Origin of the sequence: Liquorilactobacillus sp. (assembly GCF_047719775.1) — a bacterium.
GTDB lineage: Bacteria > Bacillota > Bacilli > Lactobacillales > Lactobacillaceae > Liquorilactobacillus.
Genome location: NZ_JBDNTS010000006.1, coordinates 1 through 57671, shown reverse-complemented (window position 1 = coordinate 57671; position 57671 = coordinate 1). Strand labels below are relative to the sequence as shown.

At 36.4% G+C, this 57671-nt stretch carries 54 protein-coding genes, 3 pseudogenes and 1 riboswitch (1 of these 58 running past the window's edge); of the genes and pseudogenes, 51 read left to right on the top strand and 6 right to left on the bottom strand.

Annotated elements, in window-relative coordinates:
- From pyk to ABF682_RS04560, 19 genes and pseudogenes are all read left to right on the top strand, one after another.
- A protein-coding gene (gene pyk, locus ABF682_RS04650) for a pyruvate kinase (RefSeq protein WP_289977032.1) crosses the window boundary here: on the top strand, positions 1-156 show its 3' end. Its footprint begins 1605 nt before the window's first position; the window shows 156 of its 1761 coding nt (coding positions 1606-1761); its start codon lies beyond the left edge, outside the window; the stop codon is at positions 154-156.
- Positions 157-435: 279 nt separating this feature from the next.
- The gene (locus tag ABF682_RS04645) at positions 436-894 is read left to right on the top strand and encodes a DUF441 domain-containing protein (RefSeq protein ID WP_415619138.1); all 459 of its coding nucleotides are present in this window, start codon (positions 436-438) and stop codon (positions 892-894) included.
- 12 nt (positions 895-906) lie between these two features.
- Positions 907-1773, top strand: coding sequence for a S1 RNA-binding domain-containing protein (locus ABF682_RS04640; RefSeq protein ID WP_289977029.1), 867 nt, complete (start codon positions 907-909; stop codon positions 1771-1773).
- 32 nt (positions 1774-1805) lie between these two features.
- Entirely contained in the window at positions 1806-2264 is a 459-nt protein-coding gene (locus ABF682_RS04635) for a Fur family transcriptional regulator (protein ID WP_415619137.1), read from the top strand.
- A gap of 24 nt (positions 2265-2288) precedes the next feature.
- Positions 2289-3176, top strand: a complete 888-nt coding sequence (xerD, locus tag ABF682_RS04630; protein ID WP_289977698.1) for a site-specific tyrosine recombinase XerD — start codon at positions 2289-2291, stop codon at positions 3174-3176.
- Positions 3177-3260: 84 nt separating this feature from the next.
- Entirely contained in the window at positions 3261-3623 is a 363-nt protein-coding gene (locus ABF682_RS04625) for an N-acetyltransferase (RefSeq protein ID WP_415619136.1), read from the top strand.
- A complete protein-coding gene (locus ABF682_RS04620; protein WP_415619135.1) occupies positions 3613-4383 on the top strand; it encodes a segregation and condensation protein A in 771 nt (256 codons plus the stop codon). Before ABF682_RS04625 ends, ABF682_RS04620 begins: the two co-directional genes overlap by 11 nt.
- Complete coding sequence (gene scpB / locus ABF682_RS04615; RefSeq protein WP_415619134.1) at positions 4355-4945, top strand: SMC-Scp complex subunit ScpB; 591 nt, start codon at positions 4355-4357, stop codon at positions 4943-4945. The genes ABF682_RS04620 and scpB overlap by 29 nt, the downstream gene beginning before the upstream one ends.
- Positions 4935-5684, top strand: coding sequence for a pseudouridine synthase (locus ABF682_RS04610; protein ID WP_415619133.1), 750 nt, complete (start codon positions 4935-4937; stop codon positions 5682-5684). The genes scpB and ABF682_RS04610 overlap by 11 nt, the downstream gene beginning before the upstream one ends.
- A 60-nt stretch (positions 5685-5744) precedes the next feature.
- Positions 5745-5865: riboswitch (FMN riboswitch) on the top strand.
- Positions 5866-5970: 105 nt separating this feature from the next.
- Positions 5971-6549, top strand: coding sequence for an ECF transporter S component (locus ABF682_RS04605; protein ID WP_289977000.1), 579 nt, complete (start codon positions 5971-5973; stop codon positions 6547-6549).
- Between the two features lie 148 nt (positions 6550-6697).
- Entirely contained in the window at positions 6698-7723 is a 1026-nt protein-coding gene (locus tag ABF682_RS04600) for a helix-turn-helix domain-containing protein (RefSeq protein WP_415619132.1), read from the top strand.
- Positions 7716-9149 (top strand): RecQ family ATP-dependent DNA helicase, encoded by a 1434-nt coding sequence (locus ABF682_RS04595; protein ID WP_415619131.1) that lies wholly within the window; start codon positions 7716-7718, stop codon positions 9147-9149. Before ABF682_RS04600 ends, ABF682_RS04595 begins: the two co-directional genes overlap by 8 nt.
- A 90-nt stretch (positions 9150-9239) precedes the next feature.
- Complete coding sequence (locus ABF682_RS04590; protein WP_289976994.1) at positions 9240-9848, top strand: LysM peptidoglycan-binding domain-containing protein; 609 nt, start codon at positions 9240-9242, stop codon at positions 9846-9848.
- Between the two features lie 164 nt (positions 9849-10012).
- A complete protein-coding gene (gene cmk / locus ABF682_RS04585; protein ID WP_415619130.1) occupies positions 10013-10684 on the top strand; it encodes a (d)CMP kinase in 672 nt (223 codons plus the stop codon).
- Between the two features lie 91 nt (positions 10685-10775).
- Positions 10776-11981, top strand: a complete 1206-nt coding sequence (rpsA, locus tag ABF682_RS04580; protein ID WP_289976992.1) for a 30S ribosomal protein S1 — start codon at positions 10776-10778, stop codon at positions 11979-11981.
- Between the two features lie 137 nt (positions 11982-12118).
- Positions 12119-13429: a ribosome biogenesis GTPase Der gene (der, locus tag ABF682_RS04575; RefSeq protein ID WP_415619129.1), complete on the top strand. Its 1311-nt coding sequence runs from the start codon at positions 12119-12121 to the stop codon at positions 13427-13429.
- A 238-nt stretch (positions 13430-13667) separates the two neighbouring features.
- Complete coding sequence (locus ABF682_RS04570; RefSeq protein ID WP_289976987.1) at positions 13668-13943, top strand: HU family DNA-binding protein; 276 nt, start codon at positions 13668-13670, stop codon at positions 13941-13943.
- A 278-nt stretch (positions 13944-14221) separates the two neighbouring features.
- Positions 14222-15373: pseudogene (locus ABF682_RS04565) on the top strand (RNA-guided endonuclease TnpB family protein).
- A gap of 224 nt (positions 15374-15597) precedes the next feature.
- A complete protein-coding gene (locus ABF682_RS04560) occupies positions 15598-16863 on the top strand; it encodes a tetratricopeptide repeat protein (protein WP_415619128.1) in 1266 nt (421 codons plus the stop codon).
- A 285-nt stretch (positions 16864-17148) separates the two neighbouring features.
- Here ABF682_RS04560 and ABF682_RS04555 read toward each other — a convergent pair whose 3' ends face one another.
- A complete protein-coding gene (locus tag ABF682_RS04555; protein ID WP_289976984.1) occupies positions 17149-18036 on the bottom strand; it encodes a YitT family protein in 888 nt (295 codons plus the stop codon).
- Between the two features lie 170 nt (positions 18037-18206).
- On the opposite strand from ABF682_RS04555, the gene dapB reads away from it, so the two are divergent.
- From dapB to ABF682_RS04465, 18 genes and pseudogenes are all read left to right on the top strand, one after another.
- A complete protein-coding gene (gene dapB / locus ABF682_RS04550) occupies positions 18207-18995 on the top strand; it encodes a 4-hydroxy-tetrahydrodipicolinate reductase (RefSeq protein WP_289976981.1) in 789 nt (262 codons plus the stop codon).
- Positions 18992-20203: a CCA tRNA nucleotidyltransferase gene (locus tag ABF682_RS04545; protein ID WP_415619127.1), complete on the top strand. Its 1212-nt coding sequence runs from the start codon at positions 18992-18994 to the stop codon at positions 20201-20203. The genes dapB and ABF682_RS04545 overlap by 4 nt, the downstream gene beginning before the upstream one ends.
- An 18-nt stretch (positions 20204-20221) precedes the next feature.
- Positions 20222-22120, top strand: a complete 1899-nt coding sequence (locus ABF682_RS04540; RefSeq protein WP_415619126.1) for an ABC-F family ATP-binding cassette domain-containing protein — start codon at positions 20222-20224, stop codon at positions 22118-22120.
- A 22-nt stretch (positions 22121-22142) separates the two neighbouring features.
- The gene (locus tag ABF682_RS04535) at positions 22143-23099 is read left to right on the top strand and encodes a thymidylate synthase (RefSeq protein WP_289976977.1); all 957 of its coding nucleotides are present in this window, start codon (positions 22143-22145) and stop codon (positions 23097-23099) included.
- Between the two features lie 23 nt (positions 23100-23122).
- Positions 23123-23626: a dihydrofolate reductase gene (locus tag ABF682_RS04530; protein ID WP_415619125.1), complete on the top strand. Its 504-nt coding sequence runs from the start codon at positions 23123-23125 to the stop codon at positions 23624-23626.
- A gap of 367 nt (positions 23627-23993) precedes the next feature.
- Complete coding sequence (locus tag ABF682_RS04525) at positions 23994-24941, top strand: SGNH/GDSL hydrolase family protein (RefSeq protein WP_415619124.1); 948 nt, start codon at positions 23994-23996, stop codon at positions 24939-24941.
- Complete coding sequence (locus ABF682_RS04520; RefSeq protein WP_289976972.1) at positions 24941-25567, top strand: YpmS family protein; 627 nt, start codon at positions 24941-24943, stop codon at positions 25565-25567. The genes ABF682_RS04525 and ABF682_RS04520 overlap by 1 nt, the downstream gene beginning before the upstream one ends.
- An 11-nt stretch (positions 25568-25578) precedes the next feature.
- Positions 25579-25803 (top strand): YozE family protein, encoded by a 225-nt coding sequence (locus ABF682_RS04515; protein WP_289976969.1) that lies wholly within the window; start codon positions 25579-25581, stop codon positions 25801-25803.
- A 21-nt stretch (positions 25804-25824) separates the two neighbouring features.
- A complete protein-coding gene (locus ABF682_RS04510) occupies positions 25825-27288 on the top strand; it encodes a S41 family peptidase (protein WP_415619177.1) in 1464 nt (487 codons plus the stop codon).
- Positions 27289-27512: 224 nt separating this feature from the next.
- Positions 27513-28058, top strand: a complete 546-nt coding sequence (gene lepB / locus ABF682_RS04505) for a signal peptidase I (RefSeq protein WP_289976964.1) — start codon at positions 27513-27515, stop codon at positions 28056-28058.
- Between the two features lie 171 nt (positions 28059-28229).
- Positions 28230-29090, top strand: a complete 861-nt coding sequence (ylqF, locus tag ABF682_RS04500; RefSeq protein WP_415619123.1) for a ribosome biogenesis GTPase YlqF — start codon at positions 28230-28232, stop codon at positions 29088-29090.
- Complete coding sequence (locus tag ABF682_RS04495; protein ID WP_289977697.1) at positions 29080-29847, top strand: ribonuclease HII; 768 nt, start codon at positions 29080-29082, stop codon at positions 29845-29847. Before ylqF ends, ABF682_RS04495 begins: the two co-directional genes overlap by 11 nt.
- 43 nt (positions 29848-29890) lie before the next feature.
- Positions 29891-30760: pseudogene (dprA, locus tag ABF682_RS04490) on the top strand (DNA-processing protein DprA).
- Positions 30761-30837: 77 nt separating this feature from the next.
- Positions 30838-32943 carry a type I DNA topoisomerase gene (topA, locus tag ABF682_RS04485; RefSeq protein WP_415619122.1) on the top strand — a complete coding sequence of 702 codons (2106 nt, stop codon included), beginning with the start codon at positions 30838-30840 and terminating at the stop codon, positions 32941-32943.
- Between the two features lie 92 nt (positions 32944-33035).
- Positions 33036-33935, top strand: coding sequence for a tyrosine recombinase XerC (xerC, locus tag ABF682_RS04480; RefSeq protein WP_415619121.1), 900 nt, complete (start codon positions 33036-33038; stop codon positions 33933-33935).
- Between the two features lie 24 nt (positions 33936-33959).
- Positions 33960-34505 carry an ATP-dependent protease subunit HslV gene (gene hslV, locus ABF682_RS04475; RefSeq protein WP_415619120.1) on the top strand — a complete coding sequence of 182 codons (546 nt, stop codon included), beginning with the start codon at positions 33960-33962 and terminating at the stop codon, positions 34503-34505.
- A gap of 20 nt (positions 34506-34525) precedes the next feature.
- Positions 34526-35941: an ATP-dependent protease ATPase subunit HslU gene (hslU, locus tag ABF682_RS04470; RefSeq protein WP_289976950.1), complete on the top strand. Its 1416-nt coding sequence runs from the start codon at positions 34526-34528 to the stop codon at positions 35939-35941.
- 26 nt (positions 35942-35967) lie between these two features.
- Positions 35968-36843, top strand: a complete 876-nt coding sequence (locus ABF682_RS04465) for an aldose 1-epimerase family protein (RefSeq protein ID WP_415619119.1) — start codon at positions 35968-35970, stop codon at positions 36841-36843.
- 199 nt (positions 36844-37042) lie between these two features.
- Here ABF682_RS04465 and plsY read toward each other — a convergent pair whose 3' ends face one another.
- Entirely contained in the window at positions 37043-37660 is a 618-nt protein-coding gene (gene plsY, locus ABF682_RS04460) for a glycerol-3-phosphate 1-O-acyltransferase PlsY (protein WP_415619118.1), read from the bottom strand.
- A 213-nt stretch (positions 37661-37873) separates the two neighbouring features.
- Here plsY and parE point away from each other — a divergent pair, with 213 nt between their 5' ends.
- The 7 genes from parE (at position 37874) to ABF682_RS04425 (ending at position 47698) form a co-directional block, all read left to right on the top strand.
- Complete coding sequence (gene parE, locus ABF682_RS04455) at positions 37874-39859, top strand: DNA topoisomerase IV subunit B (RefSeq protein WP_415619117.1); 1986 nt, start codon at positions 37874-37876, stop codon at positions 39857-39859.
- Positions 39859-42315 carry a DNA topoisomerase IV subunit A gene (parC, locus tag ABF682_RS04450; protein ID WP_415619116.1) on the top strand — a complete coding sequence of 819 codons (2457 nt, stop codon included), beginning with the start codon at positions 39859-39861 and terminating at the stop codon, positions 42313-42315. The genes parE and parC overlap by 1 nt, the downstream gene beginning before the upstream one ends.
- 222 nt (positions 42316-42537) lie before the next feature.
- Positions 42538-43683 (top strand): acyltransferase, encoded by a 1146-nt coding sequence (locus tag ABF682_RS04445; protein WP_415619115.1) that lies wholly within the window; start codon positions 42538-42540, stop codon positions 43681-43683.
- Positions 43683-45185, top strand: a complete 1503-nt coding sequence (locus tag ABF682_RS04440; RefSeq protein ID WP_415619114.1) for an AMP-binding protein — start codon at positions 43683-43685, stop codon at positions 45183-45185. Before ABF682_RS04445 ends, ABF682_RS04440 begins: the two co-directional genes overlap by 1 nt.
- Position 45186: 1 nt before the next feature.
- Positions 45187-46158 carry an aliphatic sulfonate ABC transporter substrate-binding protein gene (locus ABF682_RS04435; protein WP_289976935.1) on the top strand — a complete coding sequence of 324 codons (972 nt, stop codon included), beginning with the start codon at positions 45187-45189 and terminating at the stop codon, positions 46156-46158.
- A gap of 18 nt (positions 46159-46176) precedes the next feature.
- The gene (locus tag ABF682_RS04430; protein WP_415619113.1) at positions 46177-47007 is read left to right on the top strand and encodes an ABC transporter permease subunit; all 831 of its coding nucleotides are present in this window, start codon (positions 46177-46179) and stop codon (positions 47005-47007) included.
- A complete protein-coding gene (locus ABF682_RS04425; RefSeq protein WP_415619112.1) occupies positions 46979-47698 on the top strand; it encodes an ABC transporter ATP-binding protein in 720 nt (239 codons plus the stop codon). Before ABF682_RS04430 ends, ABF682_RS04425 begins: the two co-directional genes overlap by 29 nt.
- A 139-nt stretch (positions 47699-47837) precedes the next feature.
- On the opposite strand, the pseudogene ABF682_RS04420 reads toward ABF682_RS04425, so the two are convergent.
- The 3 genes and pseudogenes from ABF682_RS04420 to ABF682_RS04410 all read right to left on the bottom strand — a co-directional run bounded on the left by ABF682_RS04420 (position 47838) and on the right by ABF682_RS04410 (position 51832).
- Positions 47838-48540, bottom strand: a pseudogene (locus ABF682_RS04420) (SDR family oxidoreductase).
- On the bottom strand, positions 48524-49909 hold the full coding sequence (locus ABF682_RS04415) for an MFS transporter (protein ID WP_415619111.1): 1386 nt from the start codon (positions 49907-49909) through the stop codon (positions 48524-48526). The pseudogene ABF682_RS04420 and the gene ABF682_RS04415 overlap by 17 nt, the downstream one beginning before the upstream one ends.
- A 219-nt stretch (positions 49910-50128) precedes the next feature.
- Entirely contained in the window at positions 50129-51832 is a 1704-nt protein-coding gene (locus ABF682_RS04410; RefSeq protein WP_415619110.1) for an Rqc2 family fibronectin-binding protein, read from the bottom strand.
- Between the two features lie 195 nt (positions 51833-52027).
- Between ABF682_RS04410 and ABF682_RS04405 the strand changes: the two genes are divergently transcribed.
- The 7 genes from ABF682_RS04405 (at position 52028) to ABF682_RS04375 (ending at position 56975) form a co-directional block, all read left to right on the top strand.
- Positions 52028-52447, top strand: a complete 420-nt coding sequence (locus ABF682_RS04405; RefSeq protein ID WP_289976924.1) for a MarR family winged helix-turn-helix transcriptional regulator — start codon at positions 52028-52030, stop codon at positions 52445-52447.
- Between the two features lie 94 nt (positions 52448-52541).
- Positions 52542-53405: a DegV family protein gene (locus ABF682_RS04400; protein WP_289976921.1), complete on the top strand. Its 864-nt coding sequence runs from the start codon at positions 52542-52544 to the stop codon at positions 53403-53405.
- A 95-nt stretch (positions 53406-53500) separates the two neighbouring features.
- Positions 53501-54334, top strand: coding sequence for a TIM barrel protein (locus ABF682_RS04395; RefSeq protein ID WP_415619109.1), 834 nt, complete (start codon positions 53501-53503; stop codon positions 54332-54334).
- A gap of 115 nt (positions 54335-54449) precedes the next feature.
- Positions 54450-54872, top strand: a complete 423-nt coding sequence (locus ABF682_RS04390; protein WP_289976917.1) for a hypothetical protein — start codon at positions 54450-54452, stop codon at positions 54870-54872.
- 45 nt (positions 54873-54917) lie between these two features.
- Positions 54918-55508 (top strand): signal peptidase I, encoded by a 591-nt coding sequence (lepB, locus tag ABF682_RS04385; protein ID WP_289976916.1) that lies wholly within the window; start codon positions 54918-54920, stop codon positions 55506-55508.
- 110 nt (positions 55509-55618) lie between these two features.
- The gene (locus ABF682_RS04380; protein ID WP_415619108.1) at positions 55619-56467 is read left to right on the top strand and encodes a metallophosphoesterase family protein; all 849 of its coding nucleotides are present in this window, start codon (positions 55619-55621) and stop codon (positions 56465-56467) included.
- 343 nt (positions 56468-56810) lie between these two features.
- Positions 56811-56975 (top strand): hypothetical protein, encoded by a 165-nt coding sequence (locus ABF682_RS04375; RefSeq protein ID WP_415619107.1) that lies wholly within the window; start codon positions 56811-56813, stop codon positions 56973-56975.
- Between the two features lie 55 nt (positions 56976-57030).
- Here the strand turns inward: ABF682_RS04375 and ABF682_RS04370 are convergent, their stop codons facing one another.
- Positions 57031-57495, bottom strand: coding sequence for a phosphoribosylanthranilate isomerase (locus ABF682_RS04370; protein ID WP_415619176.1), 465 nt, complete (start codon positions 57493-57495; stop codon positions 57031-57033).
- Positions 57496-57671: the final 176 nt, after the last annotated feature.

Below are 57671 nucleotides of genomic sequence, written 5' to 3'. Positions count from 1 at the left end.
GGATTGACATCACATGCTGCTGTTGTAGGTATCTCTATGGGAATTCCTGTAATTGTTGGCGCTGAAAATGCAACATCATTGATTTCGAATGGTGAAGTTGTAACGGTTGATTCACGTCGCGGAATTGTTTATCGTGGTGCTTCAAGCGCGCTTTAGGATATTGAAATTCAAACTTGAATCTTAATTAAGAGAAGTATGTGCAGTCAAAGTTACTTTTTCTGATTTTAGCACATAACTCAATAGGAAAGTTGTACCAAGAAAACTGTTGGTATGGCTTTTTTATTTTGTTGGAATAAAAGTATGCAGGTTTTCAGCAGAATGTGACTTTTGGAATGATTTTTGTTGTTGCTTTGTTGAGTAAATTTAGATATTAATTAGCAATTTATAATTGTTTCGGGTAAAATAGGTAGCGAATATATACTTTGGGGTGAAAGAATGGAAAGTTGGATTTTTTTGGGAATTATTTTTTTAGTTGCTTTTTTTGCGAAGAATACATCGCTTACAATTGCTGCAGTAGTTGTTTTGTTATTGAAAGCAATTCCATTTACGAATGAATGGATGCCTGTAATACAAACAAAGGGTATCAATTGGGGTGTAACAGTCATTTCGGTTGCTATTCTTATCCCAATCGCTACTGGACAAATAACTTTTAATGACTTAATTCAGATTTTTAAAACACCTGTAGGTCTTATTTCAGTTGTGTGTGGAATTTTGGTTGCAGTTTTGTCTCGTCAAGGAGTTTCCTTGCTGTCAGGTTCTCCACAAGTGACAGTTGCTTTGGTGATTGGTACAATAATCGGGGTCGTCTTCTTGCGCGGTGTTGCTGCTGGACCTGTAATTGCTTCTGGAATTGCTTATTGTATAATGAGTTTGTTACATGTGAGTCTTAACTAATGGAGGAAAATAATGGAAAAAGATAAAATGATTGGCCACATTATAGAAGCTCGTGTAACTGATCAAAATGATGATTTATATTTCTTACAGTGTGAAGGGACAACTTTTAGACTTGATAAAGAAGAGGTTGAATCAGAACTGGGTAACGGTAGTTTAATTTCTGGGTTTGCATATGAAAATGAGAATCATGAAATGCAGATAACAAAAAAAATTCCAACTAGCCAAATTGGTCGTTATGCATTTGGAGAAGTTGTTTCCAGCAGGCGTGACTTAGGTGTGTTTGTTGATATTGGGTTACCAAATAAGGATGTCGCGGTTTCATTAGATGAACTACCTGAGTTGACAAATCTCTGGCCCAAGAAGGGCGATAGTTTGATGATTGCTCTTAGAGTTGATTCAAAGGGCCGCCTTTGGGGGTCAATTGCAAGTGAAGAAATTTTCAAAGGGATTTCTGGCAAAGCAGATGATAGTATGAAAAATAAAAATGTGGAAGCAGTTGCTTACCGTTTAAAAATGGCAGGGACTCACGTAATAACTCCAGATTTTGAATTGGGTTTTATTCATCCAAGTGAACGAGACCGTGAACCACGTCTAGGTGAACATCTTAATGCTCGTGTAATTGGAATTAGACCGGACGGAACATTGAATCTTTCGCTACGTAGAAGAGCCTATGAAGCAATCAGTGATGATGCTCAGATGATTTTAGCAGCGTTACAGCATTCTGAAGGTGTGCTAAGTTACACTGACAAATCTAAACCAGAAGATATTAAAGATTATTTTGGGGTTAGTAAAGGGCAATTCAAGCGGGCTGTCGGGCATTTAATGAAGGCCGGATTGGTAAAGCAATCCGATGGAAAGATGTATCTTAACGAGAAATAACTATTTGATGTAAGAAAGAAGGAGTTAATGCAATGGAATTTTTGGAAACACAAATAACTGACATTGAATCTCAACTCCATCAAGCTGGTCTGAAACTAACACCGCAAAGACGTGCTACTGTCAGCACTCTTTTACATAACTATGAGAAACATCTTTCTGCAGAAGAGCTATTTACCCTCGTGCGAAAAAGAGAGAAGGATATTGGTCTAGCTACCGTTTATCGAACACTTGAGATTTTATTTGAACTTGGAATAGTGAACAAGATTAATTTTGAAGATGGCATGTCGCGTTATGATTTAAGGTTGTCTGATCAGGGCCATTTTCATCATCATTTACTTTGTAAAGTGTGTGGCAAAATTCAAGAGGTTCATGAAGACTTGCTTTTAGATGTTGAAGAAAAGGTAAAAAACAAATTTGGTTTCGAGGTAACGGATCATCGTTTGATTTTTCATGGTATCTGTGCAGATTGCTTGGCGAAGAAGAGCCATTAAAGCAGTATTAATGAGGGTGAGTTTATTAAAAATACTATTTTAGATTATATACATTATTTAAAAGTAGAGCGGGGACTTTCTGAAAATACGGTTAATAGCTATCAAAATGATTTGATGCAATTTATTGCCTTTCTTAAAACACGACAAGTTGATAATTTTAAGATTATTACAAGGCAACTCATTGTCGATTTTCTGGAATTGGAATCTAACCAGCAGAAGGCTACAAGTTCAATAGTACGATCTGTGACGAGCCTAAGAAAGTTTTTTCAATATATGGTTGAAGAAGGGATTATTCAAAGTGATCCAATGGAATTAATTGATGCTCCCAAAAAAAGTGAACATCTTCCCGAGGTACTTTCAACAGCCGAAGTTGAAAAACTCCTGAATTCGCCTGATACATCAAAACCTCTTGGGCTTAGAAATCGAGCTATTTTGGAATTGATGTATGCTACTGGATTGCGTGTCAGTGAAGTAATAAATATTCAGCTTGCAGATTTGCATCTAAGTTTGGGATTGATTCAAACAATTGGAAAGGGCCAAAAAGAAAGAATTGTTCCAATTGGGGATCAGGCCATTTCATGGGTTGAGAGGTATTTGAATGACATTCGCCCACAGTTATTGAAGAAACAGCGAAGTAATTTTCTATTTCTAAATCATCATGGTAGGAAGTTGACGAGACAAGGAATTTGGAAAAATCTAAAAGCAGATGTTTTAAGGGCTGGAATAGAAAAGAATGTTACTCCGCATACACTGAGGCATTCGTTCGCAACGCATATCTTAGAAAATGGAGCAGATCTAAGGATTGTTCAGGAGCTTTTAGGACACTCAGATATTGCAACAACTCAGATTTATACCCATTTGTCGAAAAGAAGATTAGCAGAAATTTATGGGAAATATCACCCGCGTGCTTAGAATAAATTGTTTATAGAATAAAATTATGATAAAGTTGACGCAACTTTACTTATTAATACTTTCTTGCGACCACAGGAGGTCATCATGCTTTATAAGTATAAAAATGATTATGAAAAAATAACGATGGGATTACTTTCATTTATCCCAGACTTGAAGGAATATTCACATCTGAAAACTGAATTGAATTGGTATAGTGGTGCAGATGAACGTTGCCTTTATCTCTGGAAGAACGATAATGGTGATTTTATTGGCATTATCGGTGTTGAAATTTCGGATGATATCTTGATGGTACGGCATATTGCAATAACACCTACAGAAAGAAATGAAGGAGTCAGTTTCAATATGCTTAGTGGATTATGTGAGCTATATCCTGGAAGAAAGATGATGGGAAGTCTCGAAACAGCAGGACTAATCACCAAGTGGGAGCATCATAACGATGGCGACTAGTTTTGAGAATCAGAAGCTGATCTTTAAACTAAAAAGTTTTGAGGGACCTTTAGATTTATTACTGCATCTTATACGGCAGAATCAAATGAATATTTATGATATTCCGATGGCAGAAATAACTTCACAGTATATTGATCAGTTACATCAAATGCAGACAATGGAATTGGATATAGCTGGAGAGTATTTAGTTATGGCTTCCACACTATTAAATATAAAAAGCAAGCTGCTTTTACCGCATCATGATGAGTTTGAAGATGATGGGACAGTTGACGATCCAAGGCTAGAACTCGTGCAACAGCTTTTGGAGCATCAATGTTATCAGATGGCAGCTGAGAACTTGGATGAACTCTTTGAATCAAGGGCTTTACATTATACGAGAGAACAGTCGGATGAACCAACTGGAACACGTAAGGTTTTACTCAACGGCAGTCAGCCTGTGACGCTCTTACAGCAAACTTTTATACGGCTAATGACTAGAAAAAAGATTGTTATTGCCAAAAAAGGAAGTATTAGGAAAGAACATTTTACAATAGAGGGCGAAATGGCAAATATTCTTTACCACTTATCGAAGAAGGTTGTTATCTCCTTTGATTCCTTGATTATTGAAGAGGAAGTCCAAGTTGGAAAAGTTGTGACTTCTTTTCTAGCGATGCTGGAACTAGTAAAAAGAGGAACAATTGAGATAATTCAAAAAAAGAGTTTAGATACCATTATTTTGAGGAGTGTAGTTAATGCAACCAACAATTCAAGCAGAGATTGAAGCTCTTCTTTTTGTTGCGGGAAATGAAGGAATATCTTTGGCACAACTTTCACAATTGACTGGCTTGATGAAGCCGGCTGTGATAGAACAGATTAACCTGCTAAACAAAAAATATGCAGCCGATCAAGGTTGTTGCCTTGAAGTAATTACAACTAATGAATTCTATCGCTTGGCTACTAAGAGCAAATATGCAGACCTTTTACGGGATTATTTCGAAGCTCCTAATATGTCTGTTCTTTCACGGGCAGCACTAGAAGCGCTTGCAATTATTGCATATCAGGAACCGGTTACGCGTGTACGTATTGATGAGATTCGTGGAGTTAAATCCCATGGTTCAATCCAAAAGCTGCTGGCACTTGAACTGATTGAAGAAGCTGGGCGCCTTGATGCACCAGGGCGCCCAATTTTGTATAAAACAACAGAAAATTTTTTGAATTATTTTGGTCTACATTCATTAGACGAATTACCATCTTTACCGGAAGTATCTGAAGAAGGTGTGTTAAATGATGGTGAACAAAATTTATTAGACTTATTTAATGAGACCCTCGAAGATGGCGAATGAAAAAATAGGAGAAGCAAATATGGAATCAAATGAGCGTTTACAAAAAGTTATGGCTAATGCAGGCGTAGCTTCTAGGAGAGCATCTGAGAAAATGATCTTGGATGGGATGGTCTCTGTGAATGGTAAAGTGGTCAATGAGCTTGGCACAAAGGTATCAGGCAGTGACGTAGTTGTCGTTGCTGGGAAGACTTTGGATACTGAGAAGAAGGTGTACTTTCTTTTCTACAAACCACGTGGGGTTATCACTGCAGCAAGTGATGATAAGGGAAGGAAAGTTGTAACTGATTATTTTAAGAAGATTGAGCAACGAATTTATCCGGTAGGAAGACTCGACTATGATACTTCTGGGTTGCTCTTGATGACTAATGATGGTGATTTGGCCAACAAGTTAATGCACCCAAGAAACAAGATTGATAAAACCTATGTTGCTAAGGTTTCCGGTATACCTGAAAATGAAGACTTTAAGAAACTACGCTTGGGTATGATGGTTGAGGGAAAAAAGACTTCACCAGCAAAAGCAAGATTGTTATCAGCAGACCAGAAAAAGAAAAAGGCTCTTGTTTCATTGACAATTCACGAGGGTCGGTATCATCAAGTTAAAAAGATGTTTGATGCAATTGGTCATCCCGTTGAAAAATTAAAACGTGAAACATATGGTTTTTTGACCTTAGATGGTTTAACCTCTGGTGATTTTAGAGAGTTAACACATGACGAAATTAAGCGTCTAAAAAGTAAGTAAATAAATGGTTGCATTATTCTTTAGACAATGCTAAGATTTAGTTGTAATAAAAATAATATGGTTTATCTTCAGGGGCAGGGTGAAACTCCCGACCGGCGGTGACAGTCCGCGACCTGCATTCGTGCAGTTGATTTGGTGCAAATCCAAAACCGACAGTAAAGTCTGGATAAAGAAGATAGGGCTTATTTGATTGTAAAAGTCAATTGAACCCTGTTGGTCTCTGATCAGCAGGGCTTTTTTGTATCTCAAATAAGATCCGTGAAGATGAACATCAGGAGGTTTTTTGATGGTCTATACAGCTACACGTCGTTATGTTATTTCCGCTAGTTTAGCAGGTATTTCATACTTGTTAATGTTCTTATCTTTTGTGGTAGTTCCGCTAGTTCCTTATATGAAGGTTGATTTTTCAGATTTACCAATTCTTTTTGGAATGTTTATTCTTGGGCCGCTTGGAGGAATTGAAATTGCTTTAATTCGTTCAATCCTATATTTTTTAATTTCTGGTCCATCGATTGATAACTTAATTGGGGTGGTGACTAACTTTATTGCTTCGATGACACTTACATTACCAATTTTTTATGCGTTGCGTAAGCATCACGATGCGCGTATCTGGAATATTGTTCGTTCTGTTTTCTTGGGGACGATGAGCTTAACGGTAATCTTATCATTAGCCAACTATTTTGTAATTATGCCACTGTATATGAGTGTATTAGGGATGAAGTTATCTATGCCATTGGCAAAGTTTGTGTTAATTGGAGTTGTTCCTTTCAATTTGATTAAGGGACTTTTGGTCGGAATAGTATTTTGGACCTTGTTTATTAAGATGAAGGACTGGATTGTTAAGCAATCGGTTGTACTGAAGTAACATTATTGGATCGATTTTACGCAGAGTTAGAAGTAAAAAAACTTCTAGTTCTGTTTTTTTTATTTTTTTGCAGATAAAAGTAACGATACTAACTAAATACGTATTAATATTGTAGAATAATTGTAGAATATATAAAGGAGACTTATTAGTGAACGAAAAAAAATGGTTACTTTTTTTCTCGAATACCCAACCAAGAAGGAGTGCAGTAATCAGGCAAGTATTAGGGAATAAGAGAACTGTCTCAAGCCTATATTGGGGAATGCAGTATCATCTGTTAGATTGGTTGAATGTTGAACCTGAATTAAATGAAAAACAATTTGATTTACAAATAAATAATTTGCGCAAGGCAAAATATCTTGTAGCGGCTCCGAAAGGCCTTGTCTTATCAGAAACGGGAACTATTCAGAAAGAAAGTTATCAAAAGAAGAATTACATAATAACTGAACCTTCACTTTTTCAGCATATAAATGAAAGGCAATGGATTGAACTCTTGCCGTTAGTGATTCAAGTGATATCTGAGCTGTCATATCATAATCATCATTACTACGTGGTTGGCTCTTCAATTAGAGCACAGTTCTTTTTTAAGAGTTGGTATCAGACAATAGTAAATAAAGATGAATTGGCTAAGGTTTTAAAGCAATTACTCAATTGTTTTTTAGCACATTTCTCGCAAGAAGAGGCTAATGTTTTTATGGTTTTCTTCAGTGGTCATGGAATTATAGGAAAAACAGCTGAACAAGTCGCGGTTTTGCTGCCGCATTTTTCACGGGAAGATGTTATCTCGCTATGGCGTGATCTAAGCACGCAATTTGCTTTTTTTCTTTTAAAGGAAGATTCTGTTTTTAGACAATTGGTAATTCCCTTGAATACTACGGAGAAATTATCCAAGAGTACTTTGATTACTTATCAAATGTTTAACGAAAATCAGAGTCTAGAGCAAATTGCAAAAAAGCGTAACTTAAAAGTGAGTACAATTAAAGAACATTTGCTGGAAAGTGCAATTTTGCGCGATGATTTTGCATATAGTAGGCTAATCACCGCGAATGATTATGCTATTTTAAAGGGTGCTTTTTCGGGTGTGGCAATTGACTGGAATTATGAGCAGTTGGACAATCGAATTGAGTTTTTTAAATTTAGGCTATTTCAGATTGAAAGGAGTAAAAAAATTGAATGATCTGAAATTAAAGGGATTACTAAAACAATATTTTGGATATTCCGAATTTAAAAAAGGACAACTTGAAATCATCAAAAATTTGCTTGCCAATCATTCAACGTTAGGTATCTTGCCAACAGGTATGGGTAAGTCATTATGTTATCAGCTAAGTGGCAAAATTCTTAAGAAGACAGTCTTGATAATCTCCCCGCTACTGTCTTTGATGAATGATCAAGTAGAACAATTGAAATATATTGGCGAAAAAAAAGTTACTGCATTGACATCAGAATTGTCATATAGCGAAAGAAATTTTATTTTGCATAATCTTGCGTCATATTCGTTTATTTACTTATCACCAGAAATGCTAAAAAATGATAAAGTCGCAGCTCAACTAGTAACAATCGATATTGGGCTTTTAGTTGTCGATGAAGCACACTGTATTTCTCAATGGGGACCTGATTTTCGCCCAGATTATTTGCAGATCAAGCATTTCCGAAAATTATTGCATAATCCGCTAACGTTAGCCTTGACTGCAACAGCGACGAATAAAGTTGCACAAGATATCCAGACTAGTTTATTTGACAGCAGTGAGACACCACGGACAATTCGCTACTCTGTTGACCGTCCTAATATATTCCTGGTGGTCCATGAATCACCAACTGTCACAGAGAAAAATAAGTACTTGATAGAATTGATTTCTCAGCTCACTGGACCGGGTTTGATTTATTTTTCAAGTAAAAAGCAAGCCGATAGAATTAGTGAAATGATAGGAATGAAGACAAATCTGCGTGCAGCATCATATCACGCAGATTTAAGTGTAATGAGCCGATATACAATTCAGCATCAGTTTATGGAGAATCAATTAGATATTGTCTGTGCTACTAGTGCTTTTGGGATGGGAATAAATAAGCAGGATGTACGTTATGTCATCCATTACCATTTTCCAAGTGATTTAGAAAGCTATGTCCAAGAAATTGGAAGAGCTGGCAGAGATGGGAAAAAAAGCATTGCAATCTTGTTGTACTCAAAAACAGATATTGGATTGCAGCAACAGCTTAGCATAGATAGTTTACCAGATGAATTTGATATTGATAATTTTAACAATCTAAAAAAGCAGGATAATCTGTCCAGCAAGGATCAAGTTTTGCAGTACTATTTTGACCAAAATATGAAGATCGACACGATTAAAAATATTTTTTTCAAAAGGCGTAAGGAAAAATTTGAGAAGTTGAATGTACTTTTGCAGTATATTGCAACTGAAGGCTGCAGAAGAAAATACATACTGAGATACTTCGGAGAGAATATGCTGCCTAGACATGATGACAAATGTTGCCAGCTGAAAGGAAAACAATTGAATTTAAATGAGTTTAAATTTGAAAAAAGGAAATATCAAAGTGATTCACTGCCAAATTATAAGGTAATTCTTGATTCTTTCTTTAGGACTTAGTGATTAAACGTAATTCTTAAGTAAAGAATTATGACTTGCTACGGTAACGTATGGTAGAATAATAAATGATTATTTGAGGGGGAAATTTGTATGAGTCGAAAAACTCCAGGCCAACAACAGCCTTGGGATAAATCTTTTGACAACGCTCGCGACAAAAGCGGTAACTATTCACGGTCAGCAAGTCGAAAGAGTAACCGGGCCAACAGCGTACTAACCACATCATTGTTAGTTGTGTTCATTGCAATTATTTTGGGAACGGTCGCACTTTATTTTATTTCGCAAAAGACATCACAATCTTCTTCTGGAGGTAGTGATAATGTAGGTGTTGTTGAATCAAGTTCTAGTAAGAAGAGCAGTTCAAAGGAAGAATCATCGGCTAAGAAAAGTTCAGCAAGTTCAACTGCCGAATCATCATCTTCCAGCTCTACTAAAGAATATACAGAAGCTGCTTCTTCAAGTAGTTCAAGTGAAGTGGCAGCAGCCAGTTCGACCGAAACAGCAGGTTCTTCTAGTTCGTATAGCACAAGCACAGCCAGTTCTTCATCAACGAGCGCTCAATATGTAACGGTTGTTGCTGGTCAAGGAATCTATCGTGTTGCTGTTAATAATGGTTTGACAATGCAAGAACTGCTTGAACTGAATCCAACATTGAGTTCAACTTCAACACTTACTGCAGGTGAGTCAATTCGTATTAAATAATGGATGTGCAGCATAAAATTAAGATTGAAGTTAGACGGTTTTTTTGATTTATGGAAGACATTTAGCTAAAAAGCAAGAAAGATATTAGAGTAAAATTTGATTTTTGGTTTAACTCTATTTAGCAGTGATAGAAAATAATGTTTTGATAGGAAGGTTTAGTCAAGATGGGGAAGTTATTACAAGTTGCAATTGATGGCCCAGCTTCGGCAGGGAAAAGCACGGTCGCAAAGCTTGTTGCACACAAATTAAATTACATATACTGTGATACTGGAGCAATGTATCGTGCTGTCACTTGGGCAGCGATTCATGATGGAATTCGACTTGATGATGAGAAATCACTAGGAGTACTTTTACACAGTATCAATATTAGATTTATACCATCTGCTACTGGGCAGCGAGTCTTTGTGAATGAAAAAGAAGTCACAGAAGAAATTAGAATGCCTGAAATTAGCAATAACGTATCCACAGTTGCTGCGCAGGTTCCAGTCCGCAAGTCTCTTACTGATTTGCAGCAAGAGATTGCAAATGCTGGTGGAATTGTAATGGACGGCCGCGATATCGGAACAACAGTCTTACCTGATGCTGAAATCAAAATTTTCATGGTGGCAAGTGTACGGGAAAGAGCCTTGAGAAGATATAAGGAAAATATTGAAAAAGGGATCAAAACACCGCTTGAGGTTCTTGAACAAGAGATAGAAGAGAGAGATCGTAAAGATTCTACCAGAACGATTTCACCGCTTTCAAAAGCTGCTGATGCCGTTCAATTAGATACAACGAACCTGACAATTGAGCAAGTTGTTAACAAAATAATGGAAATAATTGAAAAAAAAGCTTGAAATCTAACTAAAAGTGTATTTTAACTGGAATTTTTGATTGAATTCAGCTAGAATAGAGATTAGAGTTGAGTCGTTAAGGAGGACATGATCCATGAGTGAATCAGAAGCAAACAAGGATTTATTAGAAGCTTTAAATAGCGTGAATGAAGTAAAAATTGGTGATGTTGTTAAGGGCGAGGTTTTGGCCGTTGATGATGCTAAACAAGTTATTGTTGGAATTGAAGGGGCAGGAGTTGAAGGTGTAGTTCCATTTAAGGAACTTGGCTTGAAACCCGATCAAGAGGTCTCAGACGATGTAACTATCGGTGATGTAATCGACCTAGTTGTTATTTCCCGTATTGGTTCTGACAAGGAAGGCGGCAGTTATTTGTTATCACAGCGCCGTCTTGAAGCACGCAAGGTCTGGGATGATATTGAAAAGAAGTTTGAAGCAGGTGAAACAATTACTGCTCCTGTGACACAAGTTGTTAAGGGCGGTCTAGTAGTTGATGCTGGTGTTCGTGGCTTTATTCCGGCATCAATGGTTGATGATCGTTTTGTTGAGGACTTAAATCAATATAAGAATCAAGAACTTGAACTAAAGATTATCGAAATTGAACCAAGTGAGAATCGTTTAATTCTCTCTCATAAGGAAATTGTTAAGGCAGCTCATGAAGCTAAGAAGGCAGAGATATTAGCCAATCTAGTTGTAGGTGATGTTGTTGAAGGAAAAGTTGCACGCTTAACAAGTTTTGGTGCATTCGTTGATTTAGGAGGAGTAGATGGATTAGTTCACGTTTCAGAGATTTCATTTGAACGTGTTAACAAGCCATCTGATGTATTGAAGGTTGGCGAAACCGTTAAGGTTAAGGTTCTTTCAGTGGATGCTGAAAAGGATCGAATTTCACTTTCAATTAAGCAGACATTACCACAACCATGGGATAATATTACAGAAAAAGTTGCTGAGGGCGATATCCTTGAAGGAAAAGTTAAGCGTCTTACAAGTTTTGGTGCATTTGTAGAGGTGTTCCCAGGTGTTGAAGGTCTCGTGCACATTTCTCAAATTTCACACAAGCATATTGCTACACCAAATGAAGTTTTGACTTCGGGTGAGACAATCAAGGTTAAGGTCTTAAATGTCCATGCAGATGAACATAGATTGGCACTTTCAATTAAAGCACTTGAAGAAAAGCCAAGTGTTGCTGGTGGAGAGAAAAGAGAGACAGTTTCTGAAGAAAAAGTTGATCTTCCAGATGAGAGCACTGGCTTTACACTAGGTGACCTTGTTGGTGATTTGAAGAACAAGGATCAAGATTAATTGATTGTATATTTTTCTAGTATGATAAATCTAGTAGTTATTCTTTAGTATGGAAACGGTAGATTGTTGAACAAATCTATCGTTTTTTTGCTGATATAAGTATGTTTTAATTTTAAATAGAAAAGAGGGTTGCAAAAATGGCAAATCCAGTTGTAGCAATTGTTGGTCGTCCCAATGTCGGAAAATCAACTGTTTTTAATAGAATTGCGGGAGAAAGAATTTCAATTGTCGAGGATGTTCCTGGAGTTACGAGAGATAGAATTTATGCTCACAGTGAATGGCTCGGACAGAAATTTAGTTTAATTGATACTGGGGGAATTGATATTGGTGATGAACCATTTCTGACTCAAATAACAGAACAGGCTGAAATTGCAATTGATGAGGCTGATGTAATTGTCTTTGTTGTTAGTGTTCGCGAAGGCATAACTGATGCTGATGAAAAAGTTGCTCGAATTCTTTATAAGTCTGACAAGCCTGTTATTTTGGCAGTTAATAAAGTTGATAATCCAGAATTACGAGGAGATATTTTTGATTTTTATTCACTTGGTTTTGGTGAACCATTAGCTGTTTCCAGTACACACGGAATAGGTGTTGGTGATTTACTTGATAAAATCTGTCATTCTTTTCCAGAAAAACAAGTTGAAGAAGAAGATACCACAATCAGATTTAGTTTAATTGGCCGCCCTAATGTCGGCAAGTCATCACTTGTAAATGCTATTTTGGGTGAAAATCGTGTGATTGTTTCAAATATTGAGGGAACAACCAGAGATGCAATTGATACACCCTTTATTTCAACTCAAGGTGACGAGTTCACAGTTATTGATACTGCAGGGATCAGAAAACGTGGGAAGGTCTATGAGAATACTGAAAAATATTCCGTTTTGCGTGCTATGCGAGCAATTGATCGTTCAGATGTAGTATTGGTAGTATTAAATGCTGAAGAGGGAATCCGAGAACAAGATAAAAAGGTTGCCGGTTATGCTCACGAAGCAGGGCGAGGCATTATTATTTTGGTCAATAAGTGGGATACGTTAAAGAAGGATAATCGCACGATGACAGAATTTGAGGAAAAAATTCGCCAAGAGTTTCAGTATCTTAGCTATGCACCGATAATCTTTGTTTCAGCGGTAACGAAACAAAGATTAGATAAGCTTCCTGAGTTAATTAAGAAAATCAATGATAATCATCAACGAAGGATAGCTTCAGCTGTGTTGAATGATGTAATCATGGATGCAATTGCACGTAATCCTACACCAACTGATCATGGCAAGCGCCTTAGAGTCTATTACACAACACAAGTTGCGGTCAAACCACCCACTTTCGTTGTTTTTGTTAACGATCCTGAGTTAATGCATTTTTCATATCAAAGATTCTTAGAGAATCAAATTCGTGATTCATTTGATTTTACTGGTACACCTGTTCATATAATTGAGCGCAAGCGTAAATAGTTTTAATTAATTGCTCAATATGTTAGACTTAGTTTTTCGCTAGTATTTTACAATTATCAAAAAGCTAAAACTTCTTAAAAAAAGGTGAAAAACCTTGTTATGTTAGGCTTTATATGCTATCTTATTTAAAGAGATAATGATTTGTTAGTCATTGTTTCGTCATTATGATAAGGGCGAAATTACGCCAACAGATAATTTATTATCTGTGCCTATTTCTTCGTATGAGGAGGTGAAACACATGGCAAACAAAGCACAATTAATCGAAACAGTTGCAACAAAGACAGGTTTGACAAAAAAAGATGCAACTACTGCTGTTGACGCAGTTTTTGAAACAATTCAAACTACGTTAGCAGAAGGCGAAAAGGTTCAATTAATCGGATTTGGTAACTTCGAAGTACGTGATCGTGCAGCCCGTAAAGGTCGCAACCCACAAACTGGTAAAGAAATTCAAATTCCTGCAAGCAAAGTACCTGCATTTAAGCCAGGTAAAGCTTTAAAAGATGCTGTTAAATAAGCATTAATACTTATTCGTCAGGGGGCTAGGTCAAAAGTTAAATTTTGATCGAGCCCTTCTATTTATTTATTGCGAGTAAATGTGTAACATAAGTCAAGATTTTCCGGGCTTATATCACACTTCCTCCTCTTTTTTATAGGGTCGGTAACTAAGAAAACCTATGCTTTTAAGCGTAAGATGAATTAGTGTCTTGACCGACCAGAATTGTATTCTGTTAATTGGTTCTCAATATGTTGGAGCTTTGGAGAAAAGCTTGACATCAAAGGAGGTGAAACTGAATGTATCAAGGGCTTAAGCTACGGATATATCCTAATTTAGGACAACAAAAACAAATAGTTGAGAACTTTGGAGCGACTAGATTTGTGTGGAATCAGATGTTGAAGATGCAAAGCAAGCGTTATAAAAATAATAAAGATTCTAAGTTCTTAAATGGTTTTGCAATGAACTTTTTAGTAAAACAATTAAAAACAGAATATTCATGGTTAAAACAAGCTGAGAGCACCTCACTACAAGACACTTGTGAAACTCTAGCTGTAGCTTTCCAAAGATTTTTTAAAAAACTTGGGGGATATCCTAAATTTAAGTCGCGAAAATTTCCAAAGCAAAGTTTTAAGTCTAAATGTATAAATAACAATGTTAGATTGATTGATAATCATTATTTGAAGCTGCCTAAATTAGGCATTATGAAGTACAGAGGAAAGTTCACGGATGACAAAATCAAGTCAATTACTATCCAGTTAAGTCCAACAGGCAAGTTCTACTGTGTTTTACTAATTGAGTGTGAAAGCCAAACACAATTTGGTAAGACAAGTCAAGCTGTCGGTTTGGATATGGGGATAGCCGATTTAATAAGCACATCAGATGCTGTTAAATATCCGACAATTAGGTTTGATCAGATTCTTGCTAAGAAGAAACGCTACTGGGAAAGACGACTAGCTAGAAGAAGACTATTAGCACAAAAAGAAATAGCTTGGGATAAACACAACAAAGTCGTTGAACCTAGAGAACTAGCCAACTTTAAGAACTATACCAAGGCTAAACAGATGGTAGCTAAATATAGTGAAAAGATAGCTAACCAGAGGAAAGATTATCTTCATAAGCTTACCGTCAAGTTAGTTAAAGACTATGACAAAATAGTGATTGAAGGTTTGAAAACTAATAATATGATTAAGAATCACAAACTAGCTAGAGCAATCGCTAATCAATCTTGGAGAATGCTTAGATTAATGCTGGAATATAAGTGCAAATGGTATGGTAAAGCCCTTAGTGTGGTTAATCCATACAAGACTAGTTAAATTTGCTTTAATTGTGGATATGATGATGGTAAACACGAACTAGATATTCGTGCTTGGACTTGTCCTCAATGCCATACGCAGCTAGATAGAGATGTAAATGCAAGCAAAAATATATTAAAGCTTGGTTTGGGCTAAACCTTAGTAAAATAGAGTAAACCGCTGTCGAACACTGAAATGTATGAGATAAGTTATGCTTGTTCCTAGAAGCTCGGTACTTTAGTGCCGACGTAAGTCACTAGAACCAGAAATCGACTTGGTACTTTTAAAATAAAGTCTTATTTGTTTGCCATTTTTCACTGTCCTAACCTATAGTTTTTCATACTAACTTTACTGAATAAACAAATGAAAAAGGGGAATTTATGAATCGTTCTGAAGATGTAGTTAATTTAATTGAAGAAGGAAACATTGAAGAAGCAGCTCAAGTTTTTGAGCTGGTTCTTAAGCAAGCTGATCCAGATGATATTTATAATTTGGCAGAAGATTTATATATGCTTGGCTTTTCTAATTTTGCGGCAAAAGCATATAAATCGTTACTAATCAAATTTCCAGATGAGGATATTTTACGTGCACAATTGGCAGATCTTGCAGTCAGTGATGGGCATGATGATGAGGCACTTGAGTATTTATCTGCAATTAAGCCTGATTCTGATGCCTATGTGAATTCACTTTTGGTTGCAGCAGATTTGTATCAAACGCAAGGTTTACTGGAAGTCAGTGAGCACAAGTTGCTGGAGGCACTGCAGATTGCCCCAAATGAAGAGGCGGTTATCTTTGGACTAGCAGAATTTTATTTTAATACTAAGAAATTTGGAAAGGCGATTGAATCATATTTGGCACTAGTCAAGATGGGATTTACTCAATTAGCAGGTGTGTCAATGGTTCAGCGTCTTGGACAAGCATATGCGGAAGTTGGCAAATTTGAGCAAGCACTGGGATATTTTGAACAATTAGAGGATGAGCAAATTAGTCCAGATACGCGTTTCCAGATTGCGTTTACACAGCTCCAAGTCAAAAATTATGAAGATGCTATTGAAAGTTTTAAAAAGCTAAAAAAAGATAATAAAGATTACACAACACTATATCCATTCTTAGCAACTGCATATGAGCAACTGGGCTTTTTGCAGAATGCACTTGAGACACTGCAAGAGGGGCTACGGGTAGATCAATACAATATTAAATTGTATGAAAAGGCTAGTGCGGTTTCCTTGAAATTGCAACAGCCTGACGAAGCACAGGTGTATCTAGAAAAAGCCCTCGAGTTAGAACCAGACAGTCTGACATTAGTAATTGAACTCAGTAATTTGTTAGTCAGTCGGCAAAAGTATCAGGAAACAATTGACTTTTTGAGTTCATTTGTTCAAAATGACGAAATAGATCCGCAAATTTATTGGAATCTTGGAAAGTCATATAATGCTCTTGATAATGATGAACTAGCACTTAAATATTATCAGGCAGCTAGGCGTGTATACGATGATAATCCAACATTCCTCAGAGAATTTGCCATTTTGAATCGACGAGTTGGTAATCTTGAAGCAGCTCGTGAAAATGTTGCTCTTTATCTCGAACTTGCACCTGATGATTTGGAAATGCAAGATTTTGAGGATGAATTACTTGAAGATTTTTAGTAAGTATTAACCAATAATCCAAAATCAGAATCAGAATCATTTTGTTTGATCAAGGCAGTAAAACAAATTTTTCGTTGTGCGCATGAATGCAGAATAATTCGTAATTAAGAAAAACATGGTTCATAAGTTAAAATTCAAGGTTAGCTGTAAAGAATTTTAACTTATGAACCATGTTTAATTTAGATGAAAAAAGCCGGAGCAAGTTTTTATCCTTGATCCAGCTCTAAATACTTCCTTTGTAATCTATTATTAGTGCATAGGAATTGATTGATAACGTCCAGGCTCTTATTTCTTTAACTTAAAAATTCTTTTTTTCGGGATAGAATAACTAAATCCTTCGCCGAAGACCTCATTTACCGTTAAGACAGAAACAAAAGCTTTTTCATCATGTTTAGCTACAATATGTTTTAAAGTCATCAATTCACTTGGACTGACAACACAATAAATTGCCGGTCTTGTTTCATTTGAATATGCACCTGTTGCCTGTAAATGGCTCACACCACGTTCCAAAATATCCATAATATCTTTTGTAATTTGTTCATATTGATTACTGATTATAATGACACCTCGTGCAGTATATGCACCTTCAAGAGTAAAGGTTACAATTTTCGAAAAAACATATGATGCTAGCAAGGTATACATCATCCTTCTGATATCAAGGTAACTTAGCGAAGCAGTTAAAACAATGCAGTCAAGGATCAACAAGGTTCGCCCCATTGCGATACCTTGCTTTTTCTCTAAAATTCGTGCAACAATATCTGCACCACCTGTTGTACCGCCAAAACGATAAACAATTCCTGAGCCAATCCCTCCAAGCACACCAGCTAGTATCCCAGCGATAAATAAGTCATGGTGAATATTAATTGAGAATGGCAGTCTTTGCCATAACCAGATGAAGATTGAAAGTGAAACGGTGCCGTACACGGTATAAATAAGTGCCTTTTTCCCGAGATATCTATAGCCAATAACTACTAAAGGAATATTAATTGCAAGTGTTGTAAAGGCGGGGTCAATATGCAGCCAATAGCGAGTGATGAGCGAAATACCCGTTACACCACCCTCAGCTAGGTCGTTACCAATGTTAATCATGACGAAACCAAAAGCATACATCCCACAGCCAAAAGCAATCATAATAAAATCAATTAGACGAACTTTTGAATCAGTTGAATACATCTTTTTACCTCCAAGAACTTAGTGTCTTTTAAGAGCATAACATAAGTTTTATTAAAATAGCTCTTCTCTGAGCACTTGCTAAGCAGAATTTCATTATTCTTGCAGATGCAGGCAAAGCAACAATCTGTTAGAATAAATAAGAATAAACAAAAGTGAAAAGGATGATAGTTATGATTAAGGTTTTAGTAGCTGGTTTTAAAGGTCGGATGGGCAATACAACAACAAAAATGGTTTTAGAGAATGCAGATTTTAAGTTGACTGGGGTATATGATCCGAGAGCGACTGAAAAAAATCTTAGTGAATTACCTGATTTTAAAAATGAAGATGTGCCGGTTTACACTAAACCAGATGAAATCGATGAAAGCAAAGTAGATGTTTGGATAGATTTCACATCACCTGCTTCAGTGTATGAAAATGTTAAATTTGCTCTTGCACACAATATTTCACCAGTTATTGGTACAACTGGCTTAGCTAATGATCAAGTTGATGAACTAAAAAAAATCGCAAAGAAAAATAAAGTTGGGGGATTGATTGCGCCTAATTTTGGAATTTCTGCTGTGCTCTTGATGCAATTTGCACAACAGGCAGCAAAGTATTTACCAGATGTAGAAATTATTGAGATGCATCATGATAAGAAATTGGATGCACCTAGCGGGACAGCATTAAATACTGCAAAACTAATTTCGGAAGTTCGCAAGCAAAAAATTCAAGGAAATCCTGAAGAAAAGGAAAGCTTGATTGGAGCACGTGGGGCTGACTATGAAGGGATGCGTATCCATAGTGTCCGCTTACCAGGCTATGTTGCACATGAGCAGGTCTTGTTTGGTGGACAAGGCGAGGCATTGACAATTAGACAAGATTCATTTGACCGTATCTCATTTATGTCAGGGGTTGCAGTAGCAGTGAAGAAGATAAGAGACTATGATGAATTGCTTGTAGGACTTGAGAACCTCCTATGAAATTAAATAAGCTGCCCCTTGAGTTCCAAAAAGCTAGAATTATTCTTGAAAAGATTCGCAATGCAGGGTTTGAAGCTTATTTTGTTGGAGGTGGGGTACGTGATACCCTGTTAGGCTTACCACTGCATGATGTTGATATTGCTACAAGTGCCTACCCCGCAGAGATCAAGCGGATATTTAGGAAGACAGTTGATACCGGAATAGCGCACGGCACTGTGACCATCCTTGACCATGGTGAAGGCTATGAAGTGACTACCTTCAGAACCGAGTCAACCTATCAAGATTATAGAAGACCAGACAGTGTCCAATTTGTTCGCTCGCTTAAAGATGATCTCAAACGCAGAGACTTAACCATCAATGCTTTGGCTCTCAGTCTTGATGGTGGGGTGATTGATTTGTTTGGTGGTCTCGAGGATTTAAAAAATGGTTTGATAAAGGCCGTTGGTAATCCTAATGAAAGATACCATGAAGATGCTTTACGCATGATGCGGACTGTTCGATTTGCTAGCCAACTTGATTTTGAAATTGAGGAAGCTACTTTGAATGCAGTTGCTGAGAATGCACACTTGCTTGAAAAAATCGCTGTCGAGAGAATCAATGTTGAATGGACTAAATTACTTTTGGGGAAGAATCCAAAAAAGGGAATAGCTGGATTCCTTGAGACAAAGCTTTTTGTGTACTGTCCACTGTTCAATACAATGGAACAGGTACTTAAAACCATGCTTTCTCTTGCACAGCTACATTTCAAAAATGATGTTGCTGCATGGACACTTGTATGTTATTTGGCACTGGATGATGATTATAAGCAGATCAGTAGATTATTAAAATCATGGAAATGTTCCAATGAGTTGATAGTAGATGTTCAAAGTAGTTTTTCAGCGCTCAACTTGTTCAGAGCCAACCAAATTAGTGCATGGAATTTATATACAATTGGGTTACCAGCATTTGAAACGGCTGCTTCAGTTGCAAGTATGTTAGGCTTTTCAAGAGATATTGCTGTTATTCAGAGTAGGTATGAGGCTTTACCAATTAAGAATAAAAAAGAGTTGGCTATTAATGGCGGAAATTTGATTAAGGATTTACAGTTTACTCCTGGGTCATTTTTAGGTAAGACTTTAGCGATAATTGAGAAAAAAGTCGTCTGCGGTGAGTTAAGGAACGAATTAGGTTCATTAGAAGCAGCAGCGGTAAAAATCAAGAATAATTGATAGTGAAAGAGTGGAAAAATGCAGACATTACGTGTTGAAAATTTGAGCAAAACTTATGGTGAAAAAACACTTTTTGAAAATCTTAATTTTCTAATCAACGAACATGACAGAATAGGTCTGATTGGAACTAATGGCTCTGGAAAAACATCACTTTTAAATGTTTTAACTGGGGAAGACGGTGCGGATAGTGGAGAATTGAATGCACCCAATAATTACCGAATTAGTTATCTGAAGCAAATTCCCGAATTGGATGAAGATGCAACAGTCATGGACGCTATCTTCGAAGGAGCTGCTCCAATTTTTAAAACTATTCGTGATTATGAAGCTGCTATTGTTGCTTATGGTCAAAATCCGAATGCTCCTAAAGCTCAACGACGATATGATAATGCTGAAGCAGCCATGAACCGTGAAGATGCATGGAGCGCAGAGAGTGATGTAAAAACAATTCTTAATCAACTTCATTTGGAACAGCTTGATGTTGCAATTAAAACACTTTCTGGTGGGCAGAAAAAGCGTGTCGGGTTAGCCCAAGTCTTAATCCAAGCACCCGATTTACTAGTATTGGATGAACCGACTAACCATCTTGACTTCGACTCAATCAATTGGCTGCAAGACTATTTAGTAAGCTACAGAGGTGCATTACTCGTAGTTACACATGATCGATATTTTTTGGATCAGATTGCCACACAGATTTTAGAATTATCCTTTGGTAGTCTTTATCCATATCAAGGTAATTATCAAGACTACGTCGCACAAAAAGCTCAACGTGTTCAAAAAGAAGCTGACTTTGAACACAAGCAGCAACAATTATATAAAAAAGAACTGGCATGGATGAGAACTGGTGCAAAGGCACGGACAACTAAACAACAGGCCCGAATTAACAGTTTTAACGAACTCGAAGAAAATCTGAAAGTAACTAAAGATGAGGGTGCTGTTGATATTTCTTTAGGCCAGCGACGACTTGGTAAAAAGGTTATTTCGTTGAAGAATGCATCATTAGCACTTGCTGATCACGTGATTATCAATAATTTTAGTTTATTGGTACAGGCTGGTGCTCGGATTGGGATTACAGGAGCCAACGGTGCAGGAAAGTCAAGCTTTTTAAATGCGCTTGCGGGGGAATTGCCGCTTGATGAAGGCCTTTTAGAAATTGGCGAGACAGTCAGAATTGCTTATTATCGACAGCAGACTGAACCAATTCCAGAAGATAAACGTTTGATCAGTTATTTAAACGAAGTTGCCCAGAGTGTAACTGATAGACACGGCCTACAATTAAGTACAACGCAGCTTTTAGAACAGTTTTTGTTCCCACGGTTTATGCATGGAACATTGATTCGGCAACTTTCGGGTGGTGAAAAGCGCAGGCTTTATTTGTTGAAGTTATTAATGAGTGAGCCAAATGTTTTACTATTAGACGAGCCGACAAATGACTTGGATATTGCTACATTGACTGTTTTGGAAGATTATGTGAGCAATTTTAATGGAACCGTGATTACAGTTTCGCATGATCGTTATTTCCTTGATAAGGTTGCTACAAACTTGTTAATTTTTAAGAGTAACGGTGTGATTGACCGCTTCACGGGTGAATTTACAGATTATTTAAGTCAGCACAGTGATTTTGAAAAACAGCAGAACGTGAATCGCAAAGCACAAATTAAGTCTGGCGAAAAAGAAGGAAATACTGTAAAGAAAGAAAAACAAAAACTGACATATGCTGAAAAAATTGAGTTTGAAAAAATTGAAGATTTGATTGATACTTTAGAAAATGAAAAAGCACAATTGACGAAAAAAATGAACAATACGGATGGAACTAACTATGGTGAATTAGCTGATTTACAAAAGCAAATAGATGAGCATGATCAGTTGATTGATACAAAAATGGCACGTTGGGAATACCTAAGTCAGTTTACGAAATAATCTGAATAATGGAGGAATATTTATGGCAATCCTTGAGGCACCATATTTGCAACTTATAAATGATATTCTAGAAAAAGGACATCAAAAAGATGATCGGACTGGTACAGGTACGAAAAGTCTCTTCGGATATCAAATGCGCTTCGATCTCAGCCGCGGTTTTCCTCTTCTTACAACTAAAAAGATTGCATTTGGACTTGTAAAAAGTGAACTACTATGGTTCTTACGCGGGGATACTAACATTCGGTTTCTATTGCAGCATAAAAACCATATCTGGGATGAATGGGCATTTAAAAAGTGGATTGAAAGTGATGAATATACTGGACCAGATATGACAAATTTTGGCAGGAGGGCACTTGTTGATCTGAATTTTGCAGCTGATTACAAGGAACAAAAAAAGCTCTTTTGTGATCGGATCTTAGTTGACGATGAATTCTCTGCAAAATACGGTAATTTAGGGGATGTTTATGGAGCTCAGTGGCGTCACTGGAAGACAAGGGATGGTCAAGTTATTGATCAGATTCAGGATGTTATCGATGGCATTAGAAATACACCCGATTCACGCAGGCTAATTGTATCTGCATGGAATCCAGAAGATGTTCCAACGAGTGCGCTGCCTCCATGTCATACCCTGTTCCAATTCTATGTTGTTGATGGTAAATTAAGTTGTCAGCTCTACCAGCGCAGTGCCGATGTCTTTTTAGGAGTTCCCTTTAATATTGCAAGTTATGCATTATTAACGTATTTGATTGCACGAGAGACTGGTCTTGAGGTTGGGGAATTTGTGCATACTTTGGGAGATGCACATATTTACAATAATCATATTGAGCAGATAAAGGAGCAATTGACCCGGACGCCTCAGGATTCGCCAACACTATGGTTGAATCCTGATAAAAGCAGTGTTTTTGATTTTGAGATGTCTGATATCAAGGTAGAAGGATATACTCCTGCACCTGCCATCAAAGCACCTGTTGCAGTGTAATTATTATCTGAGGAGAATATAAAATGTTAGCATATATTTGGGCAGAAGATGAACAACATCATATTGGGATTGATGGTCATTTACCATGGACACTACCTGCTGATTTGGCATATTTTAAGGCTGTTACAAAGAATCATCCAATTGTGATGGGTCGCAGGACCTTTGATAGTTTCCCTGGATTTTTACCAAAGAGACATCATTATGTTTTAACTAGATCGACTGATTTTGGTAATAAATATAAAGATGATCAACGAATAACCGTTGTAAATAAGAGTGAAGATTTAAAAAAAATCCTTGCACAAGAAGATAGCACTGTTTTCATCATTGGGGGAGCATCCCTTTTTGCAGAATTTGCAGATGTCGTTGATCGTTTATATGTCACGCGGATTAAAGAAAAGTTTGCTGGAGATACATTTATGCCTGAACTTCAGATGGATACTTTTGAATTAATCAAACAAGTAGTTGGAACTATTGATGAAAAAAACAAATTTCCACATATTTTCGAAGTCTATCAAAGGAAAGCATAGAGGAGCTTTAAAAAGAGTATGATTACAAGACAGCAAGATTTTAGTACTAACATGAAGTTAGTAAATAGATTCTCTTTGCTATGCAATGCTTCAAACTAGATAGTTTTACCTTATGAAAAATATCTATACTTAAGCAATGAAGGGATTAGGCCAAAAACTAACTTTTGACCCAATCCCTTCCCTACGTTTAGTCAGGCCTAGTGCAAATTCAAAGTCTTTTCTTTATTGAAATTGGAATAATTAGGATAAATCCTAACAAAAAAATAGTAAAAATATATTAAATAATAAATGATTTTATGAAATTTTGAAAAAAATCTGTTATAATTAGCACGTTTAAATTTCTTTAATTGTTGGAAAGGATACTTTTTTGAATAAAATTATAAAAAATCTTGTTCCGGTTATTGTTTGCTGTATTTTAGGACTTATTTTTTATTTGCTATTCTCCTTTGTTTTTGGTTCAAATGAAACGAAAGTTAATCAAAGAACTGATTCAAGCTCGAAACAAGCAGCAAGTAAGCAAACTAAACAAAAGAAGAAGATCAGATTAGTTGCCTTGGGAGATTCATTAACACAAGGTGTAGGAGATACCACTAATAAAGGCGGCTACGTTCACCTGATTCAAGAAAAGTTAAAGAAAAATAATAAGTTAAGTGTCGCAACCGAAAATTTCGGTAAGGCTGGGGATCGCAGTGATCAGATATTAGAGCGGCTAAAAAAAAGTGCAAGTATGCAAAAGCAGTTAAGCAATGCTGATGTGATTGTATTAACTGTTGGTGGAAATGATTTAATGCAGACATTACAGAAAAATTTTACATCACTGTCTTCCGCTGATTTCACAAAAGTTATGGCAAGCGCAGAAAAAGTTTATACTGATAAATTGAATAAACTGCTACAGTCAGTCAGAATATATAATGCAAAAGCACCGGTATTTATTTACAGTGTTTATAATCCGTTCTACGTATATTTTCCAAGACTAACGCAGCTGCAAAAGTACACTAATGAGTGGAATAATGTGACCCTTCAAGTAATTGCTAAGAAGCGCAATATATATATGGTGCAAATCAATAAGCAATTGTCAGAAGGTCAGTATTTGGGTAAAACATCACAATTGAAGACGACGACCGTAACTGATTTAGATAAACTCAATGGGAATAAGCTTACACAAATTGTATCTAATAAAGAAGAGAAAAATAATTATTTATCGTCTGCTGACCATTTTCATCCGAATTTAAAAGGGTATAATTATATGACAGAACGATTGTATGCAGTAATGATGAAACATAAAAAAACTTGGTTGAATGAGGTGAATAATTAGTGAGTGAGTTGAAACGGCCAAAGAAAATAAAAACAAAGGCTAAGATAAATTATTGGAAGTGGGCGTTTGTTGTTTTGGCTGCACTTGTTTTGGGGACTACGCTATTTGTTTATAAACAGATAACCACACAATCTGTACAGCAAAAAGAAGTGATTGCAAAAACGGCTAGGACAGGTAAGTACACTACAATTAATGTGCAGATGAATAGAAAACAATTGAATGGTACAATTAATTATTATTTGAAAAAACAGCAGCAAAAAAATAACATTAGGTATCGTTTTTATGTTAGTGATTCGGCTGCTATTATGGTGGGGACAACCCAAATATTAGGGCAAAGTGTTTCGTTTTCGCTTTATACAACCCCTAGAGTCACAAAAGATGGTAATATTGTGTTGCTTGCAAAGGGTGTAGGGATAGGCTCTTTAAGCGCCCCGCCTTCTTTCATACTTAATTATGTGAAAAATCATTATAAGCTCAGTAAGGGAATTACAATTGATGCTAAAAAAGACAGAATCGGGCTTAATCTTAATAAATTTGCAACGGCAAAGGGAATTAGCATCAAAGCTAAAACCATTGATTTGAAAGATAATAACTTTCATTTTACTCTTTCAATTCCATTAAAATAAGGAGGTCTTTTATGCATCGCTTGAGTTTTTATCAATATTTGATGACTGAAAGAGATCCGGACAGTCATAAGGAAGTTGCACAATTTGCTAATAATGCTTTTTATGATCAATCCTTTCCAAAGCAGTCACAGATTTATGATGAACTATCACAGTATCTTGAATTAAACGGCAATTATCTGCCGTCAATGACTATTTTTGATGAAGCGTGGGAATCGTATCTTGATAAAATGAATTAAATTATATGTAAAGCTGAGGTAATAGAAGTGGAAAAGAAAGAGAACTCAAAAAAGCAACAAAAACAAAAGAAGATCAGGCGTAAATATAGCCTATTAACCTTGATTATAACCAGCTTAGTAACCCTGTTAATTGGTGGTGGTGGAGTTTTTTATTACATGAATCAAAAATTAACAGCGGCAACTGAAACAAATCAATCAATGAGCAAAATTGAAACGGTTTTTTCATCACTTTATAGTGGCTATTACAAATCTGTCAGCAAGCAAAAGCTTGAAAATGGTGCATTGTCGGGAATGGTTAATGCGCTTGGTGATCCATTTACGGAATACATGTCAAAAGATGAAACTGAATCATTGAACAATACAATTTCAAGCAGTTTTACAGGAATTGGTGCTGAGGTCCAAAAGAAGGGTGCTTATGTTCAAATAATTGCTCCGATTAAGGGAACTCCTGCTAAAAAAGCTGGTTTGCAAGCTGATGATATTATTTTGAAGATTGACGGTAAATCAATTAAAGGCTACTCATTGACCAAAGCAATCGCATTGATTAGAGGTAAAAAGGGAACAAGTGTTACATTGACTATTAAACGTGGTGACTCAACCTTTACCAAGAAATTAACAAGGGCAACAATTCCGGTTGAGACGGTAACTGGGCATCTTCTTAAGAAGAACAAAACGATTGGATACATCCAAGTTTCAACTTTCTCTGAAAAAACTGCTGCTGAATTCAAGGCAGAAATTAAGAGTTTGCGCAAGCAAGGGGCCAAGTCCTTCGTAATTGATATGCGAGATAACCCTGGTGGTTTGATGACTCAAGCCCTTATTATGTCTTCAATGTTTGTGAAAAACGGCAAGACAATCTTACAGGTTCAACAACGTGGTCAAGCAGCTCAAGTATATAAGGCTGGCAAAAAGTATGACAAAGGGTTCAAGGTTACCGAAAAAACGGTTGTCTTGATCAATAGTGGTAGTGCTAGTGCGGCTGAAATATTCTCTGCGGCCTTGAATCAATCGGCTAATATTAAATTAATCGGAACTAAGTCATATGGTAAAGGAACTGTTCAGACAACGCTACCCTTTACTGATAAAACAGAACTTAAGATGACAATTGCTAAGTGGTTGACGCCAGATGGTTCTTGGATTAATCATAAGGGACTGCAGCCTACTATTAAAGCCGATTATCCAAGCTATGCTTACCAAACAGCAATTAGTACAAAGAAGACGTACACTCAAGGTGAAGTTTCCGACCAGGTCAAGAAAGCCCAAGTTATCTTGAATGCTTTGAATTATAGTGTAGGATCAGCAAATGGTTATTATGGTGATTCAACAGTCACTGCTGTGAAGAAATTCCAGACTGATAATAAGCTGACTGTTAATGGCAATATAGATAAAGAAACGGTTAACAAACTTGAAGAATTAGCTGCAGAAAAAGTTGCTGACAGTGATAATGCACTTAAGACAGCTATTTCTCAACTTAATGGTAATTAACTTTAAGATTAATAATTCATGATGAATGGGCATTTCATTGTTCTCTTCAGCATTAAATAGCAGCGTCTTATCTCCATGAGAGATGGGTCGTTGTTTTAGTTTGTAATAAAACAATACTCGCACAATTTCATTTTTTTTGTTAAGGTTAAGGAAGATAGAGTTCTGATAAGAAATGTGTTTAATTGAATTCAAAAAGAAGTAGTTAAATTGTTGGAGGGAAAGTTTTGAAACGCTTTATAAAAAGATTTCATTGGAGCTATTGGATTTTACTTACATCAATTGCAGTTCTTAGCGCACTTTTTATCCGCTCATTTTTAATTACACCACTTCAAATTGATGGCAATTCGATGGAGCCAACACTTGAGTCAAAAGAAGAGGCTCTTGTAATGAATTTTGGGAAGCTCCAGCGATTTGATGTGGTTATCATCAGAATGCCTAATGGAGAGACCTATATCAAAAGGATTATTGGAATGCCTGGGGAACGTTTATCGTATAAAAACGATGTGCTGCGTATAAATGGTAAACGCGTCAAGGAGAATTTTCTAAAAAGAATACTCGCGGCCAAGCACCAACCGTACACATCAGATTTCACTTTAAAGGAACTAACTGGGAAATCTAAAATACCAAAGAATGAATACTTTGTACTTGGTGACAATCGACGAATAAGCAAAGATTCACGGACATTTGGGCCAGTCAAAGATAGTTGGATCAAAGGCCGGGCAATCATTGTTTATTGGCCGCTAATTAAGATTCGCTTGATTGGGCGATAATGTAATCAACATAAATTAGAGGGAGTGTTCCATAGGTCGGTGAATTTCGAGTTAGACGGAAATTTTGACTTATGGAACACGTTTATACGGAATAAATAATGAGGTTAGATCAAACTCTAACTTTTGACCTAACCCAATTAAATTAGTTATATAGCGAAAGGATTAAAATTTATGGCAATTATTCAATGGTTTCCAGGGCACATGGCTAAGGCTTTGCGTCAAGTCAAAGAAAATATAAAACAGGTTGATATTGTGCTTGAACTTGTTGATGCACGATTACCAGAGTCATCACGTAATCCGCAATTGGCTCAGATTCTGCAAAATAAACCAAGCATTTTAGTGTTAACAAAAAAAGATTTAGCAGATTCACAGACCACAGCTGGGTGGGTTAGATATTATGAAACACAGAAACAACCAGCAATTGCGGTTAACAGTACAGCCATCAGTTTAAAAATTATTGAGGAAAAAATTAAACAAGTGCTTGCTGATAAACTTGCATTGCAAGCAAAAAAAGGAATACTGCATAAACGTATTAGGGTAATGTGCATTGGTATTCCAAATGTTGGCAAATCGACACTGCTTAATCATTTGATTAAGAAAAATGTAGCTCAAGTCGGTAATCGTCCGGGGGTTACAAAATCACAGCAATGGCTTAAAGCTGGAAAAGATATGCTTCTATTAGACACACCTGGAATTTTATGGCCAAAATTTGAAGACCCAATGATTGGAAAAAAGTTAGCATTGACTGGTGCAATTAAAGAAACATTGTATGCTAAAGATGATGTTGCACTATATTTGCTTGAACATTTTCGGCAATTTGCTCCTGCAAGTCTTAAGGAACGCTATCACTTGGCAGACAGTGAACTATCACTTTCAACAGTGGACTTATTGCTGTTGATAACTAAAAAAAGCGGATTCAAGGATGATTATGATAAAGCAAGTGAAAGAATGATATTGGAGTGTCGAAAGGGTAAATTAGGTAAATACACACTTGATGCAGTACCAGAAAGTACTCAGAGACATGATGGATAAGAAAAAATCAATTAGTGAAATAAAGGCATTAATCGCTATCAACCCACAGCAAGATTTGTTGAAAGAATTAGCCGGTGATACTCGTAAAGGTGTGCAAAGTTTGTTGCTTCAATATGAAAAACGAAAAATTAAGAAACAAGCTGCACTAGAAGCATTCAAAAATCGTTTTAGCTATGAACGTGCTTTTTGGCAGGCTGGAAAGCAATTGGTTTGTGGGGTTGATGAAGTTGGTCGAGGACCGTTGGCCGGTCCAGTTGTAGCTGCAGCTGTTATTTTACCGCATGATTTTGGAATTGTTGAAGTTAATGATTCAAAGCAATTGACAAGAAAAACAAGGGAAAGGCTGTATAGTCAGATTATTGAGCAGGCACTTAGTGTCTCTGTTGGAGTTTGCGACAATTATCAGATAGACACCGTCAATATTTACCAAGCCGCACGCGTTGCGATGTTAAAAGCGGTTAATGGTCTCTCACGTAAACCACAACAGTTGATTATTGATGCAATGGATATCGATTCACCGATCGCACAAGTAAAGTTGATTAAGGCAGACTCAAAGAGTGTAAGTGTTGCTGCAGCGAGCATCGTTGCAAAAGTTTGGCGTGATCACCTGATGAATTTTTACGATGAATTATATCCACAATATGATTTTAAATCAAATGATGGCTATGGTACAAGGAGACACCTTGATGCATTGAGTACGTATGGGATAACGCCGCTCCACCGGAGAAGTTTTGAACCGATTAAGTCCAATTTCTAATCAAATGCGTATTTTTATAGAAAACACTTTAAAGGGTGATTCTATGGAGATAAAAGAGTTTATAATAAAATTGCATCTGAGCAATCTTCTCAGTGTTTCCAAAGTAAAAAGAGTATGTGACTGGGTAAAGAAATACCAAGCTATCCCAGACATCAAAAAATTAGAAGAATTGGCTGGAATTACAAATTTTCAACGCAATCTTTTTTGGAAAAAATTTAATTCGATTGAATTAGAACTTGCAGTTGATCGCAATTTGTATCATAGTAAGGCTATTACAATAATTGATTCTGTATATCCACAATGTTTATTGGAGAGTTACAATCCACCGAACGTACTTTTTTATCGTGGGGATTTATCTCTGATTGCAGATAAGCGAAAATTATTAGGGGTAGTAGGTGCGCGCCAAAATAGTACGTACTCAACAGTCGTTCTCGCAAAGCTGCTGCCAGCTGTTATCGCAGCTAAGATTGTAACTGTGAGCGGTTTGGCAAAGGGAGTTGACAGCCTAGCACATTTGTAGACATTTGCAGATTGTGGTAGAACAGTTGCAGTTATCGGGACAGGGTTAGATATTTTTTATCCTAGTCAAAATCGTGGATTGCAACAAAAAATTGCGTGTGAAGGACTGCTGATTAGTGAGTATGGACTTGGTACTGGTCCAAGAAAATTTCATTTTCCTGCGAGGAATCGAATTATTGCGGGGTTGGTGCAAACTTTATTAGTTGTTGAAGCCCGACACCACAGTGGTAGTCTAATTTCTGCAAATCTTGCACTACAAGAAAATCGCAATGTTCTTGCGGTTCCTGGTCCAATCAATTCTACCTTGTCTGTGGGTACCAATGAGCTCATTAAGGCTGGAGCAAAACCTGTCTTAGATGCGTTGGATATCATTGAAGAATTTCGAAATACTTGACAAGGCCTATGGTAATGGTCTAAAGTTATTAGCGATTTTTATATGTTAAAAAAAGATATTAAAAAGGAGCCTGGTCGATGCCTAAGACCCAGAAGAAAACAACAACAGCAAAACGAAAAATTAAGAAAAGCCTTGTGATTGTTGAGTCTCCATCAAAGGCTAAAACAATTGAAAAGTATTTAGGATCTCGCTACAAGGTTATGGCTAGTTTAGGCCATATCAGAGATTTACCGCGAAGTACAATGGGTGTTGATGTTGAGCACAATTACGAGCCCCATTATATTTCAATACGTGGTAAGGGTGATGTTATCAAAGAATTACGCAGAGAGGCCAAGAAAGCTGCACATGTCTACCTTGCAGCCGATCCGGATCGAGAGGGAGAAGCAATTGCCTGGCATCTTTCTTATCTGTTAGGTTTAAATCCTGAAGACAAGAATCGAGTTGTTTTTAACGAGATCACCAAGGATGCAGTCAAGAATTCATTCAAAAATCCGCGTGCAATTGACATGGATCTTGTGGACGCACAACAAGCAAGGCGCGTGCTTGATCGCCTAGTAGGTTATTCGATTAGTCCAATACTTTGGGCAAAAATAAAAAAGGGATTGAGTGCTGGTCGTGTGCAGTCAATTGCTTTGAATCTGATTATTAAACGTGAACAAGAGATTCGCGAATTTATCCCGGAAGAGTATTGGACAATTGATGCACAATTCCAAGCTAGCAGAACTAAATTTAATGCTGATTATTATGGTGTAAACGGCAAGAAGAATGAATTGCATAATAATGATGAAGTTCAGGAGATTATGCAAAAGATTGATAAAAATAAGATGTTTAGCGTGACGCGAGTTACACCCAAGGAGCGCAAACGCTTTCCAGCACTTCCTTTTACCACAAGTACAATGCAGCAGACAGCTAATAATTCACTTAATTTTAGAACTCAAAAAACGATGATGGTTGCACAACAGCTTTATGAAGGAATTAATATTGGAAGAGGAGGCGCAGTGGGATTAATAACCTATATGCGTACGGATTCAACCAGAATTTCTGATATTGCCAAGCATGAGGCCTCAGCTTTTATCCACGAAACTTATGGTGCAGAATATGCTGCGGTCAAACCGCGCAAAGGCAAGCTCGCAGAAGGTGCACAGGATGCACATGAGGCAATCCGTCCTTCATCAGTTTTGCGGACACCAGAGTCGCTTTCGGCATATTTGAACAAAGATCAGATGAAGCTGTATTCGTTAGTTTGGTCACGATTTGTGGCAAGTCAGATGACTCCTGCGGTTGTCGATACAATGAGTGTTGATATTGAACAGAATAAAGTAATGTATCGAGCAAAGGGTTCGAAGATGAAGTTTCCTGGTTTTACAAAGGTCTACGCCGAAAGCAAGCGTAAAGACAATATTCTGCCTGACTTAGAAGTCGGACAAGAAGTCAAATTGTTAACAAACCAGCCAAACCAGCATTTTACCCTACCGCCTGCAAGATATACTGAAGCTACGCTGATTAAAACACTTGAAGAAAATGGTGTTGGTCGTCCTTCAACTTATGCACCAACTATGAATACAATCCAAAAACGTTATTATGTGAAACTTGTTGCTCGTAAGTTTGAATCTACTGAGTTGGGTGAGATAGTAAATAACATGATCGTTAAATGTTTCCCAGACATCTTAAATGTTGATTTTACTGCTCAACTAGAAGATCAGTTGGACAAGATTGAAGAAGGAAAACAAGAATGGATTAAGGTTATTGATAGTTTCTATCAGCCTTTTGCAAAAGAAGTGGGTGCTGCTGAAGAAAAGATGGCTAAAGTCAAAATTAAAGATGAACCTGCAGGAATCGATTGTGATATCTGTGGCGCACCTTTAGTGATTAAACTCGGACGGTATGGCAAATTTTATGCATGTAGTCGGTTTCCAGATTGTCGCAACACAAAGCCTATCACAAAGGAAATTGGAGTAGTTTGTCCAGAGTGTCATAAGGGGCAGATTATTGAGCGCAAGTCAAAAAAGAATCGTATTTTCTATGGATGTGACCGTTATCCAAAATGTGAATTTGTTTCTTGGGATAAGCCAGTCGGTCGTGATTGCCCTAAGTGTCAGCATTTCTTGATTGAGAAAAAAACCAAGAAAGGAATGCTGGTTAAGTGTAGCAATTGTGATTACGAAGAGGAAATTCAAAAATAATAAAGTATTAGTAATTTATTATTTTTGAATAACTGATTGGGCACACCTCCATTTTTTATGCTAAAGTTATAGCATGATGTGGAGGTTTTTTTATGGAACAAGAATGGATAAAAGAATTTAAACAATATTTAGCGATAGAAAGAAGATATTCTGATAATACGGTCAAGGCATATAATGACGATTTAAAGCTCTTCAGTGATTTTCTTTTTAAAAATGGTGGTTCTTCATCTTTTGCGCAAGTAAATCGGTTTGATGTTCATGTTTTTATGAGTTTCTTGTACGATAAACGCTATCAAACGTCATCAATTGCTAGAATTATTTCGAGCCTGCGCTCTTTTTACAGATTCATGGAAAAAAATAGCTATGTTGAGATTAATCCTTTCGCTTATGTTCAATTGAAGAGGCATCCACGTGCTTTGCCACGCTTTTTCTATGAAAAAGAAATGACCGCCCTTTTTGATGCAACTGACGGAGATGAGCCAATTTTAATTAGAGATAAAGCATTATTAGAAACACTTTATGCAACTGGAATGCGTGTCAGTGAGTGTACGGGGCTAACTTTGCAAGCGGTTGATATGGGGATGCGCGCAATGTTATTACATGGTAAAGGAAATAAAGACCGCTATGTCCCATTTGGCAAGTATTGTCAAAAAGCATTAGAAAATTACTATGCTAAGGTGCGAACGCCGTTGATGGCAAAATATAAGAAAGAACATAATTTTGTATTTGTAAATCATTACGGAGACCCGTTAACGGCTGCTGGAATTACGTATATTCTAAAGAAGATTGTTAGCCGCAGTAGTTTAACTACACAGATCCATCCGCATGAGCTGCGACACACTTTTGCAACACATATGATGAACAATGGTGCAGATTTGCGTGCGGTGCAAGAGCTCCTGGGACATAGCAGCTTATCCACTACGCAAATTTACACACACGTTACAAAAGAACATTTACAACGAGATTACCGCAAGTTCTTTCCACGAGCATGATTTAAAATTTAGGAGGAATATAAAATGACTGGAATATCATTTCATGCAACAACAATTTGTGCAGTTCGTCATAACGGACATACTGCAATGGCTGGTGATGGACAGGTCACAATGGGTGAAAAAGTCATAATGAAAGGTACTGCGCGCAAAGTCAGAAGAATTTACAACAATCAAGTTGTTGTCGGATTTGCTGGCAGTGTTGCAGATGCTTTCAACTTAGAAGAGCGTTTTGAAAAGAAATTAAATGAGTATAGTGGTAATCTGCAGCGTGCAGCCGTTGAATTAGCACAGGAATGGCGCAGTGAGCAAGCTTTGCAGAAGTTAGAGGCTCTTTTGATTGTCATGGACAAAGATGAATTATTAATGGTATCTGGAAGCGGGGAAGTAATTGCACCTGATGACGATATTTTAGCAATCGGTTCTGGTGGTAATTTTGCTTTAGCCGCTGCAAAAGCAATGAAAGAACATGCTTCAATGATGTCTGCTGGTGAGATTGCTAGGGCATCAATTAATATAGCAGGTGATATTGATATCTTTACTAACCATAATGTAGTCGCAGAAGAACTTTAAGAAAAGAAAGGATCCTCTAGATGAACCCTATTGATAAAACACCAAAACAAATTGTCAAAGAACTCAATGCTTATGTCATTGGTCAAAACAAAGCGAAAAAAGCAATTGCAATTGCTTTGCGCAATCGCTACCGTAGAATGCAGCTTTCAGGAGAAATGCAAGAAGAAATCACACCTAAGAATGTCTTGATGATTGGTCCAACTGGGGTTGGCAAAACTGAGATTGCACGAAGGCTGGCTAAAATTGTTCAGGCGCCATTCATGAAAGTTGAAGCAACTAAGTTTACCGAAGTTGGATATGTTGGTAGAGATGTTGAAGCAATTGTTCGTGATTTGGTTGAAGTTTCATATAAAATGGAAGCAGATCTCCAATTTGATCAGGTTCGTGCAGAAGCTCGTGGAAATGCCAATAAACGACTAATAAAATTACTTGTACCAGCGATTAAAAAAAATAAAAAAGAAGGCGAAGAAGAAATTAGTTTTGGTCAAATGTTTGAAGAGATAAAAAGGGGCGAAACTCCCAGTCTTACACCTGTTCAAAAAGAAGTTGTCACGGAAGAAATTAAGAAGAAACGTCTCTCTGTAAGGGAAAAATTAAATAAAGGAATGCTTGAAAAGCAAGAATTGACTCTCGAAGTTGATGAACCTTCACGAAAAGCAAAAGAAGCCTCAGAGATGTTGGGTCAGATTGGAATTGATTTGGGGAATACTTTAAATTCTTTGGCACCAACGAAAAAAGTTAAACGGACTATGACTGTGGCACAAGCACGCACATATCTCACACGAGAGGAAGCTAGGAAACTCGTTAATACTGCTGACATTGCTGCCCTGGCAATCAAACGTGCGGAAAATACGGGAATTATTTTTATTGATGAAATTGATAAAATCACATCGAAAGCACAAAAGAATAGTGGTGAAGTGTCACGCGAAGGCGTTCAAAGAGATATTCTGCCCATTGTCGAAGGTTCACAAGTTCAGACGAAGTACGGTCTGATCAATACAGATCATATTTTATTTATTGCTTCAGGAGCTTTTCACGAAAGTAAACCGAGTGATTTAATTGCTGAATTACAAGGCCGTTTCCCTATCAGAGTGGAGCTAGATGAATTAAAGGCAGAAGATTTTGTTAAAATATTGACAGAGCCAAACAATGCGTTAATCAAGCAATATATTGCATTGATTGGAACAGATAATATAAAAGTTACGTTTACGATTGAAGCAATCCAAAAAATTTCAGAAATAGCATACCATGTTAATCATGAAAATGAAAATATTGGAGCTCGTAGATTGCATACCGTCCTTGAAAAACTATTGGAAGACTTGTTGTTTGAGGGACCAGACATGCAGATGGGTGATATTACAATCACAGAAGCTTATGTGCAAAATAAGATTGGTAATATCGCGGCAAATAAAGATTTAAGTCAGTATATTCTATAAACAGCGTTGGAAGAAGGGAAAATAAGATGACAGTTAGCTTAGAAAATGCATTCTTGAAGGTTTCTTTTAATGAACATGGTGGTGAACTGACAAGTTTATTTAACAAGAAAAATAAATTTGAATATCTTTGGCAAGCAAATCCCAAATACTGGGGGCGTCATGCTCCGGTACTATTCCCAATTGTTGGCAGATTAAAAGACGATAAATACTTCTATAAGCAGCAACAATATTGGATGACGCAACATGGCTTTGCGCGAGATATGGATTTTGAAATCGAAAAGAAAACCGATCAACAAGTCACCTTTTGTTTACATGCAAACAAGGTGACTATGCAACAATATCCATTTGAATTCGTACTGCGTATCAAATATGAACTTATGATTGATACTTTAAAGGTCAGTTATTTAGTTGATAATCCAAGTATAAAACAATTGCTGTTTTCTGTTGGTGGTCATCCTGCTTTTAATGTTCCACTGTCCTCTACAGAAGTATTTTCTGATTATCAGGTTGCAATTGCCTCTAACAGAACTCACCAACTAATTCAACTCCAAGGAAATTATAGTGATTCTCGTCATCCGCTTGAATTTACTGCTAAGAAGATTGATGTTACACGCGAAACTTTTAAAAACGATGCGGTTATTTTGAAGCTGGATGAAAAGGAGACTATGTTAACATTAACGACAAGCCAAGAAAAAAATGGAATTCGGTTTAATACTGGGAATGCACAATATGTCGGAGTTTGGTCGAAGTACCCAGAGAATGCACCTTTTGTATGTATCGAACCATGGTGGGGCTTGGCTGATGACGTAAATGCGAGTGGTAGGTTAACTGAGAAGGTTGGTTTGCATGTACTAAAAGCTCATGAAAGTTTTAATGGTTTTTATAAAATTCAAGTCTTTTAAAAAAATGCGATATAGTTTTTAATCCAACCTCTTATCAATAAAGAACTAACAGGATTGTGTTTTCTTGCTGGTAGTTTAAAACTAGATAATTTAATTTTTAATGCGTAATTAATAAGGGGCCTATCGCAAAAAGTCTTGCGGTAAGCCCCTATCTGTTGATTGAATAAAAATCTGCTGCAGATGATCAAAATAGTGTATTTTACTTTTTGTTTTTCTTCCTCTTGTAAACCAGCCCAAAAGGTACTAAATTCTCATTACCATTTTTAATGCGTGACAAGTTTCCTTTGTGTCGATAGAAAACAAAAATGGTTAGAATAATTGCAATAACTGTCAAAATTGGATCACGGAAGAATAGCGATAAGATTGTAATTAGTGTCAGTCCTACCATGCTTGCAATGCTGACCATACTTGAAAGGTACAACGTGGTTAGAAATATAAGCCATGCTATACCAAAGAATAATGGGCTATACGCGAGTAGGATACCAGCACTAGTTGCAACCGCTTTTCCACCTTTGAATCTAGCAAAGATCGGAAAAACATGACCGATAACCGCGGCACAGCCTATTATTAAAACATTGATATGAACTCCGAAGAGGTATGGCTGGCAGGCAGCAAGTGTTCCTTTGAGCATATCAATTATTAAAACGATTGTGCCTGCTTTTTTACCAAGTACCCTAAAAGTATTTGTTGTTCCCATATTCCCACTGCCGAATTGGCGAATATCCTTGTTGTAGAATACTTTACCAATCCAGATACCTGATGGAATTGATCCAAGAAGGTATCCTATTACTAACATTAATATAATAGTCGAATCCATTACAGATTGACCTCCTTTAGCTTAATACGACCTATTCTATCATTTTTTCAGTGCTATCTACAAATTTAATTTTACTTGGCTTACAGATTTAATAACTACTAAAAAAACAAGTGATTACTTTACAATTTATAATTTCATAGGGTATGATGTTCAAGTTGGAACGTATGAACGAGCATTAATTCAATACTCCAGAACGTAGAAGGGGTTTAATATATGAAAAAAACAAATTACAACGATGATTCAATTCAAGTGTTAAAGGGGTTAGAAGCTGTCAGGAAAAGGCCAGGGATGTACATTGGCTCAACTGATAGCCGTGGCCTGCATCACTTGGTTTATGAAATAGTTGACAATGCAGTTGATGAAGCTTTATCTGGATATGGTAAAGAAATAAATGTGATTTTACATAAGGATAATAGTGTCTCAGTGATAGATCACGGGCGCGGATTGCCTGTTGGAATGCATGCTTTAGGAATTCCAACTGTTGAGGTTATCTTTACAGTCCTTCATGCTGGTGGAAAGTTCGGTCAGGGTGGCTACAAGACTTCCGGTGGTCTGCATGGAGTCGGTGCCAGTGTCGTCAATGCCCTTTCTTCAAAGCTAACGGTTAATACTATTAGAGATGGTGTTGAATACGAAGAAGACTTTGAAGACGGTGGGAAACCCATTGGGACATTGCGCAAGATTGGAAAAACTAAAAAATCTAATGGTACTACAGTTACCTTCAAACCAGATGAAACTATCTTTACAACTACTAAATACAATTACGATACGCTTGCTGAACGACTTCGCGAGTCGGCCTTTTTATTAAAGGGCGTCCGAATTACTATTAATGATGAACGAACTGAACAAGAGGATATCTTTTACTTTGAAGAAGGGATCAAGGAATTTGTTGCCTATCTTAATGAAGATAAGGATACCTTGGGCGATATAATGTACTTTGATGGTGTCAAAGAAGGGATCGAGGTTGAGGTTGCCGCACAGTATAATGATGGTTATTCTGAAAGTATCTTATCATTTGTAAATAATGTTAGAACCAAGGATGGTGGGACACACGAAGCTGGGATGAAATCAGCTTGGACGAAGGCCTTTAATGACTATGCTCGCCAAGTTTCCTTGTTGAAGGAAAAAGATAAGAATTTGGAAGGTAGTGATGTCCGTGAAGGACTTGCTGCAGTTATTTCGATTCGTGTTCCAGAAGAACTATTGCAATTTGAAGGACAGACAAAGGGTAAGCTTGGAACACCTGAAGCACGTTCAATAGTAGATAGTGTTGTTGCTGCACAGCTTGGCTTTTACTTAATGGAGAATGGTGAATTTGCACAAGACCTTGTTAGAAAGTCATTAAGGGCAAGAGAAGCAAGAAATGCAGCGCGAAAGGCAAGAGATGAGAGCAGAACTGGTAAGAAAAAGAAAAAAGAACGTTTATTATCAGGTAAATTAACACCCGCTCAATCTAAAAATGCCAAAAGAAATGAGTTGTTTTTAGTCGAAGGTGATTCTGCAGGTGGTTCAGCTAAACAAGGGCGAGATCGTAAATTTCAAGCAATCTTACCGTTGCGTGGGAAAGTCTTGAATACTGAGAAAGCTAAGTTATCTGAAATTCTCAAAAATGAAGAAATTAATACAATGATTTATACAATTGGTGCGGGCGTTGGTACCGATTTTGCAATAGATGATGCCAATTATGATAAGGTTATCATCATGACTGATGCCGATACAGATGGTGCACATATTCAAACATTACTATTAACATTCTTTTATAAGTACATGAGACCAATGATAGATGCTGGGAGAATATATATTGCTTTACCACCGTTATACAAGATTCAAAAGAAAGTTAAAAATAAAAATTTAATTAAGTATGCTTGGACTGATGACGAATTGCATTATGCAACTAAAGAAATGAAACAAGGTTACACACTGCAAAGATTCAAAGGTTTAGGCGAAATGAATGCCGATCAACTTTGGGAAACGACAATGAATCCGGAAACAAGGACATTAGTGCGTGTCAAGATTGAAGATGATACATTGGCTGAAAAACGTGTTACTACCCTAATGGGTGATAAAGTAGAACCGCGACGTAAATGGATTGAGAAGAATGTTCAGTTTACACTGGAGGAAGATGGCAGTTTGTTGGATAATACAGTTGCTGCAGGAGCACATCATGTTGATGAAAAGCAAGAAGGAAGTGTTGAATAATGGTTGAAAACCAAGGTAGTAACATTCAGGAACTCTCACTTGAAGCTGTTATGGGTGAACGATTTGGTCGTTATTCTAAATATATTATTCAAGAACGTGCTCTCCCCGATATTAGGGATGGGTTAAAACCTGTTCAGCGCCGAATTTTATATGCTATGAATCAGGATGGGAATACTTACGAAAAAGCATTTAGAAAATCAGCCAAATCTGTGGGTAATGTCATGGGGAATTTTCATCCTCACGGTGATAGTTCAATCTATGAGGCAATGGTACGTTTGAGTCAATCTTGGAAACTCCGTGAGCCGTTGATTGAGATGCATGGAAATAATGGCTCGATGGATGGTGATCCACCTGCGGCAATGCGTTATACGGAAGCACGCTTAAGCCAAATATCTGGTGCAATGCTGCGTGATATTGATAAAGAAACAGTTGATTTTGTTCCCAACTTTGATGATACAGATATGGAACCAACTGTATTACCAGCTCGCTTTCCCAATTTGCTGGTTAATGGCGCAACCGGGATATCTGCTGGATATGCGACGGAAATTCCACCGCACAATCTCCATGAGACGATTCAAGCATTATTTTATTTAATGGGTCATCCCAAGGCCTCACTTGCTGATCTTATGGAATTTGTGAAAGGTCCTGATTTCCCAACGGGAGGGATTTTGCAAGGGATAGATGGCATTATTAAAGCCTATACGACTGGACATGGACGTGTTATGTTGCGTTCAAAGACAGAAATAGAATTTTTAAAGAGCAACAAAGAGCAGATTGTTGTAACTGAAATTCCTTATGAAGTAAACAAAGCAGTCCTTGTGAAGAAAATCGATGAGATCCGGTTGTTGAAAAAAGTTGAAGGAATTGCCGAAGTTCGCGATGAGAGCGACCGTGAAGGTTTACGTGTTGTAATTGAATTAAAGCGAAATGCCAATCAAGAAGGAATCTTAAATTATTTGTTTAAGAATACTGATTTACAGATATCATACAACTTCAATATGGTTGCAATTAATAACAGACGTCCTGAAAATGTCGGGTTAAAACAAATATTGACCGCTTATCTTGAACATCAAAGAACTGTAACAACAAGAAGGACTCAATTTGAGCTTAAAAAAGCCCGTGAACGTGAACATATTGTTGCAGGTTTAATTAAAGCACTGTCGATCTTGGATGATGTAATCAAAACAATTCGTGCAAGTAATAACAAAAAGGATGCAAAAGCTAATTTAGTTATTCAATATAGTTTTACCGAAGCACAAGCCGAAGCGATTGTCTCGTTGCAACTCTATCGTTTAACAAATACTGATGTAACTGCTCTTCAGGCGGAAGCAAAAGAATTGACTGATAAGATTAGACAATTCGAACTGATTCTGGCCAATCCTAAAGAATTGGATAAAGTTATTAAGAAGGAAATTTTGGCGATTGATAAGAAGTACACATCTGAAAGAAAAACTGTTATTCAAGATAAAGTTGAGCAACTAAAGATTGAAACAGAAGTCCTCGTTGCTCCCGAAGATGTTATTGTCATGGTTAGTAGAGATGGTTATCTTAAGCGAAGTTCTTTACGTTCATTCAATGCATCTGAAAGTACAGAGAATGGATTAAAGACTGAGGATACGGTTGTATATCAGGAAACCATCAATACACTTGATCATTTCTTTATCTTCACAGATAGTGGGAATTTGATATATCGTCCGGTCCATGAGATTCCTGATTATAAGTGGAAGGACACAGGACTACATCTTTCTCAATCAATAGGTCTCAAGCCCGAGGAGAAGATTATAGCAGCATATGCCTTTAAAGATTTAGAGCAAGCTGGTAATTTTGTACTTGCCACAAAAGAAGGGAATATCAAGCAAACTGCTTTTGCTGATTTAAAACCTAGCAGAACTTACAGATCTAGGGCAAGTCAGAGTATGAAGTTGAAATCTGTTACGGATAAATTAATTTTGGTTAATTATGTACAATCAGAACAGATTAATGCAAAGTATGTCCTTGCGATTACACACGGTGGATATGGACTAAGGTACTCATTATCCGACGTTCCTGTGTCTGGTGCTAAAGCTGCTGGGGTTAAGGCCATGGATTTGCGGGATGACTTTATTGTTTCAGTTTTACTAGTAATGGGTTCTGAACAGGTTGGGATTCTTACACAAAGGGGTGCATTTAAGCGTATGTCGGTAGCTGAAGTGTCTCCTACGACTAGGGCAAGACGTGGCGTTCAAGTTTTACGAGAATTAAAAAGAAATCCGCATCGTATCGAGTTTGTTTCCCTGTTATCAGAAAAAGAGCCTCGTGCTCTGATTATAATTACAGATAAACGGGAAATGGTAACAATCAATCCATTTGAACATCCTATGGGTGACCGTTATTCGAATGGATCGTTCGTAATTGATACTGCTACGCAAGGCAACCCAAATCGAATTGTAGTAATTAAAGAGAATAAAGAAAAATAATTAATGGTTCTGTTAGAAGTTGGTGAAAACCGATTTTTAGCAGGCTTTTTTTTTATAATTCACAAATAATGTTGCTTAATTTATTTTATTATCCTTTTTTCACAAATAATTCATACATTGGACATACAGCTATCAAATCAATATTTTAAATTATTATAAGGGCAATGGAGAGTTTGTTTTGAAAGATAATGAACTTATAAAATATAGTATAGGGGTTTTTGGATGAAGAAGAAGTATTTATATGAGGTTGATTTAATGAGGTGTATTTTCATTTTTGGGGTATTGGCAAATCATGTAACATCGGCATTTATTGCCAGTTTATCAACCAACTCTGTTCCACAGTTGGTGTTGTTAATGACACATTTACTGTTGCATTTCACAAGAATGGGATTCATGTTCGTCACAGGTTTAGTATTATTTTTACAATATTATAAAAAAGAGCAAGTGAATTATTTGACATTCTGGTACAAACGTTACAAGGGTGGCGGAGTTCCATATCTGTTCTGGAACGGATTCTTCTTAATATTTGTTGCTATTGCAGCAGGGACTGGTTTGAGCTTCAGTAGTTGGGCAGCAGCATGGTACTCAGCTTTGATTCATGGTAATCAATTCTATATGTACTATATTCTGGTTACATTCCAACTTTATCTGATTTTTCCATTATTAATTAAATTCTTTAAAAAATTCACTAATTATCATCTTTTGATTTTCTCAATTAGTGCATTAATCCAATTATTTTTCTTAATCTGGACAAAATACATTTATCCAGAAATGAATCATGATAATTGGCCATACCTATTGAAGTATTATGGTAATTTTGTCTTATCATACCAGTTCTACTTCATTGCAGGCGGTTTTGTTTCAATTCATTACGATGAGGCCAAAGTATTTATTTTAAGGTACCGTAAGATTGTATATAGTCTCACTGCATTATTAGGATTAGGAACATTAGTTTTATTTTATTTTAACTGGTACGTCCTCAAGTTAGGCCAGCATTACACAGAGTTGGTACATCAGCCTTACTTGATGATTTATGCTTCACTCATGATTTGTACTGTTTGGTGTTTGAGTCTTTCATACGCGAGTCATAGAACAAAACCGCGTTGGAAAAAATTTGCAAAATTTGTTTCTTTATCTTCGAAGCTGTCCTTTGGAGTCTACTTAACGCAAACTATTGGACTGACACTGCTAGCATATATCTTGTTGAACATTAAAGGATATTTGAATGAGTGGATTTTATTCCTGCTGTTACCAGTGGGATATCTGGTTGTTTTAGGAACTTCATGGCTAGTATCGTTTATTCTTTACAAAGTTCCTCCATTTGGAATATTGATTGGCCGCCCACAAAAATTTAGGAGGAATAGATAATGACAAAATTAACTACAGAACTTGCAATGCATTTAAAAAAGAATATTAATCGTGAATTTTTAAAAGATGAACGAATGAATAAATGGTTTACTGGAAAAGATGTAGAAGAAGATATCACTAAACTTCAAGAACTTTTTTCAGATGCGAATATGGGCAACCAAGATATTGCATTTATGTGCCTCGAAAATTCGGCCGCATATGTTCCAATTAACCAAGCTTTATGGCGTTTAGGTGTCACGGTACATCCTGTTTCAGAGAGCACCTCCGATTTTCGTGAGAATCAGTATGCGGCTATTATCTTTAATGCCAGTCGCGCAGAGGTTTTCAGTAATTTCTCTGAATTAGATAAGCATACAATTCAACTGCATACGTTTGAAGACCTGGTTATCTTGACAAGAAATGATTTGAACACAAGCAACAAGGAAACAACGCCTAGTGAGCAATCATATGGTTGGATTCTGAATACCTCTGGAACCACCGGAAAGCCTAAGGAGGTTGGACTGACACATGAGGTTATCTTAAGGGCGGCGCACTATGATTTAGAGAGTCATCGCTTAAATGCAGCTGATACCGTCTTGATTATCATGCCAATGTTTCATATTAATGCACAGGAATTAATTGTTGTCTCCACACTTCTATCAGATGGTCGGTTAGTAATTGCACCTAAATTCAGCGCGAGTCGTTTTTGGCAGCAAGTTATGGAGAACAACGTTACATGGTCTTCAGTCGTACCGACGATTGTCTCTATCTTATTGAAAAATAAGCACGCTTTGGCTCAATTTGATCCAAGCAACAAATTACGTTTTATTAGATGTGCTTCTGCAATGCTTCCAGTTAGTCGTCATAAGAAATTTATAAAAAAATTTGGTGTACCTTTGCTTGAAGGTTATGGTATGACGGAATCTTGCAGTCAATGTACTTTAAATCCATTAGATAATATCAAGATTGGTTCAGTTGGTAAACCATATCATACAGATGTAGCAATTACTGCTGGAAATGATTTTACTGATGCACCAGAAGTTCATGGTGAAATCGCGATTCGCGGTGATCATGTAATTACAAGCTATCTTGATTTTCATCCTGATTCTTTCAAAGATGGGTGGTTCTTAACAGGTGACTTGGGATACTTTGATGAGGAAGGTTATCTTTGGTTAGAGGGCCGCAGTAAAGATGTGATTAATCGTGGTGGAGAAAAAGTCAGTCCCTCAGTTGTTGAGGATGTTCTTGGAAATCTTGATTTCATTAAACAAGTCGCAGTTGTGGGACTTCCTGACGAATTATATGGTGAAGTTGTCGCAGCTGCAGTGATTGAGGACATCAAGGATCCTGAAAAACAAGCAGAACATCGGCAAAAAATGATTGATTATGCAGCCACGCACCTTGCTAAATATCGAAGACCAACTGAAATTTTCTTTTTAGATGAATTTCCATTAAATGCTACACGCAAAATATTAAGACCAAAATTGGCAGAGATACTACAAGAAAAGAGGTCCGTGAAATAATATGAAGAATCTTAAAAAGAGTTTTATCGTAGTCCTTTTATTGTTTTGGTGCGGAGTAGCTGTCTATGGCTGGCATCTGACCAGAGAAGATGCTGGAAGCTCCAGCTTAAAAAATGTTGTAGTTGGTTATCAAGCAGGGGATGAATTTTATGTCTCTAAAATCAGAGGGCAATTCGTTAAGAAGATGAAGGCTAAGGGATATAATGTCAAATTTAAGGAATTCCAAAACGGTGCGGCAATGATGCAGGCACTTGCTTCAGGAAACGTCGACTATGCACGTGTCGGTGATACACCACCTGTGTCGGCCTTAGCATCAGGGACTAAATTAACTTATGTAGCAGCCGGTGGAACAAAGGCAAAAGGCAGTGGAATTTTGATTCACAAAAATTCTTCAATTAAAACTTTGGCAGATCTAAAAGGTAAAAAAGTTGCATATACTAAAGGTACAAGTTCGCAATACATGCTGTTAAGGGCCCTCAAAGTGGCTGGATTGAGCAATGATGATATCACTTGGGTCAATCTAGACTCGGATGCTGCAAGCGTTGCATATTCAAAAGGCAAAGTTGACGCTTGGGCTAATTGGGACCCTAGTGTAGCACAAGTTGAAATAACCGAAAATTCAAAGTTACTTGTTGACGGTACGACTACAAAGGCCCTCAATCGAAGCTTTATTGTTTCACCAACAACATATGCAAGTAAAAACAAAACATTAAGCAAGCTAATTATTAAATATACTGAGCAGGATATGAAGTGGGCTAACAAAAATCATTCTAAACTGATCAAAAAGATGAGTGCAGATTTAAAGCTCTCCAAGAAGGTTGTTCGTAGATCTATTACTCGGAGAACATTTTCAATGAGTTCAATGTCAAAAAGTGTTGTAAAAGAAGAACAAGAAATTGCTAATGTATTTTACGACAACAATATTCTTACAAAGAAAATTAACGTTTCAAAACATGTTCAATATCTTAAATAACTGATAAGGAGAAAGATTATGGAAAATATTGAAATGAATGACAATTACCATTTTTCATTAAAATTAAAAAATTCGTTACCTTGGTTGATCCCAGTTTTTTTGATTGCTTTTTGGCAAGTTGCTTGCAATCTCTCATGGGTCAATGAAACTTTGTTGCCATCTCCAATTGATGTTGTAACGAATGGTATTAAGCTCTTTAAGAAGGGCGAACTTCAAGAAAATATGAGTATCAGTCTCTATCGCGCGACAGCGGGTCTTCTAATTGGCGGCGGACTAGGTTTCGTACTAGGCTTTATCAATGGGGTTTCGCATACAACGCGATTGTTGTTTGACAGTACTATTCAGATGCTGCGTAATATTCCGCATTTGGCATTGATTCCATTGATTATTTTATGGTTAGGAATTGGTGAATCTGCCAAAATATCATTGGTTGCTTTAGGTTGTCTCTTTCCAATGTATATCAATACTTACCATGGAATTACATCAGTTGATCCTAAGTTAATTGAAATGGGTAAGTCATATGAATTGAGTAAAAAAGACTTGTTTGTTAAAGTTATCTTTCCTGGCGCACTACCAACGATTTTAATGGGTGTCAGATATGCACTTGGTGTAATGTGGACAACTTTGATTGTTGCTGAAACAATTTCGGCAAGTTCAGGGATAGGTTACATGTCAACTAATGCGGAACAATTTATGGATATGAAGACAATTGTGCTATGTATTTTAATCTATGCTTTGTTAGGAAAATTATCTGACTTTATTGCTAAAAATTTAGAGGATATTTTCCTAGAATGGCGTGCAATTGAAAGGCGGGATACAAATGGCTCAGAAGCTTCTGGAGATAAATAAAGTCGGTAAATCATACGGTGATAGTGTTATTTTGAGTAATGCAAATCTGGTTATTAATGAAGGAGAATTTATTGCATTAGTCGGTATGAGTGGTGGCGGTAAAAGTACATTACTACGAATGCTGGCAGGCTTAGAAGAGACCTCTGCTGGATCTATTATTCAGGAAGGCAATAAAATTCATGGTTTAAATAAGGAAGCCCGTGTAATGTTTCAAGAAGATCGTTTACTCCCATGGATGAATGTTACAGATAACGTTTTGCTGGATAAGAAGGGTAAACAGGCAGTTGATGAGGCTGCTCAATTATTGGAGCAGGTGGGATTAAGTCAATATTCAACAAAAATTCCCACGCAGTTATCAGGTGGACAAAGGCAGCGCGTTGCTTTGGCACGTGCCCTGATGTCACATCCACGACTTCTTCTGTTAGATGAACCATTAGGTGCACTGGATGCACTAACAAGAACTAAGATGCAAGAACTGATTAGAAAGGTTTGTCAAGATAAGGCAATTACGACCTTTCTGGTAACGCATGACATTAATGAAGCAGTCAGAATGGCTGATCGTATTGCGGTAATCAAGAATGGCACGATTTGGCGAATTGTTGAGAATCCATATCGTGGTAAGGAAAGTCTTGGCGATAAGGAAAAGGAAGTTGAAATTTCAGAAGAAATTCTTGCTGAAATCTTGGAATAAATGAATAAGATGGACTGAGACTGATTTTTTGAAATATACCAAAGTAATTAGGTATCTCAATTTTAATTTAAATAGAGATAGTCAGAAAAAGGCTTGATTCATGGTTAAATCCACTGAATCAAGCCTTTTTCTCTGTTCATTATAAAGCACTAACACCACCGTCAACATTAATTATTTGACCAGTCATAAAATCATTCATTATTAAATAAAGATATGCCGAGGCAACTTCGGTGATTTTTGCTGTGCGTTCTAATGGTATGCTTGCGGCAACTGTTTTTTCTTGTTGCTGCAGTTCTGCTGGTGAAAGATCACGCCACAGTCCAGTCACTGTCCAGGTTGGAGCAACTGCATTCCGGTGCTACTTCAACGGCTAGGCCTTTAACTAACAAATTAATAGCATGATTACCAACGATTGCACCTGAAGCTGTACTTGGATGACCTCCTGTTCCTGAAGTGAAAGTTAGTGATCCGCCTTTATTTAGGTGTGACACTGCTAGTTGTGCAAGCTGCAGATTGGCAAAGAACTTATCATCTATTACTTTTCGAAATTCTACTAGTGAATTGTCCAAAAAACCGCCACTCATAGTACCTCCGAGAGTTGAAACAATGTGATCAAATGCTCTATGATTTGCAAAAAAGTCTGCCAATTGTCTTTGCTCAGTAGCATCTAGAACAACTCCACTTAAGTGTTGCATATTAGTGGCAATAAACTCTTTTAGATGTGTGTTACTGCGACCAATTACACTGACATATGAACCTTGTTGTAAACATTGAAGAGCCAGCTCCTTACCAAAACCGGATGTTCCACCTATGATTAATATTCTTTTATTTTTCAACTTCATGTTGCATTTCTCCCTTATTCAAAGTGATTGTACATATCAAGGCAATAATTCCAAAAATCATTAACAAGACGAAGCCTAATTGACTACCACTTGTGATTCCTGCATGTACACTACCGCTGCTTTTTTCTTGAAGACTGATAATCATTGATATCATGGCCGTTCCGATTGATCCAGCATATTGTTGACTCATACTAAACAATGAGTTTTGATCAGACTTCAAAGAAGGTGGGGTAGCCTTACTTGCATCTGACATTGTGTTCCCAAAGCCTGTGTTGAATCCTAAACGAGTAATTACGAAGACTAGACCGATTATCATGACTGAGAATTTACTGATGAAACTGGCAAACAACAGCATTCCTCCAACCACCAACCAATTGCTAACTAGCAGGGGCCGTTTTGGTCCAACGCGGTCATACCATTTACCAGCAAATGGAGCACTTAGCGATCCTAACAGAGATCCAGGTAGAAGAATTAGTCCTGCAATTAATGAATTGACCAGCAATACATTTTCAACAAAGATAGGAATTACAAAGGAAAGTGAGATGTTGATCGTTTGGAGGATAAAGTAGTTAGTGAGACGGAACATTAGATATTTATTTTTAAAAAGGCCAGGATTAAACAATACATTTTTGCTTTGCTGCTCATGTCTAATAAAGAGGTACACCGAAATAAGGCTAAGTAGCAACAAAAGTATTGCCAGTCCTAAATGATTACTTAGTTGCTGAACGCCAAATTCAAGAAATATTAAGAACAAGGCCAGGGCAAGGAAACCACTGCAGTCAAATTTAATCTTTGCACGAAGTGGTCGGTTCTCCAAAGCAACTAATCCAATAATCAGTGCAACTAAGATTAGTGAGAGACTAGTACTAAAAATTGCACGCCAAGAGAAGTAATGATTCATGACACCGCCAAACGTTGGTCCAAGTGCGGGAGCAAGTGAAATTAGCATTGCAGCAATCCCTGTGTATCTTCCCCATTTTGCCATCGGAATTTCGGAAAAAATTACGGAAAACATTAACGGGGTACTGATTCCGGTCCCGCTAGCTTGAATCAATCGGCCAATTAGGAGAATACTGAAAGTGGGTGCAGCTAGACATAATAATTCACCAATAATGCTTAAAATAGCACTAAATAAAAATAATTGACGTCTTTTGAAACGTTTCAATAAGTAAGAGGTTGATCCCATAACAAGTGTGACCATCAACAGGTATCCAGTAGTTAGCCATTGTACATTGCCGAGTGGTTCTTTAAAATTTTGCATCAAAGTCGGGAAGGTTACGTTCATTGAAGTTTCAACTAAAATTCCAACAAAAGTTAAAATTTCTACGGCGATAAGTGAGAATTTGGTTTTTTGTGTAACGTTATTCATTAATATATTTACCCCGTTTCATTATATTTGGACAAAAAAAGGGCCATGCGATTTATGCTCCGCAAAGCCCTAGATATTTATTCAATAAAGATAATTATAAAAGAAATTTGAATTTTTTTCAATATAACTCTTAATCTTTTTTTCATATATTTTAATAAAGACTCATACAAAATCAACCATTGTCAATAGTACAACCGTGAAATTTGGTTTACTGCCCAGCTAATCATGTTTTTTCATTTTTTTAATTTCACCTTCATCAGGGGTGACATAGAGCGTCTGCTGGCCTTCATAGATTACAAATCCTGGTTTAGCTCCATTTGGCTTACGAATATTTTTTACTCTAACATAGTCAACAGGTACGTTTCCAGATGAACGTGCTTTAGAGTAATAGGCTGCTAATTTAGCTGCTTCAAGAAGTGTTCGTTCACTTGGCTGACTATCATGGATTATTACATGAGACCCATGGATATTCTTTGCATGAAGCCAGATGTCTTTTTTTTGTGCCATTTTTAATGTCAAACGGTCATTTTGTAAATTATTTTTACCAACCGAAATTTTTATATCTTCACTAGAATAAAAAGTGTCAGGTTGACCAAGCTTATTTTTTCTAACCTTCCCGTTCTTATTTTGCTTCTGTGCTCGTATATATCCTTCTTGTTGCAGTTCTACCTTAATATCGGGCAGGTCTTGCGGATCCGCTAATTCTAATTGAGTTTCAACTTCTTCAAGGTAATTTATTTCTGTTTTAGTTATTTTCATTTGCTTTGTTACATACGCAACAGCATTTTTTAATTTTTGATATTTTTTAAAATATTTCTGAGCATTTTGAGAAGGAGAAAGTTGATTTGAAAGACTTATTTTGACTAGTTTCTCATTATCATAGTAGTTAGGCAATTCAATTTCGGTCATTCCGCGCTTTACTTGATAAAGATAGGTGGTCAGCAATTCACCTTTTATACGCAAAATATCTGCTTTTTGTGTAGAAGCCATTGTTTGCTGCAGTTTTTTTAATTTCTTGCGATTTTTTTGTAGATTTCCTTTAATAACATGAAATAATTGTGAACCTTGTTGCTGCACACGATCACTAGTTGCTTTTTTCTGATAGAATGCATCCAACAAATTACTCAATGATTCGGTATTTTCTGAATTTAAATCATTATCATATTTAAAGAAGGTGAAGAAGTTTTTGCTTCCTCCAACAATAGTGGGGGTGGGACTATCAGCTTGCTTTAAGGCATGTTCCCAATTGATAGAAGTATCACCCACGGCATGCAAGCTATCAGCTAAATATAAAGCATGTGCGGTTGCAATTCCTTGATAACTTTTCTGCAGTTGTTTAGCTAGCATCTCTCGGTTGGGAAATTGTTGCACAAGATCCAAGTATTTTGCAGACTCATCTGCAAAAGGATTTAACAGATTCTGCTTTGGCGGTTGAATATATGTTGCACCTGGGAGTAAGGTTCTGAATCGATTCTGACTCGGTCCAATATGCTTAATTGTATCTAGGATTTTGTTATCTTTTTGGTCAACCAAAACTACATTGCTATAGCGACCCATAATTTCAATACTTAATAATAATGGCAGTTCATCACCCAACTCATTACGAGTAGCAAAACTGAAGTTGGCAACTCGATCATTATCAAGTTGGTCAATTGCAGTTATCTTTGCATTCTCGAGATACTTTCTGAGTGTCATCGTAAAGTTAGTTGGAACTGGGGGATTATTGTAAGGAATTTTTGTAATCTGAATACGGGCATAATTAGGATGTGCCGATAACAAAAGTGGCTGGTTGTGACGCTGTGACCTAATTGTCAAGATGACTTCATTTGGGAAAGGTTGTGATATTTTGGTTACACGTCCGCCTATAATTTTGCTTCTTAATTCGGCAATCATTGCATGGGTAAATAGTCCATCAAAAGGCATGCTGACAACTCGCTTTCATAACTAATTTTTACTGTATCTAATTGTACCGTTTAACCGTATAAAGAGCAAAGATACTTTTTTGAGTGTTACAGGTAAGAAAATAAATGTGTTGCACTTGCTATTATTACATAATTAATTCATAATGATTAATGTAATTTGCATAATGCATATTAAACTTTTATTGGAGGGATTCTTTTGAAAAGCTGCTTGGATAGCCTTATTGATCTTCAACGTCAGTATCGAGAAAAGCTCGTTGCTTTATCACAAAAAAATGGATTAACACTTGCAGAATGGCAATTACTTCTAAAAATTGTCGATGGTGCTTCGACCCAAGAAAAGCTGGCAAAAATGACACAGCTCAATGTTTCCACATTAAGCAGACAATTATCTAAGTTACTTTCAAAAGAGTTTGTTGTCAAAAAGTCACAAGAAAGCCAACAGGGACGCCGCTTTTTTGCATACACCAGTACATTTAGGGGACTGGATGCTATAGCGGACATGAAGAAAGACATTGCACAGTATAGCAAACAACTTTTTTCACATTGGTCTGAAGAAGAACAAAATTTATTACAGATTCTTCTTAATAGATTGAGTAAAAGTATGGAACGAATGTAGCCGTGCTTCTCATTCAGGTGTTTAGTAGTCGCGTTTTTTTTTATGTGTTATGATACCATGGTATAACAAAAAGCAAAGAAGTAGGTGTACATCTATGAGAATCGCTGTTGTAACTGACAGTACCGCATATTTAACAGATAAACAAATTGCGGATAATAACATTCATATAATTCCACTTCCGGTTATCATTGATAATGAAGTGTACAAGGAAGGGGTAGATATTTCCACAGAAGAGTTCTATGAAAAGCTTAAGAAATCTGAGACATTTCCTAGTACCTCTCAACCTGCTATTGGTGAATTGATTAAATTTTATGAGAACCTAGGAAAACAAGGATATGATGCTGTTATCAGTATTCATCTGGCCTCAACAATTTCTGGATTTTATCAAACTCTAAAGAATGTGGCAACTGAGATTAAAGAAACAAAAGTTTATCCTTTTGATTCGCAAATCACCGTAATGCTGATGGGCAATCTCGTTTTAAGAGCAGCTAGAATGGCAGAAGCTGGCGCTAATGTTGAAGAAATACTAACTGAGTTAGAAAATTTAAGAGAAACCATGAATGAATGCTTTATTGTTGATGATCTACAGAACTTGGTCCGTGGCGGACGCTTGTCAAATGCTTCAGCCCTTATTGGAAGTGTCTTGAAGATAAAGCCACTTTTGACTTTTGATAATGATTCACATAAGATTGTGGCTTTTGATAAGGTCCGTTCCATGAAGAAAGCACTCAAGCGGGCTGAAAAAATTTTTGAAGAAGATAAAGAAAAAGCAGACTATCCACTCAGACTGATTGTTATTCATGCAAATGATCTGAAGGCCGCAGAATCTTGGAGAAAAGAACTTTCTCAGAAATATCCAGACTGTCAAATTGATTTAAGTTATTTTGGTCCTGTCATTGGAACTCATCTTGGAGAAAAAGCAATTGCACTGGCTTGGATGAAAGATATTGATAAGTAATATAGTATTGCTATTATAATTGAAAAATTGGCTGAAACTCTTTAGTTTATCGGCTTTTTTTTCTGAAAAGGTTTTTAATCGAAGAGGTGTTGTTTATGAAAAATATTGATTTAGGTCTCAAAGCTAGTTCACAGAGCGAACAACTCAAAAATCGATTAAGTTATCGACCAAATGTTTTTGAATTTTATACTGATGAAGATGATTTTACAAAAGAAGGTATAAAAAGGCTTACAGCAGCGATACTACAGGTGAAAGCACAAGGTGTTGCACATATAATTTTACATCATCCAATGAGGTACAAGGGTGAATATACAGAGTTAGTTGCACCACAAAATGACTTTAAAGAACTGAATTATTTTATAGATTCTAGTACTAACCAATTATTACAGTTATCATTTGATTACAGTCTACAGACTCTGTTGCACGGTTCATACTCGAGACATACTGAAAAGATGATTGCTTTATATCCGTCATTTTCAGAAGCAAAAAATGTAGTTTACCAAAAACTTGATAGATATGCAAATCTCGGACAATCACATATCATGTTTGAAAACTCAATATCACGTTTGTTTTATTACGGCTGCGCAGATGAGGACCGCTTCATTTTAGACAAAAAATATCGCTTGGCTTTTGACCTCAGTCATTGCTTTATAAAGATTAAGGCAGATAATCCTAAATTATGTGCCAGCTTAAAGAGGCTTAAATCCCACATAGTCCACTATCACTTAGTTGATTCCATGGGATTAACGCATGATAGTTTGCCATTAGGTAAGGGGAAAATTAATTGGGAAGATGTTTTACCGTTATTGAATGAGAATGCTTCAAGTATCTTTGAAATCAAACTCGCTAATGAAAATGAAGCAACAGAACAAGTTGCAAGTTATCATTATCTAATTGGCATTTACAATAAACTGAATAAAAGAGCTTAAAATTGATTTAAAAAAAAATACTTTTCTTTCATTTACTTACTCAGCGTATATAATTCTAGATGGTAAGTAGTACACTAACTAATAGTTGATTTATTCGTTCGAGGGAGATGAGTGTTTGAATAAGTTTTTGAATATAACCGTTGGGGGACTTGGTCTTTTGTATGTTCTAAACGATACTTACTTTAGACTACTGGTTAAATTCTATCTTCATAAAGGATATTCTTCTGCAAATGCAGAAAAAATAGCTAATGGCACTAATATTTTTTCAATTATAATTATTTTGACAATCTTGCTAGTAATATTTGGGGTACTAGCAGTTATCAGCAATATGGTTTATTTTATGAGAGGTAACTTTGTTTTCAAGTTATTCTTGAACTGTGCTGCAATGTCAATGCCGTTTCTTTATGTGAGGAACATCTGGTTTAGCCTCTATGAGCTATTTTTCTGTGGCATTTTTACCTACTATATTTGGTCTTTAAAAAAAAGGACTCTGAATAATGGTAGGAGTTTGTTGCCACCAAAACGTGTCATTAAATAAATTAATTGGATATTTAAAAAAATAGCCATAAGGAGAGTAAGAAAGTTGAAGATTTTCAAAGAAATATTTAGTTGGGTCTTACCAATCATTATCGGCTTGCTAATTGCGCTGATAGTTAAGCAGTTTTGGTTTGGAATTGTCAAGGTTGACGGAACATCCATGTATCCAACATTGCAAAATGATGAACGTGTAATGTTGCTTAAACAGGCTAAAATCAAGCATAATACAGTCATTGTCTTCAATGCATCTGGAGTTGATAAAAATAATCAAGCTGTTACTGAGTCAACTAAATATGTTAAGCGTGTAATTGGTATGCCAGGGGATAAGGTTGAGTATAGAAGTAATGGTCAACTTTATATTAATAATAAAAAAATGTCACAAGGTTATATCACGAAATTACAAAGGACGACCGGAACACTGACCCTCGTTTTAAAAGAGGCAAATGGTGTTAAACTTGGGACGGGTACTTCCTTTACCGTTCCTAAGGGTAAATACTTTGTTTTGGGCGACAATCGTAAGGATTCTAACGATAGCCGCTATTATGGTTTTGTTCCTAAGGGTAAAATTGATGGTGTCGTAAAAGTTCCATTCTGGAATTCGAAAAAAGCATTGATAAATTCATATTCAAATAATTAATTTTTTGAAATCAGTGTTACCTAGATAAAAAGGCTGAATCTTAATTCTTTGGTTCGGCCTTTTTATCTGAGTTTAAGCTATTGAAATACTAAGATTATTATGGAGGAAAAATGACACATAAAATAGCTCTTCTTTCAGATGTTCATGGGAATCAAACGGCGTTAGCGGCTGTTTTAGCGGATGTAAAAAAGAATAATGTAGATGAATGTTGGTTTTTAGGTGACTTGATCATGCCAGGTCCAGGCTGTGAAAAATTATTTGAAATGCTTGATGAAAATAATACAACGCTTTACATTCGTGGCAATTGGGATGATTGTTTGTTAGAAATTCTTGATCCAGAAACAAATATTGATTTAAATGATCCGTCAGATGTGTATGTTGGAATTTTAAGTAAGTATATGTATGATAATATCAACCACGACTATATAAAAAGAATTAAGACATTCAAATTACATAGTCAGAAAAAAGTAGCTAATCTTTTAATTAGTATTTCGCATAATTTACCTACCAAAAACTATGGTGCTGCACTTATGATGAATGCTGATCAAGAGAACTTTAACGAGTTATTTTCTTCGGAAGATGTTGATATTGCAATCTACGGTCATATCCATTCACAATTATTGCGTTATAGCGAAAAAAGCCAATTAATAATTAATCCAGGAACAATTGGGCAACCCTTTTCAACACATAATAAGTTTTTACAAGATAGAAGAGCACAATATGCTATTTTAGAGATAGATGAAATAGGTTTTGTAAATTTAGAATTCAGGCATGTCGCATATGATATAGAAAAAGAGTTAACATGCGCTAAAAATAATAATGTGCCGTATTATGAATTATATCAAGAATTACTTGAGACAGGAATTACTCATACGCATGATTTGGAGGTACTTTCAAGGTTCAATCAACAAAATAATTACATTGAAGTTTTGAAGGCATTTTTGGAAAAATTGAAATAATTAGTATAAATAGAATAATAATTAAGTAAAAGCCACGGTAAAGCAATGGTAGTGAAATGTCCCAAAAAAGTTAGATTTTTGGTCTAACTTTTGGAGGCATACCCAATTTATGTGGTTTTTTTGATTATAGATTTTTAGTGTAGCAAGAACTCATTATTTATTTATAAATTTTGCGATAGATAACATAAATGGGTCTACTAAATTATTTTTTAGACTTATAAATAGAAACAACAAATAAAAACATACATAACATAAAGAAAAAAGAGGATTTTTAACATGATGCACATAGATATCAAGAAGCATAAAACCGCAGCTATTGGCACTGGGATTGGAGTTGTAGCGCTTGTTTTTGTACTGGGATATGGGGTTGATCAACACCCAGAAAAACAATGCAAATGCTGATCAGGTTAAAAACGAATTGAGTAGAATAAATGGTTACAAAAAGAATTTTAAAGGTGATAGCGATTCTCGTTTGAAAGCATTGAAGAATTTGGAAGCTAAGTATTAATCATATTTATCGTCTGATAGTAATAAGAAGGATGGAGAAATTAACTACAAAGTATTTAATCAATAATTGATTTTAAGTAATCAATCTTCAAAGTATCTTTACTTGAATCAATTTTAATTCTATATGGATCATTAGCAGAACTTTGATAAATTTTCAAATATTGTTCAAATGTTGGTATTAAAAAAGATATTCCCCTGTAATTTTGTTTTACGAGGTCTTTTAATTCAATATTTGCAAAGTCAGGTAATGAATTCATTGTACCGAATTCGACATTATAGATGCCGTTATTAAAAGAATGTTCATGCATGTCTTGAAGTTGATAACCAATTTCTTCCATGGTTACTTCAATAAGATTCCAGTGATAAATTCTGATTTCATCAGGAGCTTCCCAACCACGGGGGTCTCCTGGAACATTAACATCAATATCTTCGGACCCAAAGTCTTTACCTGTCAAATATTCAAGGCCACAAGATCCCAGTAATAGGGGAACTATATGAATATAGTTTAACTTTCTTGCTATACTGAAATTAAGAAAGGACGAGGCTGATAAAGAGCCTCACAAATGAATTATCATGCAAAATTCAAAAAAATACAAGTTATACAAATAATGTTGATACAAGAGTGGCAGTGATTTATAAAATTCATTCGCATTATACTTTCTATAATATATATTATGTAAACTAGATAGAATAAAGA

Excerpts from the sequence above, each read along its gene's own strand:
- scpB (WP_415619134.1), top strand. The coding sequence starts at position 4,355 with ATGCAACCAACAATTCAAGCAGAGATTGAAGCTCTTCTTTTTGTTGCG.
- ABF682_RS04535 (WP_289976977.1), top strand. The coding sequence starts at position 22,143 with ATGGCAATCCTTGAGGCACCATATTTGCAACTTATAAATGATATTCTA.
- ABF682_RS04620 (WP_415619135.1), top strand. The coding sequence starts at position 3,613 with ATGGCGACTAGTTTTGAGAATCAGAAGCTGATCTTTAAACTAAAAAGT.
- ABF682_RS04425 (WP_415619112.1), top strand. The coding sequence starts at position 46,979 with ATGGCTCAGAAGCTTCTGGAGATAAATAAAGTCGGTAAATCATACGGT.
- ABF682_RS04590 (WP_289976994.1), top strand. The coding sequence starts at position 9,240 with ATGAGTCGAAAAACTCCAGGCCAACAACAGCCTTGGGATAAATCTTTT.
- ABF682_RS04495 (WP_289977697.1), top strand. The coding sequence starts at position 29,080 with ATGATGGATAAGAAAAAATCAATTAGTGAAATAAAGGCATTAATCGCT.
- ABF682_RS04415 (WP_415619111.1), bottom strand. The coding sequence starts at position 49,909 with ATGAATAACGTTACACAAAAAACCAAATTCTCACTTATCGCCGTAGAA.
- plsY (WP_415619118.1), bottom strand. The coding sequence starts at position 37,660 with ATGGATTCGACTATTATATTAATGTTAGTAATAGGATACCTTCTTGGA.
- ABF682_RS04430 (WP_415619113.1), top strand. The coding sequence starts at position 46,177 with ATGGAAAATATTGAAATGAATGACAATTACCATTTTTCATTAAAATTA.
- dapB (WP_289976981.1), top strand. The coding sequence starts at position 18,207 with ATGATTAAGGTTTTAGTAGCTGGTTTTAAAGGTCGGATGGGCAATACA.
- ABF682_RS04400 (WP_289976921.1), top strand. The coding sequence starts at position 52,542 with ATGAGAATCGCTGTTGTAACTGACAGTACCGCATATTTAACAGATAAA.
- xerC (WP_415619121.1), top strand. The coding sequence starts at position 33,036 with ATGGAACAAGAATGGATAAAAGAATTTAAACAATATTTAGCGATAGAA.
- ABF682_RS04560 (WP_415619128.1), top strand. The coding sequence starts at position 15,598 with ATGAATCGTTCTGAAGATGTAGTTAATTTAATTGAAGAAGGAAACATT.
- ABF682_RS04540 (WP_415619126.1), top strand. The coding sequence starts at position 20,222 with ATGCAGACATTACGTGTTGAAAATTTGAGCAAAACTTATGGTGAAAAA.
- ABF682_RS04445 (WP_415619115.1), top strand. The coding sequence starts at position 42,538 with ATGAAGAAGAAGTATTTATATGAGGTTGATTTAATGAGGTGTATTTTC.
- ABF682_RS04605 (WP_289977000.1), top strand. The coding sequence starts at position 5,971 with ATGGTCTATACAGCTACACGTCGTTATGTTATTTCCGCTAGTTTAGCA.
- ABF682_RS04610 (WP_415619133.1), top strand. The coding sequence starts at position 4,935 with ATGGCGAATGAAAAAATAGGAGAAGCAAATATGGAATCAAATGAGCGT.
- ABF682_RS04435 (WP_289976935.1), top strand. The coding sequence starts at position 45,187 with ATGAAGAATCTTAAAAAGAGTTTTATCGTAGTCCTTTTATTGTTTTGG.
- ABF682_RS04555 (WP_289976984.1), bottom strand. The coding sequence starts at position 18,036 with ATGTATTCAACTGATTCAAAAGTTCGTCTAATTGATTTTATTATGATT.
- ABF682_RS04465 (WP_415619119.1), top strand. The coding sequence starts at position 35,968 with ATGACAGTTAGCTTAGAAAATGCATTCTTGAAGGTTTCTTTTAATGAA.
- ABF682_RS04545 (WP_415619127.1), top strand. The coding sequence starts at position 18,992 with ATGAAATTAAATAAGCTGCCCCTTGAGTTCCAAAAAGCTAGAATTATT.
- ABF682_RS04530 (WP_415619125.1), top strand. The coding sequence starts at position 23,123 with ATGTTAGCATATATTTGGGCAGAAGATGAACAACATCATATTGGGATT.
- ABF682_RS04625 (WP_415619136.1), top strand. The coding sequence starts at position 3,261 with ATGCTTTATAAGTATAAAAATGATTATGAAAAAATAACGATGGGATTA.
- parC (WP_415619116.1), top strand. The coding sequence starts at position 39,859 with ATGGTTGAAAACCAAGGTAGTAACATTCAGGAACTCTCACTTGAAGCT.
- ABF682_RS04440 (WP_415619114.1), top strand. The coding sequence starts at position 43,683 with ATGACAAAATTAACTACAGAACTTGCAATGCATTTAAAAAAGAATATT.
- ABF682_RS04570 (WP_289976987.1), top strand. The coding sequence starts at position 13,668 with ATGGCAAACAAAGCACAATTAATCGAAACAGTTGCAACAAAGACAGGT.
- ylqF (WP_415619123.1), top strand. The coding sequence starts at position 28,230 with ATGGCAATTATTCAATGGTTTCCAGGGCACATGGCTAAGGCTTTGCGT.
- ABF682_RS04640 (WP_289977029.1), top strand. The coding sequence starts at position 907 with ATGGAAAAAGATAAAATGATTGGCCACATTATAGAAGCTCGTGTAACT.
- hslV (WP_415619120.1), top strand. The coding sequence starts at position 33,960 with ATGACTGGAATATCATTTCATGCAACAACAATTTGTGCAGTTCGTCAT.
- parE (WP_415619117.1), top strand. The coding sequence starts at position 37,874 with ATGAAAAAAACAAATTACAACGATGATTCAATTCAAGTGTTAAAGGGG.
- ABF682_RS04395 (WP_415619109.1), top strand. The coding sequence starts at position 53,501 with ATGAAAAATATTGATTTAGGTCTCAAAGCTAGTTCACAGAGCGAACAA.
- ABF682_RS04645 (WP_415619138.1), top strand. The coding sequence starts at position 436 with ATGGAAAGTTGGATTTTTTTGGGAATTATTTTTTTAGTTGCTTTTTTT.
- cmk (WP_415619130.1), top strand. The coding sequence starts at position 10,013 with ATGGGGAAGTTATTACAAGTTGCAATTGATGGCCCAGCTTCGGCAGGG.
- ABF682_RS04380 (WP_415619108.1), top strand. The coding sequence starts at position 55,619 with ATGACACATAAAATAGCTCTTCTTTCAGATGTTCATGGGAATCAAACG.
- ABF682_RS04635 (WP_415619137.1), top strand. The coding sequence starts at position 1,806 with ATGGAATTTTTGGAAACACAAATAACTGACATTGAATCTCAACTCCAT.
- ABF682_RS04515 (WP_289976969.1), top strand. The coding sequence starts at position 25,579 with ATGCATCGCTTGAGTTTTTATCAATATTTGATGACTGAAAGAGATCCG.
- der (WP_415619129.1), top strand. The coding sequence starts at position 12,119 with ATGGCAAATCCAGTTGTAGCAATTGTTGGTCGTCCCAATGTCGGAAAA.
- ABF682_RS04410 (WP_415619110.1), bottom strand. The coding sequence starts at position 51,832 with ATGCCTTTTGATGGACTATTTACCCATGCAATGATTGCCGAATTAAGA.
- hslU (WP_289976950.1), top strand. The coding sequence starts at position 34,526 with ATGAACCCTATTGATAAAACACCAAAACAAATTGTCAAAGAACTCAAT.
- topA (WP_415619122.1), top strand. The coding sequence starts at position 30,838 with ATGCCTAAGACCCAGAAGAAAACAACAACAGCAAAACGAAAAATTAAG.
- rpsA (WP_289976992.1), top strand. The coding sequence starts at position 10,776 with ATGAGTGAATCAGAAGCAAACAAGGATTTATTAGAAGCTTTAAATAGC.